The organism is Mesorhizobium sp. LCM 4577, assembly GCF_001854795.2.
GTDB lineage: Bacteria > Pseudomonadota > Alphaproteobacteria > Rhizobiales > Rhizobiaceae > Mesorhizobium > Mesorhizobium plurifarium.
Genome location: NZ_MDDU01000007.1, coordinates 55,945 through 109,932, shown reverse-complemented (window position 1 = coordinate 109,932; position 53,988 = coordinate 55,945). Strand labels below are relative to the sequence as shown.

Below are 53,988 nucleotides of genomic sequence, written 5' to 3'. Positions count from 1 at the left end.
CTGGCAAAGACATCGCCGCCATCGTCGGCATCGTCCATGCCGGCCACGCCCACATCGTCTTCGCGCGGCGATGGCATCGGCGGCGTCGCCTTCTGCCAGGCAGGCTCCGCCTTCGGCGCTGCCTGCCAGCTTGGCTCGGTCCTTGCCGTGTTCTGCCAGGCTGGCTCGGCCTTCGCAGGGTCCTGCGGCGCGGGCTCCGCCTTCGGCGCGCTTTGCCAGCTCGGTTCCGTCCTGGCGGGCGGGGCCGCCGGCTTGAACGGTTCGGATTTGAACGGATCCGGCTTCGCAGCCACAGGCGCCGCCGGCTGGCGGGAGTGGTTCGGCTGGTTCCTGTTGCGGTCGATGGAAGAGAAGATATGCTCCAGTTCCGCCAGCGGATCCTCGGCCGGAACGCGTTTGACATAGTCGCGCTCGACGCTGGAGATGGCGTCTTCCAGCGAGCGCTTCTGCTTGCTGACGACATCGGGTGCCAGCGGCGGGGAATATTCGGCGAGCTTCTTCGCCAGCACCGCGCGGGCACCGTCGTATATCTGCTTGCGCACCTCGAACGAAGGATCCCCCTTCTTCTCGAGCTGCTTTTTCAGAACACTAACGAAATCTGCCATGCGTCAGGTGACCTGCATTCTTTTTCCCGCCGGCCGCAAATCAGCCATAGCGCCGGGAAGGGCTGCGAAACTAGTCTTGAAACGGGTCGGTCACAAGTATTGTGTCGTCCCGTTCGGGGCTGGTGGAGAGCAGCGCCACCGGGGCGCCGATCAGCTCCTCGATATAGCGGACATACTTGACGGCTTGCGCCGGCAAATCGTTCCAGCTTCTGGCGCCGGCCGTGGTTCCCTTCCAGCCTTCGAGGGTCTCGTAGATGGGTTCGACCCGCGCTTGCGCGCCCTGGCTGGCCGGCAGGTAATCGATCGTCTCGCCGTCGAGCCGGTAGYCGGTGCAGACCTTGATCTCGTCGAGCCCGTCCAGCACGTCGAGCTTGGTGAGCGCGATGCCCTTGATGCCGTTGACGGCGACGGCCTGACGCACCAGCACCGCATCGAACCAGCCGCAGCGCCGCTTGCGTCCGGTGACGACGCCGAATTCGTGGCCGCGCGTGCCGAGGAACTCGCCGATCTCGTTCTTCTGCTCGGTCGGGAACGGTCCCTCGCCGACGCGCGTCGTGTAGGCCTTGGTGATGCCKAGCACGTAGCCGATGACGCCGGGGCCGACGCCGGAACCGGCTGCCGCTTGGCCCGCCACGGTGTTGGACGAGGTGACGAAGGGATAGGTGCCGTGGTCGATGTCGAGCAGCGTGCCTTGCGCGCCCTCGAACAGGATGCGCTCGCCGGCGCGGCGCTTGTCGTCGAGCACCTTCCAGACGCGGTCCATATAAGGCAGGATCTCGGCGGCCACCGAAGTCACCTCCTGCATGATCGCCTCATGCGTCACTTCCGGATGGCCTAGCCCGCGGCGAAGCGCGTTGTGGTGCGTCAGCAGCCTGTCGACCTTCAAGGGGAGCGTTTCCAAATCCGCCAAATCCATCACCCGCACCGCGCGGCGGCCCACCTTGTCCTCATAGGCGGGGCCGATGCCGCGGCGGGTCGTGCCAATCTTGGTTCCGGAATTCGAAGCGGCGTCTTCGCGGAATCCGTCCAGCTCCCGGTGCAGCGACAGGATAAGCGCGGTGTTTTCGGCTATTTTCAGGCGCTCCGGCGTGACCTCCACGCCCTGTTCCTTGAGCTTCTTGGCTTCGGCGACGAAGGCATGCGGATCGAACACCACGCCATTGCCGATGATCGAAAGCTTGCCCTGCCTGACCACGCCCGAGGGCAGCAGCGACAGCTTGTAGACCTTGCCGTCGACGACCAGCGTATGGCCGGCATTGTGGCCTCCCTGGAAGCGCACGACCACATCGGCCCGTTCCGACAGCCAGTCGACGATCTTGCCCTTGCCTTCGTCGCCCCACTGCGAGCCGACGACCACCACATTGGCCATGTTCTTTTCCCTTGAAATGCCGCGCGGGCGGCCTGAAACGACAGGCCTCTATAGCGTCAAGCGCCGGCCGGCGCGACCCTTTCTTTGCCGCCGAAACCATCCTTTGGCACGTCACCCCCGAACCGAAGGCCGGCGAACGCAAAGGCGACTACCGGCCTTCTGAGGATATTATGCTCCGGCCAGGAGTCGGATCAAAAAGGCGCCGCCGGCGAACGTCAACCCGGTTCAGGCATAACAAAATCCGGCTTTCGCATCATTTACTTGCCGCCGCTGCCGCACTACCCCGGCCTTGACCCTTTAACGCATTGCGCCGCGCCGGATTTGCCGATGCACCGAGCCGCCTATCTTCTGCTTCTGTCGACCATGCTGCTATGGGGCGGCAACTCGGTGGCGGGCAAGCTTGCCGTCGGCCATGTCTCCCCGATGATGCTGGTGTTCCTGCGCTGGGTGATGGCGGTGCTGATCCTGCTGCCCTTCGGTTGGCGGCCGCTGCGCGAAGACTGGCCAAAGCTGCGCAGGCACTGGCGGCTGGTCGCGGCTCTCGGCACCTGCGGCTTTACATTCTTCAACGTCATTTTCTACACCGCGCTCAACTACACGACCGCCATCAACGTCTCGATCGAGCAGGCCGCGATCCCGATCGTCATCATCCTCGCCAATTTCATCTTCTTCCGGATGCGCGTTCAGGCTTTGCAGATCGTCGGCGTCGCGCTCACCATCGTCGGTGTCGCGCTGACCGCGAGCCATGGCGACCTTCGTCAGCTGCTGAAGCTCGACCTCAATTTCGGCGACGCCATCATGCTCGTCGCGGTGCTTTGCTACAGCCTCTATTCGGTCGGGCTGCGCCTGAAACCCGCCATTCGCTGGCAAAGCCTGATGCTCGCCTTATCGATCTCGGCGCTTCTGACCTCGGTGCCTTTCTTCATCTGGGAGATCGTGGCCGGCCGCGTCATCGTGCCGGACGCGCACGGATGGGCGCTGACGCTCTACACGGCGCTCGGCGCCTCCGTCATCGCGCAGATCTTCTACATCAAGGGCAACGAGCTGATCGGCGCCAACCGCGCCGGACTGTTCATCAACCTGGTGCCGATCTTCGGCACGCTGCTTTCGGTGCTGATCGTCGGCGAGCAGTTTCAGCCCTATCAGGCTTTCGCGCTGGCGCTTGTCCTCGGCGGCATTGCCCTTGCCGAATACAGCGGCAGCAGAACAGTGCTGCAGACCGGATGATATCTGCCGCATAATGTTCCAAGCAGTCGTCAGCAACTTCTATCCCACTAAGGATATTGATATTTTCGATATACCAAAGCCTGTGGCGGCATTGACTCTCTCAACTTTCGACGAACAGATGCCACGGCCGGGTTGTTTTTCATCGACCAGAGAGGGAACCATGAATTTCCGGATGTTCTTGGCGCTGATCGGCGCCGTTGTCGGCCTCGCGGCCTTTCCCGCATCGGCGTCGGCGGCCACGGTCGCCCACACCACGACATCGCTGAATGTGCGCAGCGGCCCGGGCACGCACTATGCGAAGATCGCAACCTTGCCGGCGGGCCAGAGGGTGACGCTGAACCTTTGCCAGGGCAGCTGGTGCTCGATTGATGCGGCCGGGATTCACGGCTGGGCGAGCGCGAATTACCTCGAGCGTTCCCACGTCGTTCGACCCGTGATCGTGCAGCCGCGCATCGTCGTTCGCCCGCCGCATTACCGCCCGCACTGGCCGCACAAGCCGCAACGGCCGCGCCCGCCCAAGCCGCACAAGCCCCAGTGCAAGATCGCGCCCGGCTTCCCCTGCAAGTGAGGTCGATCAAGGCCTGACAGAATTGAAACGCCCCGCTGCTGTCCCAGGCGGGGCGTTTCAATTTCAATCGCCCGGCGCGTTCACTCGCCGCCGACGTCGAAGCGGAGCCGCTTCGCCGAGTCGATCGACTTGTGCCCCCGCACCTGCTCCAGCACTTTTTCCGGAAACGGCGCGTCGAGATAGAGCAGCGCGATCGCATCGCCGCCAGGCCGGTTACGGCCGAGCTGGAAGTTGGCGATGTTGACGCCATTCTCGCCGCACACCGTGCCGAGCAGGCCGATGATGCCGGGCGCGTCGGCATTGGTCGTGTAGAGCATGTGCTGGCCGACCTCGGCGTCGAGATTGATGCCCTTGATCTGGATGAAGCGCGGCTTGCCGTCGGAGAAGCAGGTGCCGGCGATCGAGCGCGTCATGTGCTCGGTCTTGACGGTGAGCTTGATATAGCCGTCGAACACGCCCGATTTGTCGCGCTTGACCTCGGCGACGATGATGCCGCGCTCCTTCACCATGATCGGCGCCGACACCATGTTGACGTCGGCGACCTGCGGCCGGATCAGGCCTGCGAGCGCCGCGCTCACCAGCGCGCGCGTGTTCATCGTCGCGGTCGAGCCGTCGAACAGGATCTCGACCTCCTTGATCGGGTCCTCGGTGACCTGGCCGACAAAGGCGCCGAGCACTTCGGCGAGCTTGACGAAGGGTTTCAGCCGCGGCGCCTCCTCCGCGGTGATCGAGGGCATGTTGATGGCGTTGGAGACCGCGCCCTTGATCAGATAGTCGCTCATCTGCTCGGCCACCTGCAGCGCGACATTCTCCTGCGCCTCGGTGGTCGAGGCGCCGAGATGCGGGGTCGCCACGACATTCTCCATGCCGAACAGCGGGTTGTTTTCCGCCGGCTCGACCTCGAACACGTCGATGCCGGCGCCGGCCACCTTGCCGCTCTTCAGCGCGGCGACCAGGTCGGCCTCGACGACCAGCCCGCCGCGGGCGCAATTGATGATGCGAACGCCGTCCTTCATCTTGGCGATCGCGGCCGCGTCGATGATGTTGCGCGTCTTGTCGGTCAGCGGCGTGTGCAAGGTGATGAAGTCGGCGCGGGCGAAGAGCTCGTCGAGCTCGACCTTCTGGACGCCGAGCTCCTCGGCGCGGCTGTCCGACAAGAACGGGTCGAAGGCAATCACATGCATCTTCAGGCCGACGCCGCGCGTGGCGACGATCGAGYCGATATTGCCGCAGCCGATCACGCCCAGCGTCTTGCTGGTGATCTCGATGCCCATGAAGCGGTTCTTTTCCCATTTTCCCGCATGCGTCGAGGCGTTGGCCTCCGGGATCTGGCGCGCCAGCGCGAAGATCATGGCGACCGCGTGCTCCGCCGTGGTGATCGAATTGCCGAAGGGCGTGTTCATCACGATGATACCCCTGCGGCTGGCGGCCGGGATATCGACATTGTCGACGCCGATGCCGGCGCGGCCGACGACCTTGAGCCTGGTGGCGGCATTGATCAGCTTCTCGGTGACCTTGGTCGCCGAGCGGATGGCGAGGCCGTCATACTGGCCGATCACCTCGGCGAGCTTTTCCTTGTCCTTGCCGAGATCGGGCAGATAGTCGACGTCGATGCCGCGATCCTTGAAGATCTGCACGGCGGTGGTGGAAAGTTTATCCGAAACGAGAACGCGGGGCGTCATTGCGGCCTCCTTGACGTGGAAATGTCGGGAAATGGCGGCCCGCAGGCCGCCACGGATTTCAGGCCGCTGCTTTCAGCGATGCCTTCTGCGTGGCGAAGGCCCAGTCGAGCCAGGGCAGCAGCGCTTCGAGATCGGAGGTCTCGACGGTTGCGCCGCACCAGATGCGCAGGCCGGGCGGGGCATCGCGATAGGAGCCGATGTCGTAAGCGACGCCTTCCTTGTCGAGCGCTGACACGATGCCCTTGGCGAAAGCCGCCTGGCCGTCGGCGTCGAGCGCCGCGACGTCAGGATCGGTGAAGGAGAGACACACGGACGTGTTCGAGCGTGTCGCCGGATCGACGGCAAGATGACCGAGCCACGGCGACGTCTCAACAAACCGGTCGAGCACCGCGGCATTGGCGTCGGCGCGGGCGATCAGCGCATCGAGCCCGCCGATCGATTTCGCCCAGTGGAGCGCATCGAGATAGTCCTCCACGCACAGCATCGATGGCGTGTTGATGGTCTCGCCCTTGAAGATGCCCTCGATCAGCTTGCCGCCCGAGGTGAGGCGGAAGATCTTCGGCAGCGGCCAGGCCGGCTTGTAGGTCTCCAGTCGCTCGACGGCGCGGGGCGACAGGATCAGCATGCCATGCGCGCCCTCGCCGCCCAGCACCTTCTGCCAGGAGAAGGTGACGACATCGAGCTTCTCGAAGTCGAGCCTTTGCGCGAACGCCGCCGAGGTGGCGTCGCAGATGGTCAGGCCCTTGCGGTTCGCGGGAATGAAATCGCCGTTGGGCACGCGCACGCCCGAGGTGGTGCCGTTCCAGGTGAAGACGACGTCGCGGTCGAAATCGACCTGCTTGAGGTCGGGCAGCTTGCCGTAGCCGGCCTCGAATTTGCGCACGTCGGCGAGCTTGAGCTGCTTGACGACATCCGTCACCCAGCCGGAGCCAAAGCTCTCCCAGGCGACCATGTCGACGCCGCGCTCGCCGAGCAGCGACCATAGCGCCATCTCGACCGCGCCGGTGTCCGACGCCGGCACGATGCCGATGCGATAGCTCGCGGGAACCTTGAGGATTTCGCGCGTCAGCTCGATCGCCTGTTCGAGCTTGGCCTTGCCGATCTTGGCGCGGTGCGAGCGCCCGAGTGCGGCGGCTTTCAGCGCCTCGGCCGACCAGCCGGGACGTTTTGCGCAGGGACCTGAAGAGAAATTGGGGTTTGCCGGACGGAGTCCGGGCTTGGTAGGTGTCGTCATCGTGGTCTATCCTTCCAGATAGTGGCCCCTCGTTGGGGAGGGGTGGCCCACGAACGGCGATATGCGCTCAAGGCTTCGGCGTCAAGAGCAAAGTTTTTGTCGCTGTCGGGATATTCCCTATGACCAGTGTGCGCACCTCGAAATAAAAACGGCGAGCCGTTGGCCCGCCGTGGCATTTCGGAGTCCGTTTCGCTTTACCAGAGGTCGTAGCGCAGGCCGAGCTTGACCTGGTGATTGCTGATGCCTTTGTGGATCGGGAAGGAATTCAGGCTTGCGGCCGTGACATATTCGGCGTCGGGCGCGGAGAAATACTGATAGCCAAGATCGATCAGGACATTCTTCGAGACCTGGTAGGCAAGGCCGGCGTTCAATGTGTATGCCAGGGAATATTTGGTTTTGCTGCTGCGTATGGAGAAGTCGTCGCTTGGATCGCTATTGTTGGTGGAATAGTCCGCCGAAAGGCTGTATTTGCTTTGCACGATACCGATGCCGGCGCCAATATAGGGCGTGACGCCGACATATGTTCCAAGGTCGACATAGCCGTTCAATATGCCTGAGAAGGCATAGTTCTTGAGGCTTCCATCTCCCACGGTCGACGTTGCCGGCGCCACCACGACCGTTCTGTCGTCATAGCTGAAGCTGGCTTTGTTGCCGGGCAGGTAGCCGAGGTTGAGATCGGCGCGGAGATAGTCGTTAAAATGATATCCGAAGCCGATACTGGCGAAATATGCCTTCTCGCTCTCACTGAAGCTTTCGTTGTTAATCGTTGAGGGGAAGGTGAAACTCCCGTTCTTAAAGCTCTTCTGCGGCAGATAAGCGACATCGCCGCGCAGGTACCAGCCCGAGCCGACCTCGACCGGCTGGTAATCCGGCGCCTGGTCGACATAGATCGGCGGATCGTAGTCCGCCGCCAGCGCCGGCGTCATCGGCAGCAGGATGATTGCGGCAAGCGCTGACGCGATACGCGATCTTAATGTCATGGTCCCCGGCTCCTGAAATTGGCGCCAATCACGAACGCGGGCGCCGTTTCAAGATCCCATTGTTAACCATAGTGGTTAAGTGCCGGTTAAGGATGACAGCCGGTTACCGAATTGATTCGATCGATATTACCGGCGTCGCACAAACGAAAAGCCGCCCGGCTGGCGCCGGGCGGCTTTGAATTCGAGGATCCAGGAAGCGATTACTTGGTGTAGATCGGTTCCGGCGGAACGTAGGGCTCCGGCGGCGGCGCGCAGTCCGACTGGCCGCCGAACTGGTAGCGGAGGCCGCCACGCACTTCATGCACGTTGATGCCACGATCGTAGCCGGGGCCAACATTGCTGTCCGAGGCGTATTCGAACATCTTGCCGCCATTGATATGGCTGTAGCGGTAGCCAACGTCCAGCTTGACGCGATCCGTCAGGCAGTAGGAGGCACCGGCCATGAGGGCATAGGCGAAGCGCCAGCCCTTTCCCCCGCGATGGAAGAAGTCGCCATCGTCGTCGCTGTTGTGAAGCGTGTCCCACTTGACCCAAGCGCCACCGATACCGGCGCCGACATAGGGCGTGATGCCGTGCCAGGTACCGATATCGACATAGGCGTTGGCCAGAAGCAGCAGCGCCGAATAGGAGGAGGTGTCGACGGAAGTACAGGGCACGCCGCCGCCGCAGAAGCCGACCGTCGAGCCGCGGAAGTTTGACTTGCTCATCCAGTCCGCGGTGAGATCGGTGCGAAAATACTGGTTCACTTGGTAGCCGATGCCAGCGCCCGCAGATAAGGCGCCCTTGAGGGAGCCCGTGGCGAAGCTGCCCTGAGTCTGGGGCGCGGCCCCGTAAGTGATGTAGTCGGCGCCGCCGAAGCGGGACCAATGATAATCGAGATCGCCGCGGATGTACCAGCCGCCGACATCGACGGGCTGCGCTTCGACGACCGGCGGCGGCGCCTCTTCGATCGGCTGCGGAAGATCGGCCGCCAGCGCCGGGCCGGCCAGCCCCGCGAACAGCGCGGCAAGCACTGCCATTCTCTTTATATTGAACATGCTGTCACCCCTAAGAAGCCTCGGGACGACGCCCGAAGATGGTTGCCTCGGGTGTGGATAATGAATTGCAAAGGTTAAAGGCCGTTTAACCGTACCGATTAACCACGAATCTATACAATTTTAGAGCGAACGCCGTTGTCCGAACGGCCTGCCTGGCGACGAAAAAGCCCGCCTGACGGCGGGCTTTGCGGTTGAGGGGAACTGCGGCCGGGTTCAGGCGGCGCTGCGGGTTTCCTGAAGAATGCCGACGATGTCGTTGACCACCGCTTCGACCAGTTGCGGATCGTCGCCCTCGGCCATCACGCGGATGAGCGGCTCGGTGCCCGAGGGCCGGATGACGAGGCGGCCGGACGTTCCGAGCCGGTTGCGTCCCTCCTCGATCGCCGCCTTGACCGGCGCTTCCTCCAGCGGCTTGCCGCCGGAGATGCGGACATTCTTCAGAAGCTGCGGCACCGGCTCGAACTTCTTCGACAGCTCGCTGACCGGGCGGTTCTGCCGCTTGATGCAGGCCAGCACCTGCAAGGCCGAGACCAGGCCATCGCCGGTGGTCGAGAAATCGGAAAGCACGATGTGGCCCGACTGCTCGCCGCCGACATTCAAGCCATGCGCGCGCATATGCTCGACCACATAGCGGTCGCCGACCTTGGTGCGATGGAGCTGCAGCTTCATGTCGCCGAGGAAACGTTCCAGGCCGAGATTGGACATCACGGTGGAAACGACGCCGCCGCCGGCCAGTCGTCCGCTCTGGTGCCAGGATTCGGCGATCAGCGCCATGATCTGGTCGCCGTCGACGATCGCTCCGTTCTCGTCGACGATGACGACACGGTCGGCATCGCCGTCGAGCGCGATGCCGATGTCGGCGCGCACCTCGTGCACCTTCTTCTGCAGGCCGGCCGGATGGGTCGAGCCGCACTCCTTGTTGATGTTGAAGCCGTTCGGCTCGACATTGATCGCCACCACCTCGGCGCCGAGTTCCCACAGCGCCTCGGGCGCCACCTTGTAGGACGCGCCGTTGGCGCAGTCGACGACGATCCTCAGGCCCGAGAGCGACATCGAGCGCGGCAGCGTGCGCTTGGCGAATTCGATATAGCGGTCATGCACGCCATCGACGCGCTTGGCCCGGCCGAGCCCGTCGGAATCGGCGAGCGCAAGGTCGATGTCCTTGTCGAGCATGCTCTCGATGCGCTCCTCGATCTCGTCGGAAAGCTTGTAGCCGTCGGGACCGAACAGCTTGATGCCGTTGTCGTAATAAGGATTGTGCGAGGCCGAGATCATCACGCCGATGTCGGCGCGCAGCGAGCGCACCAGCATGGCGACGGCGGGCGTCGGGATCGGGCCGAGCAGGAACACGTCCATGCCGGCGGCGCACAGGCCCGCGACCATGGCGTTCTCGATCATGTAGCCGGAAAGCCGCGTGTCCTTGCCGAGCACGACGCGGTGACGATGATTGCCGCGCTGGAACGAGAGCCCGGCGGCCATGCCGACGCGCATGGCGACCTCGGCYGTCATCGGAAATTTGTTGGYGCGTCCGCGGATACCGTCTGTGCCGAAATACTGACCTGCCATGTGCCTTGCTGTCCCCGTCGGTTTTTCAGCCGCCCCTATTGCCACAATTGAGCCGCATCCGATCATCAAATTTCGTGATTGTATATTACCAATCCTTAGAAAAACATTGTCGTGGGCGGTGCGCGTGGCTCGAGAGCCCGACACTCTTCTCGCTGCAGGGGTAGTATGTCAGCGGAGGGCAGCTTTTCGTCATGCGTTCGCACGGAGAACCTTGGCGGCGTAGCGGCTATGCCGAGCGATTCATCACCTTATCGGGAACAACACACTTTGTGACGGGCCTCGTGCTGGAAGCATCTGGCGCAACCGCACATTGAGAGCTATTGATTTGGCATAGGGACACTTATTGGCGGCAGCAAGGGAGAAAACGCCATGCTTATTCATAGACTTGCAGCTTTGACGGGTCTCGCCGTCGCAACCTTGTTCATGGCGGCACCGGCCAACGCGCTGACCATGGCCGAGTGCAGCACCAAGTATAACGCGGCCAAGGATGCTGGAACGCTCGCCGGCCAGACCTGGAACCAGTTCCGCAAGGCGCAGTGCGGCAGCGATGCCTCCGCCGCGACCGACACCAAGGCGGCGACCGATACGAAGGCCGCCGACACCAAGACGACCAAGAAGGCAAAGACGGCCGCCGCTGCCGATGACGCAGCCAAGGGCCTGAGCTCCAAGGAGTGCAGCGCCAAATACCAGGCTGCAAAATCCGCCGGCACGCTCAACGGCATGAAGTGGAACGACTTCCGCAAGGCCGAGTGCGGTCCTGGCGCAACCGCCGCGGCTGCCGCCGCCCCGGCTGCGACAACCAAGACTTCGACCGCCGCTGCCGACGGCGGCAAGGGCCTGACCATGGCCGAGTGCAGCACCAAGTACCAGGCTGCCAAGACCGCCAACAAGCTGAACGGCATGAAGTGGAACGACTTCCGCAAGGCCGAGTGCGGCGCCGGCGCCGACGATGACGACACCGTGCCGGCGCCGTCGGAAGCCACCTATACCAGCGAGCCGGCGAAACCGTCAGTCGCCGCGCCGAAGGGCGTGACCTTCCCGAAGGCGATCTCGCCGAAATTCGCCACCGAGACCCCGGCCAAGGGCCGCATGCATACCTGCCTCGAGCAGTACTACGCCAACAAGGATGCCAACACGCTGAACGGCCTGAAGTGGATCCAGAAGGGCGGTGGCTTTTACAGTCTCTGCAACGCCAAGCTGAAGAGCTGATCGCCGAATTATCGAAGAGAAAAGGCCCGCGCATCGCAAGATGCGCGGGCTTTTTTGCAGGCGAAGAGCCTGCGGCCTTCCTCGCATCTGCATATCGACGTAGCTGCGGGCATGATCGATTCGCCCACACTGCAACCGGCAGGCCTATCGGTAGTTGCAAAATTCCGATTGAACATAACAGGAACAAACGGTATACAAAGGGCGTCGAGATTACTGTCACTCAGGAGGGTCTTATGTTCAGTTTGAAATTGACAGCGTTGGCTGTGACGGCATTGGTCGCTTGGACCGCCGCGCCTGCAAGCGCACTGACGATGAAGGAATGCGGCGAGACCTATCGGGCAGCCAAGGAAGGTGGCACTCTGAACGGCATGGACTGGGCCGCTTTCCGCAAGGAGAAGTGCGCGACGTCCGCCGCGGAGAGTGTCAGCGCGGATTTGGCTGCAACCGCTGAGCAGCCGAAAAAAGAAACCAGCGCGGCGGTCGCCCCCACTGTAGCGCCGGCGGGCGTGACATTCCCGACCACCCTCGCCGCCGAGTTCAAGACCGAAAGGCCCGCGAAGGCCCGGATGAAGACCTGCCTGCAGGGTTACCACGACAACAAGGAGGCGGGTACGTTGAACGGCCTTCGCTGGATCCAGAAGGGCGGCGGTTATTACAGCCTCTGCAATGCCAGGCTGAAGAGCTGAACGCCTTAGCCTCTTCCAGAAAAAGCCCGCGCATCGCAAGGTGCGCCGGCTTTTTGTTTGGGCGGATTCCGAGGTCACATCCGCTCCTCAGGGAAGCGCCGTCCGCGACACTGCCAATCTCCCCTCGAGGGGAGATGTCCGGTTCACCCTCCGCAGCTGCAGCGCAGTTGCTGCGGAGGACGGGCAAGACAGAGGGGCGCTGTTCTCGCCGGCGTATCAAAGCTTGGGTTCCTCGCCCCCCGCCAAAGGCGGGGGAGAGGTGGCCGCGAAGCGGACGGAGAGGGGGCCTTCGTAGGGCGCTCCCCTCTCCGTCTCGGCTTCTCCGAGACACCTCTCCCCACTTTCGTGGGGCGAGGAACCTTCGTCCTGTGAGCGCCGCGATCCTTCGCGCTCCCCCTCTACCCTGCCCTGTCCTCCGCGGCAGCTACGCTGCAGCCGCGGAGGGTGGACTCCACAAGGGGGAGATTGGCCGTCACGGTGACCTTCGCAAATCACAAGCCCCAAAAACGAAAACGCCGCGGTTTGATCCGCGGCGTTTGTCTGTAGGATTTAGCCAATTCTCAGCTTGACGGCTGCGGCTCCATGCCGCCTTCGGGCTCGGGGCCCTTCTTGCGGCGGCCGCCCGTGCCGGCCTTCGGCACGGCCGAGCCACGGCTGGGCGGCGTGTCGTCGCCGAGGTCTCTGGCGGGCTTGTGCCCGGCGATCAGCTGCTTGATCTCGTCGCCCGACAGCGTCTCGTATTCGAGCAGCCCTTCGGCAAGCGCGATCCAGTCTTTCTTCTTCTTGGTCAGCACCGACTTCGCGGTCGAATAGGCGTCGTCGATCAGCCGCCGCACCTCGGCGTCGATGATCTGCGCCGTCTCTTCCGAGATGTTCTGCTGGCGCGCCACCGAATGGCCGAGGAAGACCTCTTCCTGGTTGTCGCCATAGGCGACATGGCCGAGCTTGTCGGAGAAGCCCCAGCGCGTGACCATGGCCCGCGCCAGCTTGGTCGCCTGCTCGATGTCGGAGGAGGCGCCCGACGTGATGTTCTCCTTGCCGAACTTGAATTCCTCGGCGACGCGGCCGCCCATCATGATCGCCAGCCTGGAGATCATGTATTTGTAGCTCATCGAATAGCGGTCGCCTTCGGGCAGCTGCATGACCATGCCGAGCGCGCGGCCGCGCGGGATGATGGTCGCCTTGTGCAGTGGATCGGCCGTCGGCACGTTGAGTGCCAGGATGGCGTGGCCGGCTTCGTGATAGGCGGTCAGCTCCTTCTCGGCCTGCGTCATCGCCGACGAGCGGCGCTCGGCGCCCATCATGATCTTGTCCTTGGCGTCCTCGAACTCGGCCATGGTGACGAGCCGCTTGTTGCGGCGCGCCGCCATCAGCGCGGATTCGTTGACGAGGTTCATCAGGTCGGCGCCCGAGAAGCCGGGTGTGCCGCGCGCGATGACCTTGAGGTCGACATTGGGCGCCAGCGGCACGTTGCGCACATGCACCTTGAGGATCTTCTCGCGGCCGACGATATCGGGGTTCGGCACCACGACCTGGCGGTCGAAGCGGCCGGGCCTCAAGAGCGCCGGGTCGAGCACGTCGGGCCGGTTGGTGGCGGCGATCAGGATGATCGACTCGTTGGACTCGAAACCGTCCATCTCGACCAGCAGCTGGTTCAATGTCTGCTCGCGCTCGTCATTGCCGCCGCCGAGGCCGGCGCCGCGATGACGGCCGACCGCGTCGATTTCGTCGATGAAGATGATGCAGGGCGCATTCTTCTTGGCCTGGTCGAACATGTCGCGCACGCGGCTTGCGCCGACGCCGACGAACATCTCGACGAAGTCCGAACCGGAAATGGTGAAGAACGGCACATTGGCCTCACCCGCGACCGAGCGGGCGAGCAGCGTCTTGCCGGTGCCGGGCGGGCCGACGAGCAGCACACCGCGCGGGATCTTGCCACCGAGACGCTGGAACTTCTGCRGATCGCGCAGGAACTCGACGATCTCCTCGAGGTCTTCCTTGGCCTCGTCGACGCCGGCGACGTCCTGGAAGGTGACGCGGCCGTGCGCCTCGGTGAGCAGCTTGGCCTTCGACTTGCCGAAGCCCATGGCGCGACCGGAGCCGGACTGCATCTGGCGCATGAAGAATATCCACACGCCGAGGATCAGGATCATCGGCAGCCACGAGATCAAGTATCCGAACAGCGAATTGGAGCCGTCGGTCTCAGGCTTGGCGGTGATGGTGACGTTCTTGTCCTGCAGCCTGGAAACCAGCGACGGGTCGCCTGGCGAATAGGTCTGGAAGCCGTTGGCGTTGTCCGTGTAATTGCCGAAGATGCGGGCGCCGGCGATGGTCACGCTCTTGACCCGGCCGGAAGCGACATCCTGCAGGAACTGCGAATAGGCGATATCCGTCGTGGCACCGCGCGTCTGAGGCGTCTGGAACAGATTGAACAGGGCGATGAGCAGGACGGCTATGATCGCCCAGAGCGCGAGGTTGCGATAATTCGGATTCATCTATTGTCCCGTTGGGGCCCGCATACGGACCCGCGATGATGGAGAAGCTTGGGCCTAACATAGGGAGAGCGCCTCCCCTTGCCAAGCAGAACAGCATGTATCGGTTAAGCTTTCGCCCACCCTCGGCCACCATCATGGCCGAGGAATGGCGGCGCCGGCAAAGGCGGCGCGCCGACAAGCGCCGCGATGGCGGCGGCGGGCTTAAGATCGAAGGACGGCAGGAAGCGGGCGAAAGGGGCCACCGCCGGAACCATCGAGATCGCCAGCGAGCCGGCATCGCCACCAGCAGCATCAAGGCACACGCCACCGCGCCACAGCGCCGGCTCCACGGCCCGCGCCGCGCGTGAGAGGCTTTGCGGAACATCCTCGCTCAAGGACGCTTGCCTGGCGGCGGCGAACCCCAGTGGCGCGATCACCAAGTCGCCCGGCCTGTCTTTCAAAGTGATGCGTTCTTTCAAAGTGATGCGTCGCCGGTTGTCCCAAAGCTGGTTGTCCGACGGCGGCAGGGCAGCGGGCAGGTTGCGGTTCTCGCGGCGGAGGAAAATGCCGGTTCGCCGCGCATCGACCACCGTCCGCGACAATGTGGCGCAAAGCGACCCCAACCGCAGGCGCGAAAACAACGCGGCGCAGCGCGCCTCATCGGCGAGGAACGACACACCGCCGACGGTGGCCAAAAGGATGCGCAACGCATAGATGGCCGCTTCCCCATCCTCCTGCCTGGCGAAATCGCGATCGAGGCGGATGAGGCCTGGACCTGGTCTGTCGGCAAGCACGTCGACAAGCATCGCGGCGCGGCGACCGATATCCTGGCGCGCGAAAGCCGCCTGGCGCGACCGCGCCAGCGCTTCCGCGATGCGCCGTTCGCCTTCGCCCTGCACGAGCTTCGCCCGCACGCGCGGTCGCTCGAAGCGGATATCGATATTGGTCGGGTCCTCGATCCAGCCGACATTGCAGGCCCGCAGCATGTCGCGCAGCGCCGCGCGCCTTGTGCCGAGAAGCGGCCGGATGATCCATGTCCGCCAGTCGTGCAGCGTGGCGGGCGCCATGCCAGCGAGGCCGCGGCCGTCATCGTCGCGCGCCTGGCGCATCAGCACCGTCTCCGCCTGGTCGTCGGCGGTGTGGCCGGTCAGGATCAGCTTGATATGTTCGGCATCGGCTGCTTCTGCAAGCAGCCCGTAGCGCTGCTCGCGTGCGGCGGCCGCCAGGCCCGTGGCAGGCTTGTCGCCGCGCCAGGCGAGAATGCGATGCGCAATGCCGCGCTCGGCGCAGAACCTGGCAACCTGCCGCGCCTCGGTAGCCGAGTCCGGCCTCAAGCCGTGATCGATCGTCACCGCGAGCAGCCTGGCGCCCGATGCGGTCCGGTCGAGGTGATCCTTGAGGAGGAGAAGAAGGGCGGTCGAGTCGCTGCCGCCGGATACGGCTGCAACGGCGCCGCTCGAAAAGTCCAGGTCTGAGAAAAGGCGGTCTTTGGTATCGGGCGTCAGCACGCCGCCAGCGCCTTTTCCTGCTTGATGCGTTCCTTGAGCGTGCCGGAAACGTCGGGATAGCGCTTGCCGATCTCGTTGAAGGTGGCGCAGGCCACGTCGTTCTGCTTCAGGCCCACCAGCGAAACGCCGAGCTTGAGCAGCATGTCGGGCGCCTTCTTGGCCTTCGGATAGTCCTTGCTGGCGGCGAGGAAGACCTCCGCCGCGTCACGGTATTTCTGTTGACCGAGCAGCGACTCGCCCAGCCAGTAATGCGCGTCCGCCGCCTTGGCGTCCTTAGGGAAGCGCGAAATATGGTCGCGAAAACCCTGCTCGGCGGTCGGGTAGTCGCCCGACAGGATGAACTGGTAGGAATTGCGATAGAGCTCGTCGGGATTGTCGGTCGACGGCAGGGCCGCGACTTCGGTGCCGCCGGCCTTGTTCTTCCTGGCCGGCGTTTCGGCGGAAGGAGCGTTTGCCGTGGCCGCGGGAGCTTGCGCCGGCGCGCTGGCCTGCGAACCGGTCTCGGCATTGACCACGTTGCCGTTCTTGTCGACGGTGATGGTGCCGAAATTCTTCGGCGGCGCGCCGGTGATCAGCTTGCCGGGATCGCCGGTCTGCGATTCCACGATCACGTCGCCGACGGTCTTGCCGCCGCCATCTTGCCCACCGGTGTCGGCCGGCGCCTGCGTCGCCGGGGCCTGGGCGACGCTGTTGTCGGTTCCGGCGTCGCCGGTGCCGGAATCCCCGGAGCCGGCGTCGCCGAGATTGGTGCTGCCGCCGTTGCCATTCCCGTCCTGGGGCGCGGCCTCCGACTTCTTCTGCCCGGCCGGCTTGGCGCCGCCTTGCGCACCGCCCTCGAGCTGCTGGAAGCGGAACTCGTTGTCTTCCTGCTGCTTTCGGATCTGTTCCTGCATTTGCAGGATCTGGAAATTCATCTCCTCGATCTTGCCGTTCAACTGTCGCAGCTGGTCTTCCAGACCGGTCATGCCACCGCTGTTGTCCTGCGCGATCTGCGCCGGTTCCGGCTTCTTCTTGTCGCCGAAGATGCCGAGTGTCGGCAGATGGAAGGTGAAGCCACTGTCGGAGGCCTGCCCGGCGCCGTTGGCCGACGCGGCAAGGCTTGGGAGGCTTGATACGAGCAGCAGCGCAAGCGTGCCGCTCAGGACCGTTCTGAAATGCATTCTGTCTCTCGCGGTGGGTGTTGGCCTGATGCGCCTTTCCAAATCAAAACAGGGGGAGCAAGCGCCCTCGCGCTCATAGCAGGACGCGAGACTTCGGCCAAATTTTGTTTCAGGGTGTCGCAAATGAAAAAGGCGGCCCTGCGGCCGCCTTTGATTTTTGCGGTGTTGTATTTTTGTCGCCTGCGGCGTCGCGCCAAGCGGCGGCCGCGGGACCGGCCTTAGGAGCCGGCGCCGGAAAGCGTGGTGACGGCGCGGCGGTTCTGCGACCAGCAGGAGATATCGTCGCAGACCGCGACCGGACGTTCCTTGCCGTAAGAGATCGTCTTCAGGCGGCTGGCGGAGACGCCCTTGGAGACCAGGAAGTCGCGCGTGGCGGCGGCGCGGCGGGCGCCCAGCGCCAGATTGTACTCACGCGTGCCGCGCTCGTCGGCATGGCCTTCGATGACGATCGCGTACTGGCGATACTGATTGAGCCACTGCGCCTGACGCGAGAGCGTGGTCTGCGCATCGGCGCGGATCGACGAGGAATCAGTGTCGAAGAAGATGCGGTCGCCGATGTTGACGGTGAAATCCTGGGCCGAACCCGGCGTCGCGGCGCCGGCGCCGTTGAGGCCGAGATCCGCCGCGCTGTTCGGGGTCTTCTTCGAGGCGCAACCGGTGATGGCGAGAGCCGCCACCAGCGCAATCATCGCCGGGTTTCTGGTAAGTGCTGCGATACGGCCCATGCCGCCTCTCCTTCGCATATGAGTGATTTCGTTGATCACCCAGTAACCACGTTTGGGTTAACCGGCATTCAAGAAACACGGTTAATTTTTGGTTTCGGCCGCCGTCCTCGGCCGTTACGCATCCACGCATTTACCAAGATCGACAATGCCCGCGGACCGTAGGCGGAAATACGGCCAAAACGCGACCAAGCCGTGGAAAAGGGGAACTGAAGAATTGAGGAATTGAAGAATTGAGGAAAAGGGTCACTTCAGCCTCTCCCTCAGATTCACCAGCATTCCATAGATATGAACATAGGACCGCAGCCATTCGTCGCGCTGCGCTTGTGCGACGTAGCCAAGATCGAAGGCATAGGAAATCCACGTTCCATTTCGCTGCATGATCCCAGAGCCATCGAAATGAACCGTGCGAATTCTGGCCTGGAATGCGTCTGCTTGGCAAAGCCCTCAGCGAGATTGGCGCAAATCGCCTTGCTGGATCGACGCATTTGGTCCGCCAGCGCGTATTGCTCGATTTTCGGAAAAACGAGCGTCGCTCTGTGAACGTCAAGAGAAACTGCATAAGCACGCCTATAGACTTCCAAATCCTTCGCGCGCTTGATGTAATTGCCCTCTTTCTCCATTCTTCAATTCTTCAATTCATCAGTTCTTCAATTCCTCTCCTGCCCCGCCCCTCACTCCAGCAACGGCGACCAAGCCGGGTCCGAAGCATAGTTCGCCGTCGGAATCTGCTGCTCGTTGCGGCCGGTCAGATCGACCGAAACCAGCTTCGGGCCGCCGGCGGAGTCGCGGAAGAACATCAAGACGCGGCCGTTGGGCGCCCAGGTCGGGCCCTCCTGCTGGAAACCTGAGGACAGGATGCGCTCGCCCGAGCCGTCGGTCTTCATGACGCCGATCTGGAATTCGCCGCCGCTCTGCTTGGTGAAGGCGATCAGGTCGCCGCGCGGCGACCAGACCGGTGTCGAATAGACGCCGTCCCCGAAGGAGATGCGGTGCGGGTTGGAGCCGTCCGCGCCCATGACGTAGATCTGCGAGCGGCCGCTGCCGCCACCACGGTCGGAGGTGAAGACGATCTGCGAGCCGTCCGGCGAATAGGAGGGCGAGGTGTCGATGGCGGTCGAGTCGGTCAGCCGCGTCGTCGAGCGGCTCCTCAAATCCATGGCGAAGATGTTGGAGTTGCCGTCGTCGCGCAGCAGGCTCATGATCACCTTCTGCCCGTCGGGCGAAAAGCGCGGCGCGAACGTCATGCCCGGGAAGTTGCCGACCAGCTCGCGCTGTCCGGTCTCGATCTGCAGGAGATAGACCTTCGGCTGCCCGCTTTCATAGGACATGTAGGTGATTTCCTGTCGGTTCGGCGAGAAGCGCGGCGTCAGCACGATCGAGCGGCCGTCCGACAGATAGCGCACATTGGCGCCATCCTGGTCCATGATGGCGAGCCGCTTCTTGCGCGCGTTCTTGGCGCCGGATTCATCGACGAAGACGACGCGCGTATCGAAATAGCCCTTTTCGCCGGTGATCTTTTCATAGATCGCATCGGCGATGATGTGCGCGACACGGCGTTGATTGGCGTCGTTGGCGAAAAACTGCTCGCCGGCCAGCTGCTGGTTGCCGAAAATATCCCACAGGCGGTACTGGGCGCGGATGCGCCCATCGGCCTCCTTGCTCACGCTGCCGGTGACCAGCGCCTGCGCGTTGATGACCTTCCAGTCGTCGAAACGGGGCGTGGCATCCGGATTCGTGATCTTTTCGACAAAGGCGGCCTTGTCGATCGGCGCGAACAGTCCCGACCGTTTCAGATCGGCTGCGACGATCTCCGATATCTGCGGGCCAAGTCCTCCCTGGAAGTCAGGGATGGCGATCGGCATCGGCTCGACATTGCCTTTGTTGACGTTCAGCTCGAGAGTTGCCTGGGCGGGCAGGATCGCGACGGAACTTATGCCCATCGCCATCGCGGCGACCATCAGGAGCGGCTTGAGGATGGCTTTCATGTCTTCTCGCTTCTCTTGCTGATTTTTTGGACGCACAGGCTTAGAGGCCAAGCATCGCTCTCGGATCGAAGTTGACGCGAATGTCAGACCAGATGTCTTGCTTTCCGGCGGGAACCTGCAGCCCGGCGACATCGCATTTCTGCACGGCGCGAACCGCGCTGGCGTCGAACTGGGGGTTGCCGCTGGACTTCTCGACGGTCGGGCGCCCCTCCAGCTTGCCGGAGGCATTCAGGTTGAAACGCACGACCACAGTGAAGTTCTCGGAGCCTTCGAGGCCGACCGGAAGGGTCCAGCAACCACCGAGCTGGTCCTCCAACGCCCCTTGCTCCGATTTGGAGAGCTTCTGGCCCTGATCCTTTTCGCCGCCGAGCGAGGCCTGCTGGCTTGACCGCTTGGCGCCGCCGCCGGACGGCTTTTGCTTGTCGAGCAGGGCCGTTATCTCGTCGGCGTTGAACTGCTTCTCGTCCGATTTCTTCTTGGAAGAGGCTTCCTTTACCGGCTTTTCGGCGTCCTTGCGATCCGGCGCCTTGGCGCTCTCGGCCTGCGCCGGCTGCGGCTTCGGCCGCGCTTCCGGCGCCGGCGCCGAATCCGGAAGCTTTGCTTCCTCGGTCGGCTGATCCTGCGAGATCGCCTCGGCGACTGCGTCCGGCTTGACCACTTCCTTCTGGATAGCAGCGGTCTTGTCCGGCTGCGGCGCGGGCGTCGGTTCCTTGGCCGGCGTCGGCTTCGGCTCGGTCTGCTTGACCGGCTCGGGCTTGACCTCTTCCTTCGGCGTCGGCGTCGGCGCGACTTCCGTCGCGGGCGTCGGCTTCGGCTTCTCCTGCGGCTTCGGCACGTCCTCGACCGCGGGCTTCTCCGTCGGCGTCGGCGCGGGCGGCGGCGCCGCCGTCTTGTCGACCGGCTTCGGCTTGGCTTCGTCCGTCACCGGCTTGTCGGTGTCGACGGTGTTCTCGCCGACTTTCTGGGCATTGGGAACAACATCCGGGCGCTTCGTCGGAACAGGCGCCGGCTTGTCATGCATGACCGCCTTCTTGTCGCCCTGCAGCGTCTGCGCGATGGCTTCCATCGGCACGATGTCGACTGCCACCGACTCGACGTCGGAGGCAGGCATGGYCGGCGGCGACGATAGCGTGAACAGCCCGAAGGCCAGCGCCACCGCATGCAAGATCACCGAAGAGGTGAGACCGGTCCGCATTTGGCGCGCCTACTGATCCTGTTCCTGCAGCGAGACCAGGCCGATATTCTTGTAGCCGGCCGCCGAAATGCGGGCCATGACCTTCATCGCCGTGCCGTAATCCGTCGACTTGTCGCCGCGGATGAAGATGCGCTCATCATAGCCGGTCTTGGAAATCGCCTGCAGCTTGGCCACCAGCTCCTCGATCGGGATCTCGGTTTCCTGCAGGAAAATCTTGCCCGCGGCGTCGATCGACACGGTGATCGGCTGCGTGTCGACATTCATCGCCTTGGCCTGCGTGTCTGGCAGGTCGATCGGCACCCCGACGGTGAGCAGCGGCGCCGCGACCATGAAGATGATCAACAGCACCAGCATCACGTCGACCATCGGCGTGACGTTGATTTCCGACATCAGGGCATGGTGACGGCCACGGCGCCTATGACCGCGCCCGCCTCGCCCCGAGCCACCTGCGCCAGCAGCAGACATCCCCATGATCGTTCCTCAGGCCTTCTGCGCTACTTTTTCATCGATTTGGCGCGAGAGTATGGCGGAGAACTCGTCCGAGAACCCTTCCATGCGCACGCCGAGCTTGTTCGCGTCCGATGACAGTTTGTTGTAGGCGATGACCGCCGGAATGGCCGCGAGCAGGCCGATCGCGGTCGCGAGCAGCGCTTCCGCGATGCCGGGCGCCACCACCGAAAGGCTGGTGTTTTTCGAGGCGGCGATCGCCTGGAACGACGTCATGATGCCGATGACGGTGCCGAACAGGCCGATGAAAGGCGCGGCCGAGCCGGTGGTGGCGAGGAAGCCGAGGCGGCCCTCCAGCCTTTCCATCTCGCGCGTCAATGCCAGGTCCATGGCCTTGTCGATGCGCGTCTGCAGCGCCAGCGGCGATTTCGCGCCCTTTTCGAAACTCTTCTTCCATTCGCGCATGGCGGCGACGAAGATCGCGCCCATGCCGGTGGTCTTTCGGTCGGCCAGCGTGCGGTAGAGGTCCTCGAGCGATTGCCCGGACCAGAAGACCTGTTCGAAGCGGTTCAGTGCCAATTTCATCCTGCTATAGGCGACGAGCTTGTCGATGATGATCGCCCAGGTCCAGATCGAGGCGCAAAGCAGGCCGATCATGACCAGCTTGACCACCCAGCCGGCCTGCATGAACAGGGCCCAGATCGACAAATGCGCTGCCGGATCGGCAAGAGCGATGTTTTCCATGACTTAAGTCCTTAAGGTTTTCCGGGCATCGCTGGCGGCTGGCCCATGGGCATTCCTTTGGTCCGATCGCGCGAAGCTTGAAGCTTGCGGGATAAGCCCCGAATGCACCGTTTCGCGGCCTTTTCGAGGCAAATATTGGTGAAAGGAAGGCGCACGAATTGCGCCAATCTTCGCCAATTCCTTCATGAACCGTTATGGTTAAGGATGGGTTAGGACGTAAGGCGCGGCGCATTGCCGCGCTTAGTCTCGGGGCGTTAGCGTCGAGGGGCGTTGAGATTCAGGTCAGGCCGAGTCGAAAATGGCGGATTCCGAGAACCGGAGCGGAGCGTACTTTTAGGTACGTGAGCACCGGAAGCGCAGGAAGCCACCATTTGCAGGCCGGCCTCACCTGAATATCAACGTCCCTTGGGCATGAAAGCAGCAACCCACTCCTTCGGGAAGCGCTTCGGGCGGCCGCTTTCACCGACGATCGCCGCTTCCACCCTAGCCTCCACAAGCACGTCGCCGCCGCGCTTCAACTGCTGGCCCATGAAGATGCGGGCGCCGGAAATGTCGTCGGTGCGCGTGTCGATGGTGAGGATATCGTCCATGCGCGCCGGCGAGCGGAAGTCGATCTCCATGCGCCGGACCACCCAGACGATGCGCTCGCCATGCTTGCCGTCCAGGAGCTCGGTGTGGTGGACGCCGGTCAGCCTCAGATAGTCGGAGCGGCCGCGTTCGAGGAATTCGAGATAGCGCGCATGATAGACGACGCCGGAGAAATCGGTGTCGGCATAGTAGACCCTCGCCATCAGCCGGTGGCCGAAATCCGTCAGCGCTCCGGAAAGTCCGGCGACGAGCGCCGCCGATTCACCATGATCGTCCATCGCGCTTTCCTTTTTCGGCCCAGAAAGGCACCTAAAGCCCGACGGGCTTTAGGAATCTTTGCGCGTGCCGTTGCCTCAAACCGCTCCACAGTTTTGGGCGATACGCATAGTCTCGCGCGGGAACGGGATGGCACTGTTGGGCACGATGATCAAGACCTTGATGGCGGCGTTTTGTGCGCTCGCCACGCTGGCGCTTCCGGCCGGGGCGGCGACGTTCTCGATGAAACGCGGCCTCAATCTCGACCAGTGGGTGACCTGGCCGGCCGAGGACAAATGGGGGGAGCGCCAGGCGATCCTGCCTTATCCGGAGTGGCGCAAATTCCTCAAGGCGGACGATCTCGAGGCGCTGAAGGATGCAGGCTTCGACTTCCTGCGCATGCCGGTCGATCCCGCGCCTTTTCTCTCGGACCGGACCGCGGCCCTTCGCGGCGACCTCTTTGCCAGCGTCCTGGACTCCGCGCGCATGATCAACCGCGCCGGCCTGAAAGTGGTCGTCGACCTGCATCTGATTCCCGCCGGCGGCAATCGCAAGATCGGCATGAGCGAGGTGATGGACAATCCAGCGACGTTCGACGCGTATGTCGACGTCGTGCGCGCCATGGCAAAGACACTCGCCAGGGAAGACCCGCGGCTTGTCGCGCTGGAACTGATGAACGAGCCGATCGTCGATTGCGACGAGGACGCGACCAGTCTTTGGCCCGACCGCCAGAAGCAGCTTTTCGCGGCCGCGCGCGCTTCCGCCACAAGGCTGACGCTTGTGCTCACCGGCGGCTGCTACTCGAACGCAGCCTCCTTGGCGAAGGTCGATCCGAAGGCGATCGCGGACGATAACATCATCTGGGCCTTCCACTCCTACGATCCATTCCTTTTGACGCATCAGGGCGCGACCTGGGCCGGCGATTTCATCCAATACGTCACCGGCCTGCCCTATCCGCTGACAGCCGTTCCGAAGGCGCAATTGGACATGACGCTAGACACGATCCGCGACCGGATCAGGGCCGAGGCGCCCTGGGCGCGGCAGAGCGGCATGCTCGCCTATCTCGACGAACAGGTGGCAGCGATGGACAGTCCCGAGAAGCTGGCCGCCGTCATGGATGCGCCGTTCAGGACGGTCGACGCCTGGGCGAAGGCCAATGGCGTCAAGCCGCAGGATATCACGCTCGGCGAATTCGGCATGATCCGCAAGGAATACGGCAACGGCTTCGTCATGCCGGCCGCATACCGCGCCGCCTATGTGCGCGACATGATCGCCCGCGCCGAGGCGCATGGCTTCTCCTGGTCGGTGTGGAGCTATGGCGGCGCCTTCGGCATCGTCGACGCGTTCGACGGCGAGAAGGCGGAACCCGAAGTGATGGATATGATTAGGTCGCTGCGGTAAGCAACAAACCAAGGTCTCACCTGAACATCAACGCGCCTTAGCCGAGATCGATCTGCAGGATCTCCGGCCGCACGCCAAAACGCACCGGCAGGATGCTGAAACCAAGTCCGCCGGAAACGATCAGGTTACGGTCGTTCTCCACGACATGGCCATAGGCGAAACGGTTGCCGTAGTCCGAAGGCACCACCGGTGAATAGCCAAACACCCGTACCTGCCCGCCATGCGTGTGCCCGGACAAGGTCAACGAAACTCGCCATGGCACTTTTGGAAAAATGTCCGGCTCATGGGCGAGCAGGATGATCGGCTCGCCTCCTTGGATCTTGGCCAAGGTGCCGGGGAGGTCGTCGAAGCCCTGGAAGCTCTCGCGTCCCTTGGCTTTGTTCGGCAGCAGCGCGAGCTGATCGGCAAGCCCGGCGATCCAGAAACCATGCCCGTCCTTTTCCAGCCGCACGACGTCGTTTTCCAGCACCGGGATTCCGACATGCTCGAGCGCCTTGCGCGACTGGGTCGGGCCGGCTTCCGCGCGCTGCGCAAAGAAATCGGTCCACCAGTCGTGGTTGCCAAGGATCGACAGCACGCCGAGCCGCGCCTTCAGCCCGGACAGCGCCTCGGCCCATTCCGCCACCCGCACCGAGCCTGTCACGATCTTGGTTCCAGCGGTGTAATCACCCAGCAGGACGATAAGATCCGGCTGCAGCGCATTGGCCTGTTCGGCAAGCGCTGCGATCCGTTCCGGCGTCATCCACGGCCGGCAGGCGTGGATGTCGGCAAGCGCCACGACGCGCAGCTTGAGTCCGGCCGGCCAATGCGGCGGCGTCAGCGTGTAGCGCTTCACATGGGTCAGCAGCATCGGCTCGATGCCGACCGCATAGGCGCCGAGCGACACCATGGCGAAGGCCGAGCCGCCGACGAGGCGCAGGAAGGCGCGTCTGGTGATCATGGATCGGCCCAAGCCCCTTGGGAATCTATCAGGGAGCTGCCTTAAAGGCGGCAATTGCGCCCTGAGCTAGGCCAAGGCGCGCAGATTCTGCGCAGATCGGCCCGCCGCTCGGCCGAACGGCGAACAAATCTGCGTTACTCTTCCTGGAACAGGCTGATCTGCTGCTGGGCGATGTCCTTGGGCGGATCGAGGCCGAGATGGCGCCAGGCATTGGCGGTCAGCACGCGGCCGCGCGGCGTGCGCTGGATGAAGCCCTGCTGGATGAGATAGGGCTCGATGATGTCCTCGATCGCGTCGCGCGGCTCGGAGAGCCCGGCAGCGATCGTCTCGATGCCAACCGGGCCGCCGCCGAAATTGCGCGCGATCATCGACAAATAGCGGCGGTCGAGCGCGTCGAGGCCCAGCGCGTCGACCTCCAGCCTGGTCAGCGCCTCGTCGGCGATCTTCCTGTCGACATGCGCGGCGCCGGCGACGCTGGCGAAGTCGCGCACCCGGCGCAACAGCCGGCCGGCGATGCGCGGCGTGCCGCGGGCGCGGCGCGCGATCTCCGCCGCGCCGTCGTCGCCGAGTGGCATCGAGAGAATCCGGGCGCCGCGCCGCACGATCTGCTCCAGCTCCTCGACCGTGTAGAAATTGAGCCGCACCGGAATGCCGAAGCGGTCGCGCAGTGGATTGGTCAGGAGCCCGAGCCGGGTTGTTGCCGCGACCAAGGTGAAACGGGCGAGGTCGATCTTGACCGAGCGCGCCGCCGGCCCCTCGCCGATGATCAGGTCGAGCTGGAAATCCTCCATCGCCGGATAGAGGATTTCCTCGACTGCCGGATTGAGGCGATGGATCTCGTCGATGAAGAGGACGTCGCGTTCGTCGAGATTGGTGAGCAGCGCGGCGAGGTCGCCGGCCTTGGCGATGACCGGGCCGGAGGTCGAACGGAAATTGACGCCGAGCTCGCGCGCCATGATCTGCGCCAGCGTCGTCTTGCCGAGCCCGGGCGGGCCGACGAACAAGACGTGGTCGAGCGCCTCGCCGCGACTCTTGGCGGCATCGACGAAAACCTTGAGATTGGCGCGCACCGCCGCCTGGCCGACGAACTCGTCGAGCGACTGCGGCCGCAGCGTCTGGTCGGCATCCTCGCCGCGCTTGTCGGGAGCAATGAGGCGGGGCGAAAGGCTCATGCCGCCTTCCTTGCATAGGACCGGTGGCGGGACAAGCGTCGCCTCACCGCGCCAGTTCCTTCAGCCCGAAGCGGATCAGCTTGGACGCGTCCGCGCCCTCGCCCGCCGATTTCAGCGCCGCGGCAACCGCGTTCGCCGCGATGTCGCGCGAATAGCCGAGATTGACGAGCGCCGAGACCGCATCGGTGATCGGCGCGGCCGCGACCCCTTCGCCAAGCTCCTGCTTGAGGCCGATCGTGCCGGTGGCAGCACCCGCATAGGCCGGCGCCTTGGTGCGCAATTCGGTGACGATGCGCTCGGCCACCTTCTTGCCGACGCCGGGCGCGCGGGAAACCATCGCGATGTCGCGCAGGGCGATCGCGTTGGCGAGATCGGCCGGCGCCAGCGTCGACAGCACCGCCAGCGCCACCTTGGCGCCGACGCCCTGCACATTGTTCATCAAGAGGCGGAACCACTCGCGCTCCAGTCCGGTCTGGAAGCCGTAGAGCCGGATCATGTCCTCGCGCACATAGGTCTCGATGAACAGCACCACCGCCTCACCGGGCGACGGCAGCGCGGCAAGCGTGCGCGCCGAGCAATGGGCGACATAGCCGACGCCATGCACGTCGATGACGCAGCTATCTTCGTCGATCTCCTCCAGCGTGCCTTTCAGCTTGCCGATCATGGCTTGGCCTTCATGGATGCGTTTCCGGAGAGATAATTTCGAGATCGGGGAAATAGCTGCGGTAGCGAGGTGCGTCGCGCGTCAACAGACGATGCCCGGCAACGGCCGCATGCGCGCCGATGAAGAAGTCGGGCAAAGTCCGCTCTCGAACACCGCCGGCCCGCCGATAGCGGGAATGTGCCGCCCCAGCCAGGAATGCGGCTTCCCAAGGCAAAAACTCGCGATCCATTTCCAGTCTCTCGGCTGCTTTCCTCAGCATTGCTTCGGAAGCGACCAGAGGAGCAAGCTCGGACCAGACGATGCTGTTGATGACCAACGCGCCATCGCGTCGGCAGGAGATAATCGCGGACGAAGACCATTCCGTCAGCGGCCCGGCCGGGCCCCAGACGTCAATGAGCACGTTTGTGTCAATCAACGTCGAGATTTTCACGCGGTCCCCTCAACCACTCCATATACTCGTCCGTCGTCATGCCGCCCAAATCCAGCGTTCCCTCCATCTTGTCGAGGACCTCCCTGAATTTGCGGGCAGCTTCCTCCTCCGAAATGTTTTCGTTGACGGCGACAAGCCGGGCACCCTCGTCGGTCGCCACGAACTCCACCTCGGAGCCCGGGCCGATACCCAAATGGTCTCTTATCTGCTTGGGGATCGTGACTTGCCCCTTGGTGGTCACCCGCATGGTAATACCTCGCAGGTATTACCTACGCCCCAAATGAGAACAAGTCAAGAACACCTACCCCGCCACCGCCATGCGATAGGCGACGCTCGGACGGTGATGCGCATGGCAGATGGCGATGGCAAGGGCGTCGGCGGCGTCGTCGGTGTCGAAGACGGCCTTCGGCATCAGCACTTTGACCATCATATGGATCTGCTTCTTCTCGCCGTGACCGACACCGATGACCGCCTTCTTGACGGCGTTGGGGGCGTATTCGGCAACCACCAGCCCGGCCCGCGCCGGCACCAGCATGGCGATGCCGCGCGCCTGGCCGAGCTTCAGCGTCGCGGTCGCGTCCTTGTTGACGAAGGTCTGCTCGACCGCCGCCTCATGCGGCATGGCCTGGTGCAGCACCTCGGCCAAGCCGTCATGCAGCTGGCAGAGCCTTGTCGCCAGCGGCGCCTTGTCGTCGGACCGCACCGTGCCGGACGCGACGAAGCGCAGTGAATTGCCCACGCTGTCGACAATACCCCAGCCGGTGCGCCTCAGCCCCGGATCGATGCCGATGATGCGAATCGCTTCCCCCATGTGCCAAGTCTAGCCGTGGCGGCAAGCGATGCCAGCAAAATGTGAACAAACCAGAAACAATTGCGACCTCAAGAACGCAACCGAAAAGCCGATCGAAGCGGCGGTCGCGGGCTAGCCCGTCCAATCCCAGGATCTAATTCGTCACGCGACGGATGGTTTTCGACAGCCGCGCGAGGAATGCCGGCCTGGACGATGCGACCAGCTTCCACGCCAGGACCGCATTGCCCATGCGCCGCGGCAGGATTCCGATGCTGAGGAACCAGGCCGCCAGGGTGGCCCGCCGCCGCCAGGATGCGTTCATTTCCAGGCTGGCGGTAGCGCCCGCTCTTGCCAGTCCCAGCCGGGAGTCGGTTTCAACCGGATGCTGGGGCTCGTCGACGCAGAGCGAAGCCAGCCGCTCTTCCAGATGAACCGGATCGTGAAGGCCGGCATCCGCTGGCACGGTCAAACCGATCTCGGCCGCCCGGTCGGATAAGGCTTCGAGGCGGCGGAAGTCATGCTCGACGCGCCAGCGCGCCCGCTCGGCAAGCTTTTCGGCAAAGACCGAATGGTTGGAGCCGTGGATGCGGTAGGCGCCAAGGCAGGTGTCGATGGCTTTCACCTCTCCGTGCAGCGGCGCGAGCGTCGCGAGATAGCCGTCGGCGCCTTGCCGGAAATCGCTTTCAGGCATGGGCATTATCGGTTCCAGCGCCTCGCGGTCGAACGCCAGCCCGCTTGTCACCGTCGTCCGGTACCGCCCCTTACGCAACAATTCCGGAACGACGTCGCCTGAATCGAACGGCTGTTCCGGAGGGGGAAAGACATCCTTGATATGCTGGTTCTCATCGACGAGATGCAGTCGGAATTGCGCCTGGGCGACATCCGCGTCCCACTCGTCCAGGACCTCGGAGACGGCGTTCGGATAGAGATAATCGTCGGCGTCGAGAAAAAGAATGATCTCCCCGGTGCTCGCCTCGAACCCGGTATTGAACGCTGCGCCATGCCCACCATTCCTGCGCCTGAGGCACGGACGGATCTTATCGCCATAGGATTCGATGACGGCCACCGACGCATCCGTCGATGCGTCGTCGACGACCACGACCTCGACATTTCGGTGATCCTGCTCCAACGCGCTGTCGATGGCGCGTCCCAGGAACTGCTCGTAATTATAGTTGGGGATGATGATCGATACCGGAATGCGGTCCAATGGCGAATGCACGGGATCAAGCCTCGCAATCTGCTTTGGTCACAGTGACGGTGATTCCTGCAGAACCGGCTCGGTCGACCCGGCTGCGGCGAACGGCCCCAACTAGGGTCCCGTCGCTTCAAGGCAAGGGTCATATTCCCCGCAAAGGCCGGCTTGGCCTTCAAATGCGATGACAGCTGCCGCAATATCGAGCGCAGTCAGAATCGCGGGCGCTCGATTTGCAGCCAGAACGGCTCGTCAAGTCGCGGCTCGGTGAGGGACCGATTCTGCGCGACGCTATCGTTGCAAACGCGATGTCAGCCGCGCGCGAACGCCGTGTTCAAAAGGCTGATCTGGTCGGAAACCGGGTTGGCCCGCCGCCCGGGTGCATGCGTGTCGCTGATGACGCCGCCATAGATTTCCTCGTCCATGCGCCGCACCAGCGACTGCAGGCGCAGCGAGCGCGTCACGAGGTCCAGAAAATCCGTGGGCAGCTCGTTCCAGCCAAGCGCCTCGTCATGCGCGGACGCCGTGTCGAGCCGTACCTTGGACTTCTCCGAGGCCACCTGATCGCGCGTCATCTCGCCGGAATTCGCCGCCCGCTGCAAAAGCAGCCAGGAGGCGACCTGCATGAGCCTCGTGGTCAGCCGCATCGACTCGGCCGCATAGAGGGTCGCGGCCGTGCGCGACAATTTCTTGGCTTCGAGCCTGCCCTTGCCATCGAGATACTCGGCGGCCTGCTCGACCAGCCCCATGCCTTCCTGGTAGAGCGGCTTGAAGGATTGGGAGAAAACCCGGCGCTCCGCCAGCTTGACGGTTTTCGCGCTGCCCTTCGAAGGCTCGTTCATCGATACGCCCCTGCACTGCCGCCAGCCGATTCGGCAATCCTTGCCGACACGGCCGCACCCTTAAATGACTGAGGCTTGAAAATGCGCTTCGACGCCCATGAAGGCAAGCGCATGTTTAACAAACGGTTAACGCCGGCCGCGCTGCAGCCATCCGCCGGCGGATGACGCCGGCGTGCTGCCTGCGGACAAAAAAAGAGCCGCGGATAAGGCGGCTCTCAGGAGTTTAACAGGGAGGCGTCAAACAAAGTGGCTCCAACCACTCGGTAAGAATCCAGCAAAACTGGATGGGCATAGTAAACGCCCGTAAAGCTTAATGAACCCTTAACGCCGGGTGGAATTTTTGAGCGAACGGACTTTCCTGTGCCGGAACAGGACAGCGGCTTCGCTTCCCGGGACCCTCTGAAAACCGGATTTTCGAACGCCAACCGTGGCCATCGAAACATGTTGGCCGCTGCGGCGGCATCGTTCCGAAACACGCGCCGCGCAAAAGGCCGCTCCTCTGAAGCGGCGCGCGTGTCCGCGCCCTTTGAAAATCACGCGGGATATCCGGGAGCAAACCATGGATTGGTATTCGATCGTCAAATTCCTTCACGTCGTTTCGGCTGTTTTGTGGGTCGGCGGCGGCTTCGTGCTGTTCCTGCTCGGCGTGCTGGCCGAGCGCGCCGGCAACATCGAGGACAAGCTGCTGGCAATGCGCGCCAGCGGACAGCTTGGCGGCAGGTTCTTCGCGCCGATGTCGATGCTGACGCTGGTCTTCGGGCTGATCATGTGCGGCTTCTGGGTCGGCTTCACCGAGCTGTGGATCGTCATCGGCCTCGTCGGCTACGCCACGACCTTCTCGATCGGCATGCTGATCTTCAAGCCGACCGGCGAGCGCATGGGTGCCATGGTCGCCAAGGACGGCGTGACGCCCGCCGTTCTCGCCATCGGTCAGCGCATGATGAGCTGGGCGCGCCTCGACTACGCGGTGATGCTGGTGATCATCGCCGACATGGTGCTGAAGCCCACTTTGCACGACATCGGCGTTCTTGCCGGCATGGCGATGGTGGTTGCGCTGGGCGCCGCGCTCGCCTTCGGCGGCAGCCGCCAGATGGTGCCGAGCGCCGCCTGATTGTCTGGAGCGAGGCGGCAGGATGGCCGATTCGCTTCTACATCAAGCCGTCCCACAGCAGCTTGACGGCGACCACCGCGACGGTGGCGTAGGTGAACGGATAGAAGACCTCAGGCCGCATGCGGCGCACCAGCCAGGCGCCGGCGATCGTCGACAACGGCGCCAGCGGCATCAGCGCGGCCGACGCGATCAGGTTGGTGGCGTCGAACTGGCCGAGCGCGAAATAGGGGACGAGCTTCAGCGCATTGGTGGCGGCAAAGAAGATCGCCGCGGTTCCCGACAGCACCTTCGGATCGAGCCGGATCGGCAACGCATAGACCTGGAAGGGCGGACCGCCGACATGGGCAACGAAGCTGGTGAAGCCGGCGACCGTGCCCCAGAAGGCGGCGGCGACGCGGTTCGGCTCCGCCGCATGGTCGGCGCCGTGGCGGAACTGCAGGTAGATCCAGCGCAGCACGAACACCAGCGCGACGGCGCCGACGATCAGCCGCACCATCTCCTCGGTGACCAGAGCCGCGGTCAGCCAGCCGAGCCCGATGCCGATGACGGCGCCAGGCATCATATCGACCAGCATCTTGCGGTCGTAGACGCCCCACCAGGTCCACACCGAAACGATGTCCATCAGGCACAGGATCGGCAGCAGGATGGCGGCCGCCTGAACCGGCGGCATGGCCAGCGCCATCAGCGGCACGCCGACGAAGCCGACGGCGCCGCCGAAGCCGCCTTTCGACAGGCCGACAAGGATCACCGCCGGAATGGCGGCGGCATAGAACCACGGATCGCTGAGCAGGCCTGACATCGGCAAAGGAAGGTTGGAGAAGGCGGGAACCCAGCCATAGCGCAGAACAGGGCCGCCGGGATAGTCATTAATGCCAATGCCGGCATCCGCTATGCCGGCCCGATATTGGGCTTCCTCATCCTGACGACTCAGCTTGATGATGCACCATCACGCTCGGGAGCTGACACCTAGCCCTTCGTATAGTCAGGCCCAAAGCGTCTCGGCAGTCCGTCGGCGAGCATCAGCCAAGGCAGCTTCTCCTCGAAAGCGACATGCAGCGTAGGCGCAAACTTTTCCGGCTCCRTCATCGCCGCGGCAAAGAAATGCATGACGCCGGACATGTTCTTTGAGCGGAAGGAAAGCGGCGAACCGCAGTGATCGCAAAATGTTCTTTCCACGCCGGGAGAAGAGTTGAACACCTTCGGTGGCTTGCCCAGCCATCGCCACTGGCCGTCCAGGACGCCAATGTAGGTTGTCATCGGCGCGGAACACTGCCGCCGGCAACTTTCACAATGGCAGACCACGCAGGCCTGTGCCGGGCCATCGACTTCAAAAGCAATTGCGCCGCAAAAGCAACGACCACGCATGCGAAACCTCCTCGAGGCAGCAACGACGGCTCAGACTAGTGCGGGGTACGCGCGGGAGTCGCCAAGGAATGCGCCGGACTGGCGCCTGATCCCGACATTCGGAGCTGGCGATTAGCTTCGCCGCGCCTGGACCAGCAGGAACATCGRCCGCTCGAGCTCTTCGGCCAGTTCCGGCCGGGCGGCGATCTGCGCGTCCGTCGGACGGAATTCCTCGACATGCCCGATGGCGAAGCCGGCCTGGATCAGCAAATTCAGCGTGGTGCCGATGGTGCGGTGATGCTTGACCACGCCCTTGGTGAACCAGTCGGTGGTGCGCGGTCCCTCGACCAGATACCGGTCGACCGGCCATGTCTTCCGGCCAGCGGCATCGACGGACCAACCCGGGTTGGTCGGCGCCATATAGATCGGATGTTCCGTCGAGAAGACGAAGGCTCCGCCTGGAACCAGGGCCTGGTGGACGGTCGCGAACAGGCGCGCGGCATCGCCGACATAGTGCAAGGCAAGCGAGCTGTAGGCGAGGTTGAAGCGCGCCTTCGGCAGGCTGAGCTCATCGAGGTCGGCGCGCCGGTAGGTGAGGGCATCATCGGCGCCGGCGGCGCGTGCCCGCGCAAGCATCTTTTCCGACAGGTCGAGGCCGAGGACCTCGCTCGCGCCATGCGCGCGCGCCCAGCGGCAGAACCAGCCGAAGCCGCAGCCGAGATCGACGACGCGCAAGCCATCGACGTCGGGCAGCATGGCGCGCAGCGCCGGCCATTCGGGCGCGCCGTTCAGGCCCTCGACCGAGCGGCCGAGGCGGCTATAGCCTTCGAAGAATTCCGGACGGTCGTAGATGTTTTGCGCCATGTGTCTGTTCCTGCTCTTGCCGGGTATTTAGCGGACGGCCTCTCGGCTTCCAACGCCCTCCGCGAAACCCGAAAGGCGACGCAAGCCGCAGCAATGGTTAAGCATTTTGGCCGCGGCCCCCGCGCGGCCGACTGTTCAAGCCGCTCCCTTTGCTCTATGCCGCAATGCAACCATGTTCGCCCGGCATAGGCGAAACCGGGATCGAAGGCCAATGAACGACGCAAACCCGCCCAACCGCTGCCGTATCGTGCTGATCGCGCCGCCGCTCGTGCCGGCGGAGCAGATCTGCGCGGCCTTCGAGGGCGGCGACATCGCCTCGCTGATCCTGCCCGACAACGGCATGGACGACGCTTCCTTCCAGGCCTTCGCCGAGAGGATCGTGCCGATCGCCCAAGGCGCCGGCATCGCCGTCATCATCGCCGGCGACAGCCGCATCGCCGGGCGCGTCCAGGCCGACGGCATCCATGTCGAAGCAAAACCCAAGGAGCTTGCCGAGACGATCGAGCGCCTGGCCGGCAAGATGATGGTCGGCGCCGGCGGCGCCAAGACCCGCGACGAGGCGCTGGAGCTCGGCGAGGAGCGGCCTGACTACATGTTCTTCGGCCGTTTCGGCTATGACAACAAGCCGGAGCCGCATCATCGCAACCTCGCCCTCGGCGAATGGTGGGCGGAGATGATTTCGATCCCCTGCATCGTCATGGGCGGCTCCGAGCTTGCTTCCGTCGAGACGGTGGCCGCGACCGGCGCCGAGTTCGTGGCGCTGTCCAGCGCCGTCTTTGCCGACGGTCGCGACCCCCGGGCGGCGATCGCCGCCGCCAACGCGCTGCTCGATGAAACCGCGCCGCGTTTCGAGGACTGACATGCGCCTGCGTGGCCCTTGCCTGGTGGTCCTGGCCGGCCTGCTTGCGCAGGCCGCGATGGCGGCCGAGACCGTCCCGTTGCCGCAGCCGCGGCCGGAGACGAATGCGCCGGACAAGAGCGCACCCGACGCAGCCCAGCCGTATGCAGCCAAGCCGGATGCAGGCACGCCGAATACAGCCACACCCAACGCAGGCACGCCGGACACAGCCGCGCCGGACACCGGCGCGCCGGATCCGAGCAGGTTCGGCGCCGGCCCGCATATCGACAAGCCGATCCAGAACACCTTGCCGCAGCCGGCCACCATGACGCCGCCATCGGCCGACACCGTCAATCCCGACCGCTTCGGCGCCAAGCAGCCGGACGCCGCCTACGGCGCCTTCCAGCGCGGCCTTTACAAGACCGCCTACAACCTTGCCATGGAGCGCGCCAAGAACGGCGATCCGGCGGCCGAGACGCTCGTGGCCGAAATCCTGTCGCGCGGACTGGGTGTGCCGCTCAATCCGGCCGAGGCCGCGAAATGGTATGCGCTGGCGGCCGAACAGGGCGTGCCGGAGGCGCAGTTCCAATATGCGCTGATGCTGTTGGACGGCCGCTACGTGAAGAAGGACGAAAAGGGCGCCTTCGCCCTGATGCAAGCCTCGGCCGAGGCCGGCAACCGGCTTGCGCAGTTCAACTTCGCGCAACTGCTCGTCCAGCAGGATCCCGGCGATGCCGGCCTTGCGAAGGCCGCCGTCTACTATGAGCGCGCGGCCGCCACCGGACTTGCCGACGCGCAATACGCGATGGCGCAGCTCTATGCCAACGGGGCCGGCGGCAAGCCGCATGACGACGCCCAGGCACGCATGCTGCTGGCGCAGGCGGCGCGGCAGAACTATGACACCGCGCAGATCGACCTCGCCACCTGGATGATCGAGGGACGCGGCGGCGGGCGCGACCTGAAATCGGGCTTTGCCTGGATGAAGCGGGCGGCGCAAGGCGGCAATGTCGCCGCCCAGAACCGCCTCGCCAAGCTCTATATGGGCGGCATCGGCACCGACCCGGACCTGATCCTCGCCGGCGCCTGGTACATCGTCGCCCGCCGCGCCGGGCTGATCGACCCGCGGATGGACGATTTCCTGCAGGGCCTCGACGACGATCAGACCAAGCAGGCGCTGCAGAAGGCCAACCGCCTGCCTTGACGCGTGGCGCCGGGGACGGCATGTCCGGGCCGCCTTGGGTTCCCTCCCTTGCCACTATGCGCGATTTGTGGTCTTGGAGGCGCCAAAGCGCGACCCGCGCGTGAAAGATCTCACTCGGATCAGTTCATCATGGCCAAGATCAGTGGCAGCGAAATCCGCCCCGGCTATGTCATCGAGCACGATGGCGGCCTGTGGGTGGCGGTCAAGACCAATACCGTCAAGCCCGGCAAGGGCGGCGCCTACAATCAGGTCGAGCTGAAGAACCTGATCAACGGCACCAAGCTCAACGAGCGCTTCCGCTCGGCCGAGACCGTCGAGCAGATCAGGCTCGACCTGAAGGATTTTTCCTTCCTTTACGAGCAGGGCGATGCGCTGGTCTTCATGGATACCGAAAGCTACGAACAGCTCGAGCTGGCGAAGGACTTCGTCGGCGAGCGCGCCGCTTTCCTGCAGGACGGCATGATGGTGACGGTGCAGCTTTACGAGGAGCGGCCGATCGGCATTTCGCTGCCCGACCAGGTGACGCTCACCATCACCGAGGCCGACCCGGTGGTGCGGGGCCAGACGGCCGCCTCCTCCTACAAGCCGGCGGTGCTGGAGAACGGCATCCGCGTGCTGGTGCCGCCTTTCATCTCGGCCGGCGAGCGCATCGTCGTCGACACCAACGAAATCACCTATATGCGCCGCGCAGATTGACCGGCCGAAAGCAGGAATAAAAAATGGCGCGTTCCGCTCTCCTCAACGTCATGGTCCAGGCCGCGATGAAGGCCGGCCGCTCGCTGTCGCGCGACTTCGGCGAGGTGCAGAACCTGCAGGTCTCGATGAAAGGACCGGGCGACTATGTCAGCCAGGCCGACCGCAAGGCCGAGGAGATCGTCTTCGCCGAGCTGTCGAAGGCGCGGCCGGGCTACGCCTTCCTGATGGAGGAGCGCGGCGCCGTCGAAGGCGAGGACGCCCAGCACCGCTGGATCGTCGATCCACTCGACGGCACCACCAATTTCCTGCACGGCATCCCGCTCTTTTCGGTGTCGATCGCGCTCGAACGCCAGGGCCAGATCGTTGCCGGCGTCATCTACAATCCGGCGATGGACGAGCTCTACACGGCCGAGCGCGGCGGCGGCGCCTTCATGAACGACCGCCGGCTGCGCGTTGCCGGGCGCTCCAAGTTGATCGATAGCGTTATCGGCTGCGGCGTGCCGCATCTCGGCCGCGGCCAGCACGGCAATTTCCTGATCGAATTGCGCAACGTCATGGCCGAAGTCTCCGGCGTTCGACGCATGGGCTCCGCCGCCCTCGATCTCGCCTATGTCGCGGCCGGACGCATGGACGGCTTCTGGGAAACCGGCCTGTCGTCCTGGGACATCGCCGCCGGCATTCTCCTGGTGCGCGAAGCCGGCGGCTACGTCTCCGACATGGATGGCGGACAGGGCATGCTGGACAGCGGCGAGGTCGTCGCCGGCAACGAGCTCATCCAGCGCGCGCTGCTGAAAACCGTGAAGAAGCCGCTGGCTGCTCGCTGATCGACAATGGCGTTCCTCGCGCGTCGAAAGGACGCGCGCCTTTAGTCGCAGAACCGCAACCGAAGCTTGAAATACTGGTCCGCAAGCGCCCAAATAGGCGTTGCAGGGTCATTGATGAGCGACGCGCGTCCAGATACAACGCTTGAAATCCCCTTCGTGGGGCGATGGCACTATTCGCGCGCCGAAATGATCGCCGATGGCATCGTTCACGCGGTGGGCATCGTGCTGGCGATCGCCGCCGGCTCGGCTTTCCTGGCTTTGGCCGCCTTCCACTCCGGCCCTGGCGAATATGTCGCCGCGGTGTTCTATGTGGTGTCGCTGCTCACCGTGCTCTCGGTGTCGCTGGCCTATAATCTATGGCCCGTCTCTTGGCCGGCGAAATGGATCCTGCGCCGTTTCGACCATGCCGCGATCTATCTGCTGATCGCCGCCACCTACACGCCCTTCCTCGCCCAGCTCAACAACTCGCCGCTGGCCGTGCCCATGATCGTCGTCGTGTGGAGCGCGGCCGTGACCGGCATCGCCATCAAGATGTTCCTGCCCGGCCGTTACGACCGGCTGGCCATCGTCTTCTATCTCGCCATCGGCTGGAGCGGTGTGGTGCTCGCCGGACCGCTGGTCCAGACGCTGCCGACGACCTCGGTGGCGCTGCTGGTCGCCGGCGGCGTCGTCTATTCCCTGGGCGTCATCTTCTTCGCCTGGAAGGGCCTGCGCTTCCACAATGCCGTCTGGCACGGCTTCGTCGTTACCGGCGCCGGCCTTCACCTGGCGGCCATGGTCGACTGCCTGGTGGTCAGCCGGTTCTAGGCCTGCGGCGCGGGGGCCTATCGGCCATATTGCCAAGCGCCATTCAATTTGGTCACAATTCCGTTTAGAGTCGCGGCAATTCTGCGGCGGGTGGCATCGGAAACGGGGCACGGATGGCTTTTCTCAGATCCTTCGGCAGGCGATCGGACGTCCTGGTCTATGATCCGCATAAGCTGTCGAGCCCGCAGGTCTTCCTGCTCACCATGGTGATCTTCCTGATCATCGTCGCTTTCATCGCCGCCATCCTCACCCGCCAGATCTCGACCGCCTTCTCCAGCAATCCGGGCCTCAACGGATTGATCGTCGGCGTGCTGGTAGTCGGCATCCTGCTTGCCTTCGTCCAGGTCGGGCGGCTGTTCCGCGAGGTGCGCTGGGTCAACTCCTTCCGCGCCGGCTCCGAAACCACCGAGCCGGTGCTCTTGGCGCCGATGAAGGCGATGATCGGCCGCTCGTCGACGATCGCGTTCTCGACCTCGTCGATGCGCACGATGCTGGATTCCATCGCCACCCGCCTCGACGAGAGCCGCGACACCTCGCGCTATCTGGTCGGCCTGCTTGTGTTCCTCGGCCTGCTCGGCACCTTCTGGGGCCTGCTCAACACCATCGCCTCGATCCGCGAGACGATCGAGGCTCTGGACCCGGGCACCGGCGATGCGGCGGCCGTGCTCGATGCGCTGAAGCAGGGCCTGTCGGCGCCGCTGGCCGGCATGGGCACCGCCTTTTCGTCCTCGCTGTTCGGCCTCTCCGGCTCGCTCGTGCTCGGCTTCCTCGACCTGCAGGCCGGCCGCGCCCAGACCCGCTTCTACACCGAGCTCGAGAACTGGCTGTCCTCGGTCACCGATCTTTCTTCCGACATCGTCGTGTCCGACACGGCCAAGACCGAGTCCTCCGAGGACATCCGGCTCCTGTCGGAGCGGCTGCGCAGCCTGCAGGAGAATGGCGGCGGCTCCAATCCGCGCGTCGCCACCGCCATGGCCAATCTTGCCGACGGCATCTCGGGGCTGGTGAAGAACATGCGCTCCGAGCAGCAGATCATGCGCGACTGGGTCGAAGCCCAGTCCGACGAGCAGAAGGCCATGCGCAACACGCTGGAGAAGATCGCCGACGCGCTGAAGAAGCAAGGGGTCCACTGACGTGGCGCTGGCAAGACGGCGCGCCGACCGCCGCATCGACTACTGGCCGGGTTTTGTCGACGCCTTGTCGACGCTGCTGCTTGCGATCATGTTCCTGCTCACCGTCTTCGTGCTGGCGCAGTTCCTGCTCAGCCGCGAGATCTCGGGCAAGGACGCGGTGCTGAACCGCCTCAACTCGCAGATCAACGAGCTGACCCAGCTGCTCGCGCTGGAACGCACGAACAGCCAGGACAAGGAGGATTCGCTCGCCAACCTGCAGGCGTCGCTGTCGGCGGCGCAAGCCGAAAAGAGCCGCCTCGAGCAATTGCTGGCGCAGGGCGCCGGCGCCGGCGACGCGGCTAACAAGCGTGCCGACGCCCTGTCCGGCGAGCTCAGCAACCAGCGCCAGATCAGCCAGCAGGCGCTGAGCCAGGTCGAGATCCTCAACCAGCAGATCGCAGCACTTCGCAAGCAGATCGGCGCGCTGGAAGACGCGCTCAACGTCTCGGAGCAGCGCGACCGCGACTCCAACACCAAGATCGCCGATCTTGGCCGGCGCCTGAACGTCGCGCTGGCGCAGCGCGTCCAGGAGCTCAACCGCTACCGCTCCGACTTCTTCGGCCGCCTGCGCGAGATCCTCGCCGACCGCGAGAACATCCGCATCGTCGGCGACCGTTTCGTCTTCCAGTCGGAAGTGCTGTTCCCGACCGGCTCCGACGTGATCAACGACGCCGGCAAGGTCGAGATGAAGAAGCTCGCCGACGCCATCATAGAGTTGCAGAAGGAAATCCCGCCGGAGATCAGCTGGGTGCTGCGTGTCGACGGCCACACCGACAATAAGCCGCTGTCCGGCACCGGCCGCTATCGCGACAACTGGGAATTGTCGACCGCGCGCGCCACCTCGGTGGTGAAGTTCCTGATCGAGAACGGCGTGCCGGCCAACCGGCTGGTGGCCGCAGGCTTCGGCGAGTTCCAGCCGCTCGATCCGGCTGACACCGACGAGGCGCGCAGCAAGAACCGCCGCATTGAACTGAAGCTCACCGAACGGTGATCTATCTTCACGCCAGGTCACGGGAAGTTGTTTGTCGGCTTGAATACTTAGAGTATCAAGTCCCGTCGGCAAGACCTGAAAACATTATCTTTTTTTAATTACAAATCGCAAATCGACGCACCTAGTTTGCCGCGCAGGGCCGGGGACCGCCGGCGATGCCTCCCATCGCGACGCGACGGAACCGGACGGCCCGGAAAGGTCGGAAGGCAAGGCGGCAGGGCCGCCACCTTCCCTATCGGAGGATGCGCCGCCATGCGCGCTTCAACATCTCTCAAGACTGTAACCCTGGCTGCCGCGCTGATCGCGGCCCCGCTCGCCGGCGCCTATGCGGCCGGGCACCGCAAGGGGCTTCTCGACGCGACCCCTCCAGCCGAGTTCATCGGGCCGCGCGTGACCGGTCTGATCGATCAGGTTGAGGGCGTGGATCAGGGCATCACCGACGCCCGGCAGGCCAACAACATTTCGGCTTCCGAGGCGCAGCAACTGCACATGCGCGCCGCGCGCATCAGCCAGGCCGCGGAGCATGTCGCGGCGTCGGATCACGGCAGGATCCCGTCCCCGCAATACCATGAGCTGCTGCGCCGCCTCGACAATGTCGACCAGAGGCTGATGAACGATACCGGCAGCGGCTTCATGACGGGCGACGGCTCAGACGGCGGCAATTACCCGAACGGCTGACGTTTCCGGAGGAAATGGAAGGGACCACCTGGCGCCCGCGGGACCTGGCCCCGGGGGCGTCCTTTTTCGATTGCTGTTCCGATTACAGGCCGAGCCAAAGCGCGACGATGGCGAGCACCGCCGGCACCGACTGGATGAAGAGGATCTTGCGGCCGACGGTCGCCGCGCCGTAGAGGCCGGCTATCGCGACGCAGAGCAGGAAGAACATCTTGATCTGAAACCCACCGGCGCCGAGATAGAGACCCCAGATCAGGCCCGCGGCGAGAAAGCCGTTATAGAGGCCCTGATTGGCGGCGAGCACCTTCGAGGCGCTGGCGAATTCCGGCGTCAGGCCGAACGCCTTGCGGCCGCGCGGCGTGTCCCAGAGCACCATCTCCAGATAGACGATATAGCAATGGATCAGCGCCACCAGCCCGACCAGGATATTGCCGATCATCGTCCCCTCCAGCGATTTGTTCCCCGCATTGATCACGCAGCCGCCTCACAAGGCAAGACGGCCGATCCCCTCACTGCTGATCACTTGACGACCAATCCTCTGGCGATCGGTGAGGGTTGCCAAGCGTGGTGCGTTGGTATCTTTTCGCGCCAGCCAAATTGAAGCTGGGTATCCATCATGTCCTTCCAGAAACTCGACGATCTCGGCCACAAGCTCGAAGCGCTCGAGCATGCTTTAGCCATCCTTGGCGCGGATGAGGCGACGCACATGGCGGTCGGCGGCGGCGAAAAGCGCGCCGAGGCGATGTCCTCGCTTGCCGGCATGCTGCATCGCCAGGCGACCGCGCCCGAGATCGGCGACTGGATCGCCGCCGCCGAGCAAGAGCCGCTGAACGACGAGCAGCAGGCGGCGGTGCGGGAATTGCGCCGCCAATACACCAACCTCACCTGCCTGCCGGCCGAGTTCGTCGAGCGTCAGACAGTGGCGCGCATGCGCTCCGAGCAGCTCTGGCGGAGCTTGCGCGCCAGGAACGACTGGGCCGGCTTCCTGCCGGCGCTGGAAGGCGTCGTGGCGCTGGTGCGCGAGGAAGCAGCACTGCGTGCCGAGGCGCTTGGCCTGRCGCCCTATGATGCGCTGATGGAGCAATACGATCCCGGCAACCGCGCCGCCGACATCACGCCGGTCTTTGCCGAGCTGAAGGCCTTTCTCAAGGATTTCCTGCCGCACGCGCTGGCGGTGCAGGATGCGCGGCTGGCAAAACATCCGCTGAAGCCGCTCTCCGGCAGCTATGCCGTCGAGAAGCAGCGCGAGCTCGGTCTTGCCATGATGGCGGCCGTCGGCTTCGACCTCACCCATGGCTCGCTGTCGGTGTCGCACCATCCCTTCTGCGGCGGCGTGCCGACCGACGTGCGCATCACCACCCGCTACAAGACCTCCGACTTCCTGTCGGCGCTGATGGGCGTGCTGCACGAGACCGGCCACGCGCTCTACGAGCAGAACCTGCCGAAAGCCTGGTCGCATTGGGCGCTCGGTAAGGCGCGCGGCATGGCCGTGCATGAGAGCCAGAGCCTGTTCGTCGAAAAGCAGATCGGCCGCAACCCCGCCTTCTGGCACTGGGCGCTGCCRGTGGTCGAAAAACACCTCGGCGAAGYCTGGTCGCTCGACGACATCCTGCCGCATGTCCACCATGTCGAGCGCGGCCTGATCCGCGTCGACGCCGACGAGGTCACCTATCCGCTGCATGTCATCCTTCGCTACGAGCTCGAGCAGGAGCTCGTCGCCGGCCGGCTGGAGGTCGCCGACCTACCCGAGGCCTGGGACGCCAAGATGCGCGACTATCTCGGCCTCTCGACCATCGACAACCCGGCTGACGGACCGATGCAGGACGTGCACTGGCCGGGCGCCGCCTTCGGCTATTTCCCCTCCTACACGCTGGGCGCCATGATGGCGGCGCAGCAATGGGCGGCGCTGACTAGGGAGCATCCGTCGGCCGACGAGGACCTCGCCAAGGGCGATTTCAGCGCCGTCAACGAATGGCGTCGGGCAAAAATCTGGTCGCAAGGCTCACGCTGGTCGACGCCGGACCTGCTCGAGCGCGCCACCGGCGAGAAGCTCAACGCGGTTTACTTCACGGAGCACCTGCGCAAGCGCTACGACGCCTCATAGACCGACACCGGCAATGGCCGCCCGTTTGCATACCGATTCGTACTACCATATGTTATGATCAAAAGGTGCGCAGATGAACGCTTCAGGTCCCAAGGAACGCGCAACGTTTTCGATCGACAGCACGATCAAGGAGACGCTTGAAAGCCAGATTCCGAAAAGCAAGCGATCCCGCTTTGTCGAAGAGGCAATCGCGAAGGCATTGAAGGACGCCGCGAAAGAACGTGCTCTGAAAATGATCCGGGAATTCAAGCCGACCTCGACCGGCGGTGAAGACTCCACTGACGTGCTGCACAGAATTCGCCAGGAAATGGACGGTCGGCCTGTGGATATCCTCGAAGGCCGCAAAAAGTGATCATCGTCGATGCGTCGATCTTCATCAAACTCTTTCGGGATGAGGATGACAGCGAACAGGCACGAAATCTGTTCGCGAAGAACATTGCGGATGGCCGCGCCATGGCCGCTCCCAGCATCCTGCTTTACGAGGCGCTATCGGCTGCGCTTCATTATGAGCAATCCTTTGTCATAGTCGCAAAGCTCATCGCCGGATTGCGCGAAGGCGGTTTCGAGCTTCTAGAGCCGGATATGGACGAACTGGCCAAAACACAGGAGATGGCGACGCAGCTCAGCCCGGCTGGCGGCTATCCGACGCTCAATGATTGCGTTTACCATGCAATCGCCATCAATCGCGCCGGAACGTTGGTAACAGCCGACCGGCGGCATTTTGCCAAAACAAAACACTTGGGCCGCATCACTCTACTCGCCGACTGGCGAGCAGACTGACACATTTCTACTCCRCCGCGCCCTTGAAGGCGCTGGCGCCCGTCTCGAACTGCAGCTTGGCGAGCCGCGCATAGGTGCCGCCCTTGGCGACAAGGCTCTGATGCGTGCCTTCCTCGACGATGCGCCCGCCGTCCATGACGAGGATGCGGTCGGCCTTGAGCACGGTGGCCAGCCGGTGCGCGATGACGATGGTGGTGCGGCCGCGCATCAGCCGCTCCAGCGCCCTTTGCACCAGCGTCTCGCTTTCGGCGTCGAGCGCCGAGGTCGCTTCGTCGAGCAGAAGGATCGGCGCGTCGCGCAGGATGGCGCGGGCAATCGCGACGCGCTGGCGCTGGCCGCCGGACAGCGTCACGCCGCGCTCGCCGACCTGGCTGTCATAGCCATTGCCCAGCCTGGCGATGAATTCATCGGCAAGGGCGGCCTTTGCCGCGGCCTCGATCTCGGCGTCGCCGGCGCCCTGCCTGCCGAAGCCGATATTGTCGCGGACGCTCGCCGCAAAGATGGTGACGTCCTGCGGCACGATCGCGATGCGCTGGCGGATGGCGGCCGGATCGGCCTCGCGCAGATCGACGCCGTCGATGACGACGCGGCCGCTCTCGGGATCGTAGAAGCGCAGGATCAGCGAGAAGACGGTGCTCTTGCCGGCGCCTGAGGGCCCGACGATCGCCACCGTCTCGCCCGGCTTCACCTGGAAGCTCAGGCCATGCACGGCGGCGCGGTCCGGCCGCGCCGGATAGGAGAAGGAGACATCGTCGAAGCTGATCGCGCCCTTGGCGGTGGCAGGCAACGGAACAGGGTCGACGGGCCGCTGGATCGCCGGCGTCTCGGCCAGGATCTCGGTCAGCCGCTCGGCGGCGCCCGCCGCCTGCGACAGCTCGCTCCACACCTCCGACAGCGCGCCCAGCGCGCCGGCGGCAAACACCGAATAGAGCAGGAACTGACCGAGCGTGCCGGCCGACAGCGTGCCGGCAAGCACGTCGCGCGAACCGAACCACAGCACCGCGACCACGGACGAAAAGATCATGAAGATGGCGAAGAAGGTCAGGAACGAGCGCGCGAACACCGATGCCCGCGCGGCCTCGAAGGCGGCGTCGACGGCGCTTGCGAAGCGGCCGGTAACCAGCTTCTCGTTGGTGAAGGCCTGCAGCGTGCGCACCGCGCCGATCTGCTCGCTGGCATAGGCGGTGGCCTCGGCGAGCGTGTCCTGCGCCATGCGCGATTTACGGCGCACCGAACGGCCGAATGCGACCAGCGGCAGCACGATCACCGGGATCGCCACCAGCACGAGGCCGGAGAGTTTCGGGCTGGTGACGACCATCATCGCCACCGCGCCGAGGCCGAGGATGAGGTTGCGCAGCGCGACCGAGGCAGTGGCGCCGACCGCCGACTTCACCTGCGTGGTGTCGGCGGCGAGCCGCGACACGATCTCGCCCGAATGCGAGCGGTCGAAGAACGCCGGCGACAGGGTCGTGACATGGGAAAAAACGTCGCGGCGGATGTCGGCGACGACCCGCTCGCCGAGCGTGATGACGAAATAGTAGCGGCTGGCCGAGGCGGCCGCGAGCAGCGCCGCCATCGCCACGAGCGCGGCGAAATACTCCGCGATGAAGGTCGAGCCCGATGCCTGGAAACCGTGATCGATCATGCGCCGCACGGCCATCGGCAAGGCAAGCGTCGTCACCGCCGCCACGATCAGCGAGATGATGGCGCCTATCGCCAGCTTCCGGTAGCGGGTGATATAGGGAAAAAGGCTGCGGAGCGGCCGGACCGAGCGTCTGCGCTCGCCTGCACTGGCACCGATTTCCGCCATGAGCATTTCCTCTGGCCGCTTGCCGGGACCGCGTTTCAATATGCGTCCGCCGCGGCCTTGTGATTCAATTCCGGCTGATGTATAGGCTCGCCGACCGTTTTAGAAGCCGTGGCTTTTCATTAGCTGCGGCTTCGAGTTTTAAAAAGGGGCGCATCGACGCAGGCCTTTGGCCCGTCACCAGCGCCGGCAGCCAGGAAACACGACAATGAAGGCCGATATCCATCCCGACTACCACACCATCAAAGTCGTCATGACCGACGGCACCGAGTACCTGACCCGTTCGACCTGGGGCAAGGAAGGCGACACGATGAACCTCGACATCGACCCGACCACGCACCCGGCCTGGACCGGTGGCCAGCAGACCCTGCTCGACCGCGGCGGCCGCCTGTCGAAGTTCAAGAAGCGTTTCGAAGGTTTCGGCCTCTAAGCCGGATATATCGACAGGTTTGAAAAACCCGCCTTCGAGGCGGGTTTTTTGTTGGCAGTTTTTCCTTCTCCCCGTTCAACGGGGAGAAGGTGCCCGAAGGGCGGATGAGGGGCAGCGCCGAACCTTGAAGTTCAAGGTTCCTCGCCCATGAAGTGGGGAGAGGTGGCTCGGCGAAGCCGAGACGGAGAGGGGAGCGCCCTTCGAAGGCCCCGCTCCGTCCGCTTCGCGGACACCTCGCCCCGCTCTTGGCGGGGGCGAGGAACCCAAGCCTTGCGACGCTGCGGAAATCGTTCCTACTCTCCCACCAACTCCCTCAGCGCCATGCGCTTGTAAGCCGCGACCAGTCTGTCGCCCTCGTCGCGGTCGACCGAGATCGCCAGCCGCACGGCGGCTTCACCCATCTGCCACACCAGAAATGCCGTCGTCTCCAGCTCGACCGGATCGGCATCGGGCCTGAGCCGTTTCAGCACCGCGACCAGAAAGTCGGCGTTGGCGCGGCTGTCGGCCAATTCCAGTTCGCGCAGCGCCTTGTCGGCCTGCGTGCCCGACCAGACGTCGCGTATCACCGGCTCGGCCAGGAACAGCCGGTAGTAGATGTCGACCAGTTCCGAGAACGCCTGTCTAAGGCCAWCCTTGTCGCCGACATCCTTCAGCGCCGCGGAAATGCACGCCTGGCTTTCGGCCGTGTAGCGCTCGGCCAGCGCCCAGACGATCGCCCGCTTGTCCGGAAAGAACTGGTAGAGCGAGCCGATCGAAACCCCTGCCCTTTCCGCGACCTCGCCCATGCGCATGGCATCGCTGCCCTGCTCGGCAATCAAGGCCGAGGCGGCCGCGAGCATGCGCTCGACCCGTTCGCGGCTGCGCTGCTGGCTCGGCGACCGGCGCGGCGAAGCGATGGCGGCCTGATCGGCCTTCGCGGCGACTTTCTCGTCCATGGCTCTCTCCAGGCGATTTTTCCCACAACTGGCTTGACTCAAAAAATACGAGGGTTTATCACGTTTTGCAAATGTGAGGATTTATCACGTTTTAATCCTGGCCCCTGGAGCAACTGAGATGATGAAACTTCTTCCCACCCTCACCTTCATCGCCGCGATCGGCTCGGGCGTCGTCGGCGGCGTGTTCTTCGCCTTTTCCAATTTCGTCATCGCGGCACTTGCCCGGCTGCCCGTCCCAAGCGGCATCGCGGCGATGAATTCGATCAACGTCACGGTGATCACGCCGACCTTCATGACCGCGCTGTTCGGCACCGGCCTGATCTGCCTGGTGTTGATTGCCGCCGTTTTCTTCGGCTGGAGCCAGTCGGGCTCATACTGGCTGCTTGCCGGCGCCGTGATCTATTTCRTCGGCAATCCGATCGTGACCATGGTCTTCAACGTACCGCTCAACGACGCGCTGGCCGCCGTCGATCCGCAGAGCGCCGACGGCGCCGCCGTGTGGGCGAACCATCTGAGCCAATGGGTGATGTGGAACCATGTCCGCACCGTCACCGCCATCGTGGCGATGGCCTGCTTCATCATGGCGCTGATTTGAAAGGCGCCTAGTTCAAAACGAAAGAGCCGGCTTCAAGCCGGGTCTTTCGTTTTATGCCCCTTGCGGTCGGCGTGGCCGAGATCCCGCTCCGGATCGATGACGTCGCGGACCAGCTGCTTCAGCTTCGCCGCGTCCGGAAAACCGCCGTCGCGCTTGCGTTCCCAGATGAGCTGATCGTTGCAGGAAATGGAGAAGATGCCGCCAGTGCCCGGAACCAGTGTCACCTCGCCGAGATCGGTGCCGAAGGTCGAGAGCAGTTCCTGCGCCATCCAGCCGGCACGCAACAGCCATTGGCATTGCGTGCAATAGGTGATGCGGATGACGGGCAGCGGCTTCTCGCTCATATCGGATCCGCTAGGCCGGTCAGGCCGCGCTGAGCTTGGCCATCGTTTCGTCGTCGACCTCGAAATTGGCGTAGACGCTCTGCACGTCGTCATCGTCCTCGAGCGTGGCGACCAGCTTCATCAGCGACTGCGCCCGCTCTTCGTCGACCGGGACGTTGTTCTGCGGCTGCCAGATCGGCTTGACCGATTCCGCTTCGCCGAGCGCCGCTTCCAGCGACTTCGACACTTCGCCGAGATTTTCGAAGCCGCAATAGATGGTGTGGCCTTCCTCGTCGGACTCCACATCGTCGGCGCCAGCCTCGATCGCAGCTTCCATCACCTTGTCGGCGCTGCCGGCCGAGGCCGGGTAATAGATCTCGCCGACACGGTTCCACATGAAGGACACCGAGCCGGTTTCGCCGAGCGCCCCGCCGGCCTTGGTGAAGGCGGCGCGCACGTTGGAGGCCGAGCGGTTTCGGTTGTCGGTCAGCACTTCCACGATCAACGCCACGCCGCCCGGGCCATAGCCCTCATAGCGCACGGCCTCATAATTTTCGGCGTCGCCGGCGGACGCCTTGTTGATGGCGCGCTGGATGTTGTCCTTCGGCATCGACACCGCCTTGGCGTTCTGCACCGCAAGGCGCAGCCTTGGGTTCATCGCCGGGTCCGGCGTGCCGGTCTTGGCGGCGACGGTGATTTCGCGCGCCAGCTTGGAAAACATTTTCGACCGCACCGCGTCCTGGCGGCCCTTGCGGTGCATGATGTTCTTAAACTGCGAATGGCCAGCCATGGCACCCCTGTCGTGTTCGGCTAGAGCATTTCGAAGCGAGGTGTCGTCACCGCGTCTTCGGCAAATGCTCGAATTCAATCTTTTAGAACGTCCCGGGCATGCCTGCGAAGGCACGCGGCGCTCTTTGTCGGAATGGCCGGCTTATAGATAAATCGGCTCAATTCGTCCAGCCGCCCCGTCACTCCGGCGCCGAAGAGACCGCTCAACCCTCCAGATCGGACTTCAGCCGATCGAGAATGCTGATCGCGTGGCCGGCATACTGGCTGATCCAGCGATCGTGGATCTGCTTGATCGGCAAGGCGTTGAGATGGTTCCAGCGCTCGCGCCCCTCGCGCTTCGCCACCACCAGGTCGGCCTCCTCCAGCACTTTCAGGTGCATCATCACCGTGCAGCGGTCCATGTCCGGGAAAGCCTCGCACAGCGCGCCTGTGGTCTGCGGCTGATCCTTCAGGCGATCCAGCAATTCGCGCCGGCGCGGATGCGCCAAGGCCTTGAAAACATGGTCGTCCGCGGTTTGACTTGACATGTTATGTTTCTATAACATATCGTTTCGCGCAGCAAGGAAGGAGCTGTGGATATGTCCCTTGGTTTCAGGATTTCCGGACGCATCGGCAAACCGGTCGCCGAGGTCTTCGACGCGGTCGTCAACCCGACGAAGCTCAGCGGCTATTTCACCACCGTCGGCGGCGCTTCGGCTCCGCTTGTCGCCGGCACCACGGTCACCTGGTGGAAGGCGGTGCCGGTCGAGGTCGACGAAGTGACGAAGGACAAGCGCATCGTGCTGCGCTGGGACGCCACCGACGCTGATGGCAAGCCGGTCTACAAGACCCGCATCGAGATGAATTTCGAGCCGCTGGACGACGGCGGCACCTTCGTCACCATCGCCGAGGACGGCTGGCGCGAAGGAGAGGTCGGCCTGAAGAAATCATACCTCAACTGCGAGGGCTGGTCGCAGATGCTCGCCTGCATGAAGGCCTATCTCGAATACGGCATCAATCTGCGCGACGGCTATTATCGCAGTGAGATGAAGGGCGAACCGGCCAACGAGACCAATATTTGAGACCCAGCATCTCCAGCCAAGGGAGGACTGTCGTGAAGGTAACGCCGTTCCTGATGTTCGAAGGCCGGGCCGAGGAGGCCGTGACCCTCTATTGCGGGACAATTCCGGACAGCAGCGTCCTCGAGATGACACGTTACGGTGCGGGCGAAGATGGGCCCGAGGGGACCGTCAAGCTGGCGCGCGCGTCCATCTGCGGTGTGGAGGTTACGCTGTTCAACAGCCCGGTCCACCACGCCTTCACCTTCACGCCGTCCTTCTCCTTCTTCGTCGACTGCTCGTCCGAAGAGGAGCTGGAGCGTATCGTCTCCGTTCTTTCCAAGGACGGCGGCTTCCTGATGCCGGCCGGCAATTACGGCTTCAGCCGTCGCTTCGCCTGGCTGAACGACCGCTTCGGCGTCTCCTGGCAGATCAACCTGCCTTGAACGGTCACCAGCAACATCCGAACGGCAGACAAGGAATCGGGAATGGAAGCCGAAATCACCGGCGGCATCAACATCGCCATGAAGGTACCGCCCCACCAATATGAAGCGACCATCGCCTTCTATCGCGATGTCGTCGGCCTGAAGCCTTTCACAGCTAAGGCGCCGGCGGTGGGGTTCGAACTCGGTCCCAACCGCCTCTGGATCGATGAAGCGCCGATGCTGAGCCAGGCCGAAGTCTGGCTGGAGCTTTTCACGCCGGACTTTGCAATCGCCGCCGATCATCTTGCCAGGACCGGTGTCGTGCGTTGCGACGCCATCGAGCCGCTGGGCGATGGCTTCCGCGGCGGTTGGATCACCAATCCGGCCAACATCGTCCACATGGTGCGGGAGCCGGACGCCTGGTGACCTGCCCGAAAGGAGAACGCCATGGAAATCGACAAAGCTCCAACCGCTGAAACCGCCATGCTGATCCGCCGGCCGGTCGCCGAGGTCTTCGAGGCGATCGTCGATCCGGCGGTCACCACGAAATTCTGGTTCACGCATTCGAGCGGCAGGCTGGACGAAGGCAAGCCGGTCGAGTGGGAGTGGCGCATGTACGGTGTCTCGACGACGGCCACGGTCAGCGAGATCGTTCGCAATGAAAAGATCGTCATGCAATGGAGCGATCCGCCGACCACTGTGGTCTGGACCTTTACCGAAATGCCCGGCGACACCACTTTCCTCGAAGTCCGCAACTTCGGCTTTGCCGGCTCTGGCGACGAGCAGGTCAAGCAGGCGGTCGACTCGACCGGCGGCTTCTCGCTGGTGTTGGCCGGCGCCAAGGCCTGGCTGGAACAAGGCCTGACGCTCGGCTTGGTCGGCGACCGTCACCCGAAGGGCATTTCGGCTTAGCGGCGCGCCGGTGCCGTAGCGGGGGCCTAGTGCCCGCCGCCCGACCCCTGCTTCTTGCGGTTCCGTGCCAGCATGTTGAGGCCCTCGACCAGCGCCGAAAAACCCATGGCGGCGTAGATGTAACCCTTGGGCACGTGATAGCCCATGCCGTCGGCGATCAGCGTCATGCCGATCATCAGCAGGAAGCCCAGCGCCAGCATGACGATGGAGGGGTTCCTTGCGATGAAGTTGGCGAGCGGTGTCGCCGCCAGCATCATCACGCTCACCGCCACGATCACCGCGATGTACATGATGGCGATCTCGTCGGTCATGCCGACCGCGGTGATGATGGAATCGATCGAGAAGACGAGGTCGAGCAAAAGGATCTGGAAGATGGCGCCGGCAAGACTCAACTGCAACGTGCCGCCGACCATCGTGTCCTGATGGTCTTGCGGATCGACCGTATGATGGATTTCCTTGGTCGCCTTCCAGACCAGGAACAGGCCGCCGGCGATCAGGATCAGGTCGCGCCAGGAAAAGCCGTGGCCGAAGGCGGTGAATACCGGCGCCGTCAGCTGCACGATGATCGAGATCGTGGCGAGCAGGATGAGGCGCATGACCAGCGCCGCCGAGATGCCCAGCCGGCGGGCGCGGGCGCGCTGCGCTTCCGGCAATTTGTTGGTCAGGATCGAGATGAAGATCAGATTGTCGATGCCGAGCACGATCTCAAGCACCACCAGCGTCAAAAGCGCGACCCACGCGGTCGGATCGGAAACAAAGTGAAAGTGCGGCGCCAGGAATTCGACAAGCTGCATGGAGGTCGTCCCCTCTACGATCTAGAGCAGTGTTGCCGCCAGTTAGGTACTTTGCACACTCGTATCAATGTCACGACCAGAAGGACGGCGCCGTTTCTTCCAGCCGCGGCCCGCGACGAAACGGCGCGATTTTTTCGGCAAGCCCGGTGCGGTCGGAAATATCGACGCCGACGCCGCAGAGCGTCGCGGGTCCAGACGCCGCTTCGAAACGGCCCTTCGGCACTTTCGACAGGAACCGGTTGAGCGGCTCCTCCTTGTCCATGCCGAGCGAGGAATCGTAATCGCCGCACATGCCGGCGTCCGAAATATAGGCGGTGCCGCCATTGAGGATCTGATGGTCGGCGGTCGGCTGATGCGTGTGCGTGCCGACCACGAGGCTGGCGCGACCGTCGACGAAATGCGCGAAGCACATCTTCTCCGAGGTCGCCTCGGCGTGGAAATCGACGATGGCCGCATCGGCCTGCTCGCCGAGCGGACAGGCGGCAAGCTCGCGCTCGCCGGCCTGGAACGGATCGTCGAGCTCGGGGTGCATGAAGACCCGCCCCATGATGTTGGCGACCAGCACACGCGCGCCGTTACGGGCGATGTAGACGCCCGAGCCGCGCCCTGGCGTGCCCTTGGGAAAATTCGAAGGCCGCAGGAAGCGCTCCTCGCGCGGCGCGAAGATCAGCGCGTCGCGCTGGTCCCAGACATGGTTGCCGGTGGTGACGACATCCGCGCCCGCCGCGAGCGTCTCGCGGAAGATCTCCTCAGTGATGCCGAAGCCGCCGGCGGCGTTCTCGCCATTAACGATGACGAAATCGAGCTTGAAGTCGGAAATCAGCCCCGGCAGCTGCTCCCAGACTGCCGTGCGTCCCGTTTTGCCAACCATGTCGCCGAGGAAGAGAAGTCTCATGCGGCGCTACGCGTGCCGAGCGCCCGAGACACCGTTTCCGGCTCCTTGGCGATAACTTGCAAATAAGCTTGCGCAGCCTGGTCCGGCTCCGTTCTGCCCTGCTCCCAGTCCCTAAGTGTGCCGAGCGGAATGCGATAGCGGACGGAAAATTCCTCCTGGGTAAGATGCAAGGCCCGACGGATCACTTTGACGCGCGCGACAGATGCCACTCCCGACCGATCCGTGTCGAGGGGAGGATTGTCCTTGTCCGTCAAGGCGCCGGCCTCCGCCTCCGCGTCGCTCATGTTGCGCAGACGCTCCCAATCGGATTCAGTTCCTGCGTGCTTGGTCATAGGCTTTCTGCTCATGGCGCGTCGCCTTCCTGGCGGAGATCAGTCTTATTCGGTCGCCGCGTTCGGTGTAAACCACTGTCAGCACCAATCCATTGACAATACCGATGCCGATAAAGCGCTCTTCTTCGTAATCCATCGAGCGATCCGAATAATGCAGGGCATGGATATCGTCGAACAGCCGTTTGGCATCCGCAAATGCCACACCGTGCTTGGTAAGATTGCTCGCTGCTTTGTCGTCATCCCACTCGAATTCAAGCATTGCGACCTACTGGAATTCAGTAGTATTTGCCAGATGGGCGCGAACGTCAAGCCGTGGCATGGCGTCCTCGCAGCCAGAAGAACCAGACGTAAAACAAGGTGAACCCGCCGGTGACGCCGAGCAGCAGCAGCCCGCCACGCCAGCCCTCCATCGCCGCGGTATCGAGGTTTGATGGATCGGCCGGGTCGTAATAGAATTCCAGTTGATCGCCCTTGGCCGCCTTGTAGAGACCGACATCCTTACCCTTGCCGGACCAGGTCATCGGCACGTCGTTGACGACGTAAGCCAGGGCGACATCGATGCCGTCCGTCTTCAGACCGTTCGCCTGCATTTCGCTGTAGGGACTGACATCAGCGACGGTGGCGACCGTCCG

The 53,988-nt window shown here is 63.9% G+C and carries 62 protein-coding genes (2 of these 62 cut by a window edge); 23 read left to right on the top strand and 39 right to left on the bottom strand.

Annotated features, from left to right (window positions below; genetic code table 11):
• A protein-coding gene (locus LCM4577_RS12080) for a hypothetical protein (protein WP_071031472.1) crosses the window boundary here: on the bottom strand, nucleotides 1–605 show its 5' end (the start). It extends 1,177 nt beyond the left edge of the window; only the first 605 of its 1,782 coding nucleotides appear in the window; the start codon lies at nucleotides 603–605; the stop codon falls past the left edge of the window.
• A 70-nt stretch (nucleotides 606–675) separates the two neighbouring features.
• A complete protein-coding gene (locus tag LCM4577_RS12075) occupies nucleotides 676–1,974 on the bottom strand; it encodes an adenylosuccinate synthase (RefSeq protein WP_071071335.1) in 1,299 nt (432 codons plus the stop codon).
• Nucleotides 1,975–2,301: 327 nt separating this feature from the next.
• Here LCM4577_RS12075 and LCM4577_RS12070 point away from each other — a divergent pair, with 327 nt between their 5' ends.
• Complete coding sequence (locus LCM4577_RS12070; RefSeq protein WP_071031470.1) at nucleotides 2,302–3,201, top strand: DMT family transporter; 900 nt, start codon at nucleotides 2,302–2,304, stop codon at nucleotides 3,199–3,201.
• 13 nt (nucleotides 3,202–3,214) lie between these two features.
• On the top strand, nucleotides 3,215–3,769 hold the full coding sequence (locus LCM4577_RS12065) for an SH3 domain-containing protein (RefSeq protein WP_244508300.1): 555 nt from the start codon (nucleotides 3,215–3,217) through the stop codon (nucleotides 3,767–3,769).
• 80 nt (nucleotides 3,770–3,849) lie between these two features.
• Here the strand turns inward: LCM4577_RS12065 and serA are convergent, their stop codons facing one another.
• From serA to glmM, 5 genes are all read right to left on the bottom strand, one after another.
• On the bottom strand, nucleotides 3,850–5,451 hold the full coding sequence (serA, locus tag LCM4577_RS12060) for a phosphoglycerate dehydrogenase (protein ID WP_071071333.1): 1,602 nt from the start codon (nucleotides 5,449–5,451) through the stop codon (nucleotides 3,850–3,852).
• A gap of 58 nt (nucleotides 5,452–5,509) precedes the next feature.
• Nucleotides 5,510–6,685 (bottom strand): phosphoserine transaminase, encoded by a 1,176-nt coding sequence (locus LCM4577_RS12055; RefSeq protein WP_071071331.1) that lies wholly within the window; start codon nucleotides 6,683–6,685, stop codon nucleotides 5,510–5,512.
• 194 nt (nucleotides 6,686–6,879) lie between these two features.
• A complete protein-coding gene (locus tag LCM4577_RS12050; RefSeq protein ID WP_041000911.1) occupies nucleotides 6,880–7,665 on the bottom strand; it encodes an outer membrane protein in 786 nt (261 codons plus the stop codon).
• Nucleotides 7,666–7,865: 200 nt separating this feature from the next.
• Nucleotides 7,866–8,702 carry an outer membrane protein gene (locus LCM4577_RS12045; protein ID WP_041000912.1) on the bottom strand — a complete coding sequence of 279 codons (837 nt, stop codon included), beginning with the start codon at nucleotides 8,700–8,702 and terminating at the stop codon, nucleotides 7,866–7,868.
• 213 nt (nucleotides 8,703–8,915) lie between these two features.
• On the bottom strand, nucleotides 8,916–10,268 hold the full coding sequence (gene glmM / locus LCM4577_RS12040) for a phosphoglucosamine mutase (protein ID WP_071071329.1): 1,353 nt from the start codon (nucleotides 10,266–10,268) through the stop codon (nucleotides 8,916–8,918).
• A gap of 369 nt (nucleotides 10,269–10,637) precedes the next feature.
• Here glmM and LCM4577_RS12035 point away from each other — a divergent pair, with 369 nt between their 5' ends.
• Nucleotides 10,638–11,477: a hypothetical protein gene (locus LCM4577_RS12035; RefSeq protein WP_040991706.1), complete on the top strand. Its 840-nt coding sequence runs from the start codon at nucleotides 10,638–10,640 to the stop codon at nucleotides 11,475–11,477.
• A gap of 233 nt (nucleotides 11,478–11,710) precedes the next feature.
• The gene (locus LCM4577_RS12030; RefSeq protein WP_071071327.1) at nucleotides 11,711–12,163 is read left to right on the top strand and encodes a hypothetical protein; all 453 of its coding nucleotides are present in this window, start codon (nucleotides 11,711–11,713) and stop codon (nucleotides 12,161–12,163) included.
• A 560-nt stretch (nucleotides 12,164–12,723) separates the two neighbouring features.
• Here the strand turns inward: LCM4577_RS12030 and ftsH are convergent.
• The 10 genes from ftsH to ybgC all read right to left on the bottom strand — a co-directional run bounded on the left by ftsH (nucleotide 12,724) and on the right by ybgC (nucleotide 23,267).
• Nucleotides 12,724–14,658, bottom strand: coding sequence for an ATP-dependent zinc metalloprotease FtsH (ftsH, locus tag LCM4577_RS12025; protein ID WP_071071325.1), 1,935 nt, complete (start codon nucleotides 14,656–14,658; stop codon nucleotides 12,724–12,726).
• 104 nt (nucleotides 14,659–14,762) lie between these two features.
• Nucleotides 14,763–16,145, bottom strand: a complete 1,383-nt coding sequence (gene tilS / locus LCM4577_RS12020) for a tRNA lysidine(34) synthetase TilS (protein ID WP_071031455.1) — start codon at nucleotides 16,143–16,145, stop codon at nucleotides 14,763–14,765.
• Nucleotides 16,139–17,305, bottom strand: coding sequence for a tol-pal system protein YbgF (gene ybgF / locus LCM4577_RS12015; protein WP_071071323.1), 1,167 nt, complete (start codon nucleotides 17,303–17,305; stop codon nucleotides 16,139–16,141). Before ybgF ends, tilS begins: the two co-directional genes overlap by 7 nt.
• Before the next feature lie 218 nt (nucleotides 17,306–17,523).
• Nucleotides 17,524–18,030 carry a peptidoglycan-associated lipoprotein Pal gene (gene pal, locus LCM4577_RS12010; RefSeq protein WP_040991697.1) on the bottom strand — a complete coding sequence of 169 codons (507 nt, stop codon included), beginning with the start codon at nucleotides 18,028–18,030 and terminating at the stop codon, nucleotides 17,524–17,526.
• Between the two features lie 266 nt (nucleotides 18,031–18,296).
• On the bottom strand, nucleotides 18,297–18,650 hold the full coding sequence (locus LCM4577_RS12005) for a four helix bundle protein (RefSeq protein WP_244508299.1): 354 nt from the start codon (nucleotides 18,648–18,650) through the stop codon (nucleotides 18,297–18,299).
• A gap of 51 nt (nucleotides 18,651–18,701) precedes the next feature.
• Entirely contained in the window at nucleotides 18,702–20,015 is a 1,314-nt protein-coding gene (tolB, locus tag LCM4577_RS12000) for a Tol-Pal system beta propeller repeat protein TolB (RefSeq protein WP_071071321.1), read from the bottom strand.
• A 40-nt stretch (nucleotides 20,016–20,055) separates the two neighbouring features.
• Complete coding sequence (locus LCM4577_RS11995) at nucleotides 20,056–21,210, bottom strand: TonB family protein (RefSeq protein WP_071071320.1); 1,155 nt, start codon at nucleotides 21,208–21,210, stop codon at nucleotides 20,056–20,058.
• Nucleotides 21,211–21,219: 9 nt separating this feature from the next.
• A complete protein-coding gene (gene tolR, locus LCM4577_RS11990) occupies nucleotides 21,220–21,681 on the bottom strand; it encodes a protein TolR (protein ID WP_040991690.1) in 462 nt (153 codons plus the stop codon).
• A gap of 9 nt (nucleotides 21,682–21,690) precedes the next feature.
• Entirely contained in the window at nucleotides 21,691–22,401 is a 711-nt protein-coding gene (tolQ, locus tag LCM4577_RS11985; RefSeq protein ID WP_040991688.1) for a protein TolQ, read from the bottom strand.
• Between the two features lie 395 nt (nucleotides 22,402–22,796).
• The gene (gene ybgC / locus LCM4577_RS11980; RefSeq protein ID WP_071031441.1) at nucleotides 22,797–23,267 is read right to left on the bottom strand and encodes a tol-pal system-associated acyl-CoA thioesterase; all 471 of its coding nucleotides are present in this window, start codon (nucleotides 23,265–23,267) and stop codon (nucleotides 22,797–22,799) included.
• 127 nt (nucleotides 23,268–23,394) lie between these two features.
• Between ybgC and LCM4577_RS11975 the strand changes: the two genes are divergently transcribed.
• On the top strand, nucleotides 23,395–24,645 hold the full coding sequence (locus LCM4577_RS11975) for a glycoside hydrolase family 5 protein (protein ID WP_071071318.1): 1,251 nt from the start codon (nucleotides 23,395–23,397) through the stop codon (nucleotides 24,643–24,645).
• Between the two features lie 37 nt (nucleotides 24,646–24,682).
• Here the strand turns inward: LCM4577_RS11975 and LCM4577_RS11970 are convergent, their stop codons facing one another.
• From LCM4577_RS11970 to LCM4577_RS11935, 8 genes are all read right to left on the bottom strand, one after another.
• Nucleotides 24,683–25,585 (bottom strand): metallophosphoesterase, encoded by a 903-nt coding sequence (locus tag LCM4577_RS11970; protein ID WP_040991684.1) that lies wholly within the window; start codon nucleotides 25,583–25,585, stop codon nucleotides 24,683–24,685.
• A 134-nt stretch (nucleotides 25,586–25,719) separates the two neighbouring features.
• Nucleotides 25,720–26,757 (bottom strand): Holliday junction branch migration DNA helicase RuvB, encoded by a 1,038-nt coding sequence (gene ruvB / locus LCM4577_RS11965; RefSeq protein ID WP_071031436.1) that lies wholly within the window; start codon nucleotides 26,755–26,757, stop codon nucleotides 25,720–25,722.
• A 43-nt stretch (nucleotides 26,758–26,800) separates the two neighbouring features.
• Nucleotides 26,801–27,421, bottom strand: a complete 621-nt coding sequence (gene ruvA / locus LCM4577_RS11960; RefSeq protein ID WP_040991682.1) for a Holliday junction branch migration protein RuvA — start codon at nucleotides 27,419–27,421, stop codon at nucleotides 26,801–26,803.
• Between the two features lie 10 nt (nucleotides 27,422–27,431).
• Nucleotides 27,432–27,851 carry a type II toxin-antitoxin system VapC family toxin gene (locus LCM4577_RS11955; RefSeq protein ID WP_040991681.1) on the bottom strand — a complete coding sequence of 140 codons (420 nt, stop codon included), beginning with the start codon at nucleotides 27,849–27,851 and terminating at the stop codon, nucleotides 27,432–27,434.
• On the bottom strand, nucleotides 27,829–28,098 hold the full coding sequence (locus LCM4577_RS11950) for an AbrB/MazE/SpoVT family DNA-binding domain-containing protein (RefSeq protein ID WP_040991680.1): 270 nt from the start codon (nucleotides 28,096–28,098) through the stop codon (nucleotides 27,829–27,831). Before LCM4577_RS11950 ends, LCM4577_RS11955 begins: the two co-directional genes overlap by 23 nt.
• A gap of 54 nt (nucleotides 28,099–28,152) precedes the next feature.
• The gene (ruvC, locus tag LCM4577_RS11945) at nucleotides 28,153–28,662 is read right to left on the bottom strand and encodes a crossover junction endodeoxyribonuclease RuvC (protein WP_071031435.1); all 510 of its coding nucleotides are present in this window, start codon (nucleotides 28,660–28,662) and stop codon (nucleotides 28,153–28,155) included.
• 133 nt (nucleotides 28,663–28,795) lie between these two features.
• Complete coding sequence (locus LCM4577_RS11940; RefSeq protein WP_041011154.1) at nucleotides 28,796–29,860, bottom strand: glycosyltransferase family 2 protein; 1,065 nt, start codon at nucleotides 29,858–29,860, stop codon at nucleotides 28,796–28,798.
• A 284-nt stretch (nucleotides 29,861–30,144) separates the two neighbouring features.
• Entirely contained in the window at nucleotides 30,145–30,675 is a 531-nt protein-coding gene (locus tag LCM4577_RS11935; RefSeq protein ID WP_071071316.1) for a DUF1465 family protein, read from the bottom strand.
• Between the two features lie 559 nt (nucleotides 30,676–31,234).
• Here LCM4577_RS11935 and LCM4577_RS11930 point away from each other — a divergent pair.
• Entirely contained in the window at nucleotides 31,235–31,786 is a 552-nt protein-coding gene (locus LCM4577_RS11930) for a DUF2269 family protein (RefSeq protein WP_071071314.1), read from the top strand.
• 37 nt (nucleotides 31,787–31,823) lie between these two features.
• Here LCM4577_RS11930 and LCM4577_RS11925 read toward each other — a convergent pair whose 3' ends face one another.
• The 3 genes from LCM4577_RS11925 to LCM4577_RS11915 form a co-directional block, all read right to left on the bottom strand.
• A complete protein-coding gene (locus tag LCM4577_RS11925) occupies nucleotides 31,824–32,585 on the bottom strand; it encodes a sulfite exporter TauE/SafE family protein (RefSeq protein WP_041000937.1) in 762 nt (253 codons plus the stop codon).
• 167 nt (nucleotides 32,586–32,752) lie between these two features.
• Nucleotides 32,753–33,151 carry a GFA family protein gene (locus LCM4577_RS11920; RefSeq protein WP_083354702.1) on the bottom strand — a complete coding sequence of 133 codons (399 nt, stop codon included), beginning with the start codon at nucleotides 33,149–33,151 and terminating at the stop codon, nucleotides 32,753–32,755.
• 111 nt (nucleotides 33,152–33,262) lie between these two features.
• Nucleotides 33,263–33,994, bottom strand: a complete 732-nt coding sequence (locus LCM4577_RS11915) for a bifunctional 2-polyprenyl-6-hydroxyphenol methylase/3-demethylubiquinol 3-O-methyltransferase UbiG (protein ID WP_071071311.1) — start codon at nucleotides 33,992–33,994, stop codon at nucleotides 33,263–33,265.
• A 211-nt stretch (nucleotides 33,995–34,205) separates the two neighbouring features.
• Here LCM4577_RS11915 and LCM4577_RS11910 point away from each other — a divergent pair, with 211 nt between their 5' ends.
• The 8 genes from LCM4577_RS11910 (at nucleotide 34,206) to LCM4577_RS11875 (ending at nucleotide 41,201) form a co-directional block, all read left to right on the top strand.
• Entirely contained in the window at nucleotides 34,206–34,853 is a 648-nt protein-coding gene (locus tag LCM4577_RS11910) for a thiamine phosphate synthase (RefSeq protein WP_041011151.1), read from the top strand.
• Nucleotide 34,854: 1 nt separating this feature from the next.
• Nucleotides 34,855–36,033: a tetratricopeptide repeat protein gene (locus LCM4577_RS11905; RefSeq protein ID WP_116390034.1), complete on the top strand. Its 1,179-nt coding sequence runs from the start codon at nucleotides 34,855–34,857 to the stop codon at nucleotides 36,031–36,033.
• A gap of 129 nt (nucleotides 36,034–36,162) precedes the next feature.
• Nucleotides 36,163–36,729, top strand: coding sequence for an elongation factor P (efp, locus tag LCM4577_RS11900; protein WP_040991671.1), 567 nt, complete (start codon nucleotides 36,163–36,165; stop codon nucleotides 36,727–36,729).
• Nucleotides 36,730–36,752: 23 nt separating this feature from the next.
• The gene (locus tag LCM4577_RS11895) at nucleotides 36,753–37,553 is read left to right on the top strand and encodes an inositol monophosphatase family protein (RefSeq protein WP_040991670.1); all 801 of its coding nucleotides are present in this window, start codon (nucleotides 36,753–36,755) and stop codon (nucleotides 37,551–37,553) included.
• A 114-nt stretch (nucleotides 37,554–37,667) separates the two neighbouring features.
• A complete protein-coding gene (locus LCM4577_RS11890) occupies nucleotides 37,668–38,360 on the top strand; it encodes a hemolysin III family protein (RefSeq protein WP_040991669.1) in 693 nt (230 codons plus the stop codon).
• Between the two features lie 113 nt (nucleotides 38,361–38,473).
• Nucleotides 38,474–39,493, top strand: a complete 1,020-nt coding sequence (locus tag LCM4577_RS11885; protein ID WP_040991668.1) for a MotA/TolQ/ExbB proton channel family protein — start codon at nucleotides 38,474–38,476, stop codon at nucleotides 39,491–39,493.
• A 1-nt stretch (nucleotide 39,494) separates the two neighbouring features.
• On the top strand, nucleotides 39,495–40,523 hold the full coding sequence (locus LCM4577_RS11880; RefSeq protein WP_040991667.1) for a peptidoglycan -binding protein: 1,029 nt from the start codon (nucleotides 39,495–39,497) through the stop codon (nucleotides 40,521–40,523).
• 252 nt (nucleotides 40,524–40,775) lie between these two features.
• Nucleotides 40,776–41,201 carry a hypothetical protein gene (locus tag LCM4577_RS11875; RefSeq protein ID WP_071071309.1) on the top strand — a complete coding sequence of 142 codons (426 nt, stop codon included), beginning with the start codon at nucleotides 40,776–40,778 and terminating at the stop codon, nucleotides 41,199–41,201.
• 82 nt (nucleotides 41,202–41,283) lie between these two features.
• Here the strand turns inward: LCM4577_RS11875 and LCM4577_RS11870 are convergent, their stop codons facing one another.
• Nucleotides 41,284–41,637 carry a DUF1304 domain-containing protein gene (locus LCM4577_RS11870; protein ID WP_041001035.1) on the bottom strand — a complete coding sequence of 118 codons (354 nt, stop codon included), beginning with the start codon at nucleotides 41,635–41,637 and terminating at the stop codon, nucleotides 41,284–41,286.
• A gap of 177 nt (nucleotides 41,638–41,814) precedes the next feature.
• Between LCM4577_RS11870 and LCM4577_RS11865 the strand changes: the two genes are divergently transcribed.
• The 3 genes from LCM4577_RS11865 (at nucleotide 41,815) to LCM4577_RS11855 (ending at nucleotide 44,082) form a co-directional block, all read left to right on the top strand.
• On the top strand, nucleotides 41,815–43,302 hold the full coding sequence (locus tag LCM4577_RS11865) for a carboxypeptidase M32 (RefSeq protein ID WP_071071307.1): 1,488 nt from the start codon (nucleotides 41,815–41,817) through the stop codon (nucleotides 43,300–43,302).
• Nucleotides 43,303–43,375: 73 nt separating this feature from the next.
• A complete protein-coding gene (locus LCM4577_RS11860; protein WP_071031406.1) occupies nucleotides 43,376–43,654 on the top strand; it encodes a hypothetical protein in 279 nt (92 codons plus the stop codon).
• A complete protein-coding gene (locus LCM4577_RS11855) occupies nucleotides 43,651–44,082 on the top strand; it encodes a type II toxin-antitoxin system VapC family toxin (protein WP_071071305.1) in 432 nt (143 codons plus the stop codon). Before LCM4577_RS11860 ends, LCM4577_RS11855 begins: the two co-directional genes overlap by 4 nt.
• A gap of 7 nt (nucleotides 44,083–44,089) precedes the next feature.
• Here LCM4577_RS11855 and LCM4577_RS11850 read toward each other — a convergent pair whose 3' ends face one another.
• On the bottom strand, nucleotides 44,090–45,892 hold the full coding sequence (locus LCM4577_RS11850; protein WP_071071304.1) for an ABC transporter transmembrane domain-containing protein: 1,803 nt from the start codon (nucleotides 45,890–45,892) through the stop codon (nucleotides 44,090–44,092).
• Nucleotides 45,893–46,097: 205 nt separating this feature from the next.
• Here LCM4577_RS11850 and rpmE point away from each other — a divergent pair, with 205 nt between their 5' ends.
• Complete coding sequence (rpmE, locus tag LCM4577_RS11845; protein WP_040974396.1) at nucleotides 46,098–46,319, top strand: 50S ribosomal protein L31; 222 nt, start codon at nucleotides 46,098–46,100, stop codon at nucleotides 46,317–46,319.
• Between the two features lie 293 nt (nucleotides 46,320–46,612).
• Here rpmE and LCM4577_RS11840 read toward each other — a convergent pair whose 3' ends face one another.
• Entirely contained in the window at nucleotides 46,613–47,254 is a 642-nt protein-coding gene (locus tag LCM4577_RS11840) for a TetR/AcrR family transcriptional regulator (protein WP_071071302.1), read from the bottom strand.
• A gap of 118 nt (nucleotides 47,255–47,372) precedes the next feature.
• Here LCM4577_RS11840 and LCM4577_RS11835 point away from each other — a divergent pair, with 118 nt between their 5' ends.
• Nucleotides 47,373–47,849: a DUF1772 domain-containing protein gene (locus LCM4577_RS11835; RefSeq protein ID WP_071071301.1), complete on the top strand. Its 477-nt coding sequence runs from the start codon at nucleotides 47,373–47,375 to the stop codon at nucleotides 47,847–47,849.
• A gap of 32 nt (nucleotides 47,850–47,881) precedes the next feature.
• On the opposite strand, the gene LCM4577_RS11830 is transcribed toward LCM4577_RS11835, so the two are convergent.
• The 3 genes from LCM4577_RS11830 to LCM4577_RS11820 form a co-directional block, all read right to left on the bottom strand.
• A complete protein-coding gene (locus tag LCM4577_RS11830; protein ID WP_071031398.1) occupies nucleotides 47,882–48,193 on the bottom strand; it encodes a SelT/SelW/SelH family protein in 312 nt (103 codons plus the stop codon).
• 19 nt (nucleotides 48,194–48,212) lie between these two features.
• The gene (locus LCM4577_RS11825; protein ID WP_040991660.1) at nucleotides 48,213–48,962 is read right to left on the bottom strand and encodes a YebC/PmpR family DNA-binding transcriptional regulator; all 750 of its coding nucleotides are present in this window, start codon (nucleotides 48,960–48,962) and stop codon (nucleotides 48,213–48,215) included.
• Nucleotides 48,963–49,164: 202 nt separating this feature from the next.
• A complete protein-coding gene (locus LCM4577_RS11820; protein WP_040991659.1) occupies nucleotides 49,165–49,488 on the bottom strand; it encodes a helix-turn-helix transcriptional regulator in 324 nt (107 codons plus the stop codon).
• 51 nt (nucleotides 49,489–49,539) lie between these two features.
• Between LCM4577_RS11820 and LCM4577_RS11815 the strand changes: the two genes are divergently transcribed.
• Genes LCM4577_RS11815 through LCM4577_RS11800 form a run of 4 tightly spaced genes read left to right on the top strand, consistent with a single transcriptional unit; the run spans nucleotide 49,540 to nucleotide 51,335 of the window.
• A complete protein-coding gene (locus LCM4577_RS11815) occupies nucleotides 49,540–50,022 on the top strand; it encodes an SRPBCC domain-containing protein (protein WP_071071299.1) in 483 nt (160 codons plus the stop codon).
• Between the two features lie 32 nt (nucleotides 50,023–50,054).
• A complete protein-coding gene (locus LCM4577_RS11810; protein WP_274534958.1) occupies nucleotides 50,055–50,444 on the top strand; it encodes a VOC family protein in 390 nt (129 codons plus the stop codon).
• Between the two features lie 42 nt (nucleotides 50,445–50,486).
• Nucleotides 50,487–50,849: a hypothetical protein gene (locus tag LCM4577_RS11805; protein ID WP_071071297.1), complete on the top strand. Its 363-nt coding sequence runs from the start codon at nucleotides 50,487–50,489 to the stop codon at nucleotides 50,847–50,849.
• 21 nt (nucleotides 50,850–50,870) lie between these two features.
• Nucleotides 50,871–51,335: an SRPBCC family protein gene (locus LCM4577_RS11800; protein WP_071071295.1), complete on the top strand. Its 465-nt coding sequence runs from the start codon at nucleotides 50,871–50,873 to the stop codon at nucleotides 51,333–51,335.
• 26 nt (nucleotides 51,336–51,361) lie between these two features.
• On the opposite strand, the gene LCM4577_RS11795 is transcribed toward LCM4577_RS11800, so the two are convergent.
• The 5 genes from LCM4577_RS11795 to LCM4577_RS11775 form a co-directional block, all read right to left on the bottom strand.
• The gene (locus tag LCM4577_RS11795) at nucleotides 51,362–52,129 is read right to left on the bottom strand and encodes a TerC family protein (protein WP_040991655.1); all 768 of its coding nucleotides are present in this window, start codon (nucleotides 52,127–52,129) and stop codon (nucleotides 51,362–51,364) included.
• Between the two features lie 70 nt (nucleotides 52,130–52,199).
• Nucleotides 52,200–53,024: a YmdB family metallophosphoesterase gene (locus tag LCM4577_RS11790; RefSeq protein ID WP_040991654.1), complete on the bottom strand. Its 825-nt coding sequence runs from the start codon at nucleotides 53,022–53,024 to the stop codon at nucleotides 52,200–52,202.
• Complete coding sequence (locus tag LCM4577_RS11785; RefSeq protein WP_071071293.1) at nucleotides 53,021–53,356, bottom strand: DNA-binding transcriptional regulator; 336 nt, start codon at nucleotides 53,354–53,356, stop codon at nucleotides 53,021–53,023. Before LCM4577_RS11785 ends, LCM4577_RS11790 begins: the two co-directional genes overlap by 4 nt.
• Nucleotides 53,334–53,615: a BrnT family toxin gene (locus tag LCM4577_RS11780; protein ID WP_071031385.1), complete on the bottom strand. Its 282-nt coding sequence runs from the start codon at nucleotides 53,613–53,615 to the stop codon at nucleotides 53,334–53,336. The genes LCM4577_RS11785 and LCM4577_RS11780 overlap by 23 nt, the downstream gene beginning before the upstream one ends.
• A gap of 46 nt (nucleotides 53,616–53,661) precedes the next feature.
• Nucleotides 53,662–53,988: the 3' portion of a DUF3592 domain-containing protein gene (locus LCM4577_RS11775; RefSeq protein WP_071071291.1), read on the bottom strand. 114 nt of this gene lie beyond the right edge of the window; only the last 327 of its 441 coding nucleotides appear in the window; the start codon falls outside the window, past its right edge; the stop codon is at nucleotides 53,662–53,664.

What these genes read in the sequence shown, in the direction of transcription:
- efp (WP_040991671.1), top strand. Translation starts at nt 36,163, where the DNA reads ATGGCCAAGATCAGTGGCAGCGAAATCCGCCCCGGCTATGTCATCGAG.
- ybgC (WP_071031441.1), bottom strand. Translation starts at nt 23,267, where the DNA reads ATGGACGATCATGGTGAATCGGCGGCGCTCGTCGCCGGACTTTCCGGA.
- LCM4577_RS12050 (WP_041000911.1), bottom strand. Translation starts at nt 7,665, where the DNA reads ATGACATTAAGATCGCGTATCGCGTCAGCGCTTGCCGCAATCATCCTG.
- ruvA (WP_040991682.1), bottom strand. Translation starts at nt 27,421, where the DNA reads ATGATCGGCAAGCTGAAAGGCACGCTGGAGGAGATCGACGAAGATAGC.
- LCM4577_RS11910 (WP_041011151.1), top strand. Translation starts at nt 34,206, where the DNA reads ATGAACGACGCAAACCCGCCCAACCGCTGCCGTATCGTGCTGATCGCG.
- LCM4577_RS11815 (WP_071071299.1), top strand. Translation starts at nt 49,540, where the DNA reads ATGTCCCTTGGTTTCAGGATTTCCGGACGCATCGGCAAACCGGTCGCC.
- LCM4577_RS11975 (WP_071071318.1), top strand. Translation starts at nt 23,395, where the DNA reads ATGGCACTGTTGGGCACGATGATCAAGACCTTGATGGCGGCGTTTTGT.
- LCM4577_RS11885 (WP_040991668.1), top strand. Translation starts at nt 38,474, where the DNA reads ATGGCTTTTCTCAGATCCTTCGGCAGGCGATCGGACGTCCTGGTCTAT.
- tolR (WP_040991690.1), bottom strand. Translation starts at nt 21,681, where the DNA reads ATGGGGATGTCTGCTGCTGGCGCAGGTGGCTCGGGGCGAGGCGGGCGC.
- LCM4577_RS12065 (WP_244508300.1), top strand. Translation starts at nt 3,215, where the DNA reads ATGTTCCAAGCAGTCGTCAGCAACTTCTATCCCACTAAGGATATTGAT.
- rpmE (WP_040974396.1), top strand. Translation starts at nt 46,098, where the DNA reads ATGAAGGCCGATATCCATCCCGACTACCACACCATCAAAGTCGTCATG.
- LCM4577_RS11805 (WP_071071297.1), top strand. Translation starts at nt 50,487, where the DNA reads ATGGAAGCCGAAATCACCGGCGGCATCAACATCGCCATGAAGGTACCG.
- LCM4577_RS11785 (WP_071071293.1), bottom strand. Translation starts at nt 53,356, where the DNA reads ATGACCAAGCACGCAGGAACTGAATCCGATTGGGAGCGTCTGCGCAAC.
- LCM4577_RS11895 (WP_040991670.1), top strand. Translation starts at nt 36,753, where the DNA reads ATGGCGCGTTCCGCTCTCCTCAACGTCATGGTCCAGGCCGCGATGAAG.
- LCM4577_RS11935 (WP_071071316.1), bottom strand. Translation starts at nt 30,675, where the DNA reads ATGAACGAGCCTTCGAAGGGCAGCGCGAAAACCGTCAAGCTGGCGGAG.
- LCM4577_RS11930 (WP_071071314.1), top strand. Translation starts at nt 31,235, where the DNA reads ATGGATTGGTATTCGATCGTCAAATTCCTTCACGTCGTTTCGGCTGTT.
- LCM4577_RS11925 (WP_041000937.1), bottom strand. Translation starts at nt 32,585, where the DNA reads ATGTCAGGCCTGCTCAGCGATCCGTGGTTCTATGCCGCCGCCATTCCG.
- LCM4577_RS12005 (WP_244508299.1), bottom strand. Translation starts at nt 18,650, where the DNA reads ATGGAGAAAGAGGGCAATTACATCAAGCGCGCGAAGGATTTGGAAGTC.
- tolB (WP_071071321.1), bottom strand. Translation starts at nt 20,015, where the DNA reads ATGAAAGCCATCCTCAAGCCGCTCCTGATGGTCGCCGCGATGGCGATG.
- LCM4577_RS12045 (WP_041000912.1), bottom strand. Translation starts at nt 8,702, where the DNA reads ATGTTCAATATAAAGAGAATGGCAGTGCTTGCCGCGCTGTTCGCGGGG.
- LCM4577_RS11890 (WP_040991669.1), top strand. Translation starts at nt 37,668, where the DNA reads ATGAGCGACGCGCGTCCAGATACAACGCTTGAAATCCCCTTCGTGGGG.
- ruvB (WP_071031436.1), bottom strand. Translation starts at nt 26,757, where the DNA reads ATGAGCCTTTCGCCCCGCCTCATTGCTCCCGACAAGCGCGGCGAGGAT.
- ruvC (WP_071031435.1), bottom strand. Translation starts at nt 28,662, where the DNA reads ATGGGGGAAGCGATTCGCATCATCGGCATCGATCCGGGGCTGAGGCGC.
- LCM4577_RS12035 (WP_040991706.1), top strand. Translation starts at nt 10,638, where the DNA reads ATGCTTATTCATAGACTTGCAGCTTTGACGGGTCTCGCCGTCGCAACC.
- LCM4577_RS11950 (WP_040991680.1), bottom strand. Translation starts at nt 28,098, where the DNA reads ATGCGGGTGACCACCAAGGGGCAAGTCACGATCCCCAAGCAGATAAGA.
- ybgF (WP_071071323.1), bottom strand. Translation starts at nt 17,305, where the DNA reads ATGCATTTCAGAACGGTCCTGAGCGGCACGCTTGCGCTGCTGCTCGTA.
- LCM4577_RS11875 (WP_071071309.1), top strand. Translation starts at nt 40,776, where the DNA reads ATGCGCGCTTCAACATCTCTCAAGACTGTAACCCTGGCTGCCGCGCTG.
- LCM4577_RS11820 (WP_040991659.1), bottom strand. Translation starts at nt 49,488, where the DNA reads ATGTCAAGTCAAACCGCGGACGACCATGTTTTCAAGGCCTTGGCGCAT.
- LCM4577_RS11870 (WP_041001035.1), bottom strand. Translation starts at nt 41,637, where the DNA reads ATGATCGGCAATATCCTGGTCGGGCTGGTGGCGCTGATCCATTGCTAT.
- LCM4577_RS11795 (WP_040991655.1), bottom strand. Translation starts at nt 52,129, where the DNA reads ATGCAGCTTGTCGAATTCCTGGCGCCGCACTTTCACTTTGTTTCCGAT.
- pal (WP_040991697.1), bottom strand. Translation starts at nt 18,030, where the DNA reads ATGGGCCGTATCGCAGCACTTACCAGAAACCCGGCGATGATTGCGCTG.
- LCM4577_RS11905 (WP_116390034.1), top strand. Translation starts at nt 34,855, where the DNA reads ATGCGCCTGCGTGGCCCTTGCCTGGTGGTCCTGGCCGGCCTGCTTGCG.
- tolQ (WP_040991688.1), bottom strand. Translation starts at nt 22,401, where the DNA reads ATGGAAAACATCGCTCTTGCCGATCCGGCAGCGCATTTGTCGATCTGG.
- LCM4577_RS11825 (WP_040991660.1), bottom strand. Translation starts at nt 48,962, where the DNA reads ATGGCTGGCCATTCGCAGTTTAAGAACATCATGCACCGCAAGGGCCGC.
- LCM4577_RS11800 (WP_071071295.1), top strand. Translation starts at nt 50,871, where the DNA reads ATGGAAATCGACAAAGCTCCAACCGCTGAAACCGCCATGCTGATCCGC.
- LCM4577_RS11790 (WP_040991654.1), bottom strand. Translation starts at nt 53,024, where the DNA reads ATGAGACTTCTCTTCCTCGGCGACATGGTTGGCAAAACGGGACGCACG.
- LCM4577_RS12030 (WP_071071327.1), top strand. Translation starts at nt 11,711, where the DNA reads ATGTTCAGTTTGAAATTGACAGCGTTGGCTGTGACGGCATTGGTCGCT.
- LCM4577_RS11780 (WP_071031385.1), bottom strand. Translation starts at nt 53,615, where the DNA reads ATGCTTGAATTCGAGTGGGATGACGACAAAGCAGCGAGCAATCTTACC.
- LCM4577_RS11830 (WP_071031398.1), bottom strand. Translation starts at nt 48,193, where the DNA reads ATGAGCGAGAAGCCGCTGCCCGTCATCCGCATCACCTATTGCACGCAA.
- LCM4577_RS12055 (WP_071071331.1), bottom strand. Translation starts at nt 6,685, where the DNA reads ATGACGACACCTACCAAGCCCGGACTCCGTCCGGCAAACCCCAATTTC.
- LCM4577_RS11860 (WP_071031406.1), top strand. Translation starts at nt 43,376, where the DNA reads ATGAACGCTTCAGGTCCCAAGGAACGCGCAACGTTTTCGATCGACAGC.
- LCM4577_RS12070 (WP_071031470.1), top strand. Translation starts at nt 2,302, where the DNA reads ATGCACCGAGCCGCCTATCTTCTGCTTCTGTCGACCATGCTGCTATGG.
- LCM4577_RS11970 (WP_040991684.1), bottom strand. Translation starts at nt 25,585, where the DNA reads ATGATCACCAGACGCGCCTTCCTGCGCCTCGTCGGCGGCTCGGCCTTC.